Below are 57,671 nucleotides of genomic sequence, written 5' to 3'. Positions count from 1 at the left end.
CACTTTTTCTAAGGACAATCAAAGTGCTTATACAGTCAGTAGTAGTGCTTTAACAGGAACGATAAAGCTCGAAAGTGGTCATCAGGTTTATATTGTGTTGCGCTATGAGCCTTTGACTGTCGAATGGACCTCGTACCGTTATTGGCTACCATTAACGGTGGCTCTGATACTATTTTTTATTGCTTTATTTTACATGCTCCACCGTCGAACCAACTGGGAGCAGCTAATAGCTTACACTGATAATTTAAGTGTTCATGCAAAAGAGTCTTATACGCCGCCGCCCTTTTTACAAGAAAAGTCCACCACTGAGTTTTTGCTGCTAGGTCATGCACTGAGCCGTGTCAGTTATCAGCTACACAACGACTATCGACGTATCAAAACATTAAATCATCGTTTGGAGCGCTTGGTTGATCAGGCACCACTGCCAATGCTGATGAGCTTACGTCATGGTCAGATTAGTTTCTATAACCAACGCTTTGAAACAATATTTACACCCTCTACCAAAAACGGACACAGGCATATAATCACTGATTTCGTCATGGGCAAAGACGAGGCTACTCAGCACATACTTCAAACGCTAGCTGGTTTACAAGTCTCGCGTACATTGACCGTCTACGGAATACAAAACAAACAAAACTACCAGTTGCATGCCACTCCATGGTTCGGTGAGCATGGACAAGTTCATGGTTTTACGGTAATGCTTAATGATATCAATGAGCTGGTTAATCAGAACGAGCAGTTGCAACAGCAAAATAAACAGCTACAGCAAAAGGTTGATGAGTTCAATAAACTTAGGTTTGTCATCGGTCATAAGTTGCGCATACCGCTAGAAGCTATGATCGATATCCTTGAGCCAATCGATCCGAACACGTTGAATGCAAGACAAAACATAACATTAGATACTTTGATTACCACCAGTCAGAACATGCTCACCGCACTCAACGAGACGCTACATATAGGAAATATCGAGGTTAGAAAAACTCGCCTTAATATTGAGCCCGTCGATATTTATAAGCTTGGTCAGGAAGTTAATGAGCTAATCATAAATGATACGAGGCAAAGAGGGCTTGAGCTGATTTACTTTTTTGCCCCAGACTGTCCGCGCTCTATTGGTACTGATGACGTGCGTCTCCGGCAGATTTTGCTGAATCTACTGCATAATGCCGTAAAATTCACCCCCTCCGGACATGTCGCACTTATTATAGAACAAACTGACTACGAGCAAATGTCAGAGGCTAACAAAGAGACCTTACAGTCTATCAATAAAAACCTTACCGCAGATGCAGTGAGTTGCTGGGTGCGCTTTAGTGTGCAGGACACTGGTATCGGTATCACATCTGCCAAACAGCATCAGCTCTTGTCGTACTTAAATAAACCCCATAGCCAAGATATCAACCCAGTAGCGCAAAATGCTATCGATACAGGGTTGGGACTAAAAAACGTCAATAGCTTTGCGCGACTACTAGGCGGCTTTATAGAACTAACCAGTACCGTGAATGAAGGTAGCATGTTCAACCTTTATTTGCCTTGCCGACGCCCAAACTATCAGTCGGTATATCACCCTAGTCAGCACCTAAATCATATTTGCCTAATCGCGGTCGTCCACCAGCCGCTTGTCGCGCAACATTTACAGCGGCTTTGTGAGCACTTAGCGATATCTAGCACTATTTATACTGCTGTAGACCTAGCGACTATAGAGCAATTAACAGAACGCCTAAGTCAAGATCAGCAAAGCTTGGCACCCATACTTCTACTAGATTATGAGTACTATGATACCAGCGCGATCTTAGTTGGTAATAAGCCCGACCCTGACAGCTCAGCGAAATATCAAAACTCATTATCACAAGAGCAGGCTGACCTCACAAAACCCCATTTAACGCACAGCAATCACATAGTCACTAGCATCGATAGACGGCAGGCATTAAATAGCCTACTCGCTAATACATCCTTACCTAAAATACTATTTAGTATGAAACCTGAGCGCCGTATACCCTCTATGTTACTCGATCAATGTGATGGCTTTTTGGCAAAACCTTTAGATAGTGCGCTATTACTGTCTGAAATCCTGCGCTTGACAATGCCAGCTAGAAAAAAGCTAACACAAACACAAGATATTAAAGAGAACATTAGCGAGACAACTGCTCAAGAAGAAAGTTCACAGCCATTATCACTCCTTATCTTAGTGGTGGAAGATAGTCCAACCAATCAAAAAATAGCCTGCAAAATGCTAAGTAAACTTGGCTATCGCAGTATCGTTGCAGAAGATGGTCAGCAAGCGCTTGATATATTAGCCAGCCAGCGTGAAGAGATCTCCCTGATTTTGATGGACTGCCGGATGCCAGTCATGGACGGTCTACAAGCTACTCAGGCAATCCGCGCACAAGACGACGATATACCTATTGTCGCGCTAACGGCGAATAATACAGAAGAGGATCGCAAGGCGTGCATGCAAGTGGGAATGGATGAGTTTTTATCCAAGCCTATCCGTAAAAAGGATCTAGAAACCGTTCTACAAAGCTTTATACCCTAAACGTTAATAAAAAAATCACCCTCTCAACATTATAGTTGATCCAATTTAAGAGCGGTACAAGGCAACCGAGTACAGATGTATCTGTCATACTTCAAGCGAGGTTAACGCTGTAACGCTTTTATAGTGGATTGACTATACTTTGATTTCGTAATATGGACAGGGTGAATATTTAAACAGGTAAGTACAGCCTCAAACGTTATTTCATAAAGCCATTATCGGCTAAAAAAGCTTCTGTAATTTGGCTTTGAGGATTTGCAGTATTCATACCACCAGATTGTGATTTATTTAGCAAACGCTCCAAATAGCGTGCAACGATATCCACCTCGATATTGACTTTGTTACCCACCAACCAATGCTTAGCGATATTAGTCACTTGTGCCGTATGTGGGATAATATTTAAAGAAACGATATTGTCACGTACCAGATTGGTAGTCAAACTAATCCCATCTACCGTGATAGAACCTTTGGTCGCTGTATAGTGCGCCAACTCTTGTGGTATCTCAATCTCAATATAAATAGAACGTGCGTCTTGCTGTAGTTTACTGACGACGCCTACCCCATCCACGTGACCGGCAACAATATGGCCACCAAAACGAGTCGTTGGTAGCATCGCTTTTTCTAAATTGACCGTATGACCTGCTTTTAATGCTTCTAGCGCTGTTCGAGCAATAGTTTCACGTGAAACGTCAACAGAGTAATGGTTATTACCTAGCTCTACAACAGTCAAACAGATACCGTTCGATGCAATAGAATCACCGAGCTTTACGTCGCTAAAATCTAGGTCGTTAGACTCTATTGTTAAGCGTATATCACCGCCCGTTGGTTGCATCGATTTTACGGTTCCAACGCTTTCTATAATTCCAGTAAACATATCATCCTCATCTCATTATTATAATGCTGCTATAAACACATCACTTTATTTATCAAATACTTAACCAAATTTCTGAGTACACTTCGCAGTGAAACACACGGGAAATGCAGGCGGTCATAGGATAGATTGTGGATAAGTAAGTATAAGTCAATAGAATATTCTTAAAGTCTTTATTAATTATAGAGTTATCCACAATGATGCTAAATTTAGTTTAGCGCTCGCAACGTAAGATTTAAAAAACATAAGTTATTGATTAATATATAATTTATCATAAAAAATCAAAAATAATCAGCTTTTTATGTTTCATGTGGAACAAAGTTATACACAGTTTCATGTGGAACATTTAAAATGGTAACGTACTTATCCACATATAGTTCACATTATAAGCATATTGCGGATAACAAAATCACAAATAAGCAACCTACAAAGGCAATAGCGTTAATTTAAGGTCAGAACCAAGTTTCTCATAATTATAAATATCGAAGCGCAACTGCTGAGCCAGTGAGATAGGATTGAAATTGACCATTGGTCGCGCTTGATCACCAAGAAGACAAGGCGCCTGATAAACAATCAATTCATCGACGAGCTGCTGACTCAAAAAACTTCCCGCAACACCAGCACCCGCCTCCACCAAGACATCATAACACTGATGGTCTCTGACTAATGTTGCTAGTAAATCAGTGAGATCATCTGTGCGCCAATAAATCGTATCTGTACGGCGGCACAATTGATAATCAGACTGAGCACTGTGCTCTAAACGCTGACGTCTATCGAGCACTACAATCTGAGGTGATGGTATTTTTTCGGGTAATACGCCTAGTTGATTTGAACGCACGTTGAGCTGCGGATCATCAGCTATCACTGTCTCACTACCGGTTATGATTGCCCCACTTCGTGCGCGTATCTTTTGTACATCTTCGCGGGCTGCGTTTGATGTAATCCATTTTGACTCACCAGATGCCATCGCGGTGCGACCGTCTAGGCTAGTCGCTATTTTTAATCTGACATATGGCATCTGAGTCCGCATGGCTTTTAAAAATCCGCGATTTAATGCTTCTGCCTGCTCCGTCAGTATGCCAACCGTCACTTCAATACCAGCTTGCTTAAGTAGCTTTACCCCGCGACCTGCCACCTGTGGATTGGGGTCTAGGCCGGCAATCACAACACGCTTTACATTAGCTTTAATAAGTGCCAACGCACACGGCGGTGTACGCCCTGTATGGCTGCATGGCTCTAGAGTCACATAAGCCGTTGCGCCCACTGCTCGATCGCCTGCTTCTTTTAATGCAAATACCTCTGCATGTGGCTCACCAGCTTTCGGATGAAACCCTTGACCGACCACTTCTTCAGCTTGGACGATGACACAACCTACTACTGGATTTGGCCTAGTAGTATACAAACCGAGCTTAGCTTGTTCGATAGCAAGCATCATAAAGTAGCGATCTTGCGCATCTTGAGAGTGATTTATAGTTGGCATAACAGTAGGCTTATGAATGATTGGTAATAATTACGGACAATTTTATTTAATAATCTAGGCGCTTTGAACTCAAAATCAGTTTAATAGTTAGAGATATTTATTGATGTACCAGCTTATTTGTCATTTGGACGGATATTGGCAATTTCCTGATGAAAAGCATCAATGTCTTGAAAGTCGCGATAGACGCTAGCAAAGCGCACATAGGCAACATCATCTAAAGTTTTTAGCTCACTCATGATGATTTCGCCCAAGACTTTACTACTGATTTCACGCTCACCCATCTGTCTGACGCGTTTTTCAACTCGGCTGATCATTGCTTCTTGCTCATCGATAGTGATGGGGCGCTTTTGCAAAGGCAATAAGATAGACCGACGCAGCTTTTCATTGTCGTAAGGTTCAATCTTGTTGCTGGATTTGATAATCCTTGGCATCACCACTTCTACCATCTCAAACGTTGTAAAACGCTCTTGGCAACTGTTGCATGAACGGCGGCGACGCACTTGCGCACCTTCTGCAGCAAGACGTGAGTCAATCACTTTTGTCTCTGATGCATTACAATACGGGCAGTGCATAGCAATTCCTTATTTTATGACTAAGAATAAAAGCAAAACTTATGAGATAGACAAATGTATTGAGTAATAGATAGAGTTATTCAACCGTTATTTACCAATACAAAAACTACCAAATATTTTGCCAAGCAAATCATCAGCACTAAACTCACCTGTAATCTCACCCAAACTCTGCTGGGCCTGACGCAAGCTTTCAGCAACCAACTCACCTGCTTGGAATACCGTTAACTGCTCATGCGCCTCTGTTAAACAGTTGGCTGTCCGTCTGAGAGCATCTATATGACGAGTACGAGCGGTTAAGCTATTTTCTGGTGGATGAAAACCTACCTTAGCGCATAGTGCTTCGACTAAATTATCGATACCAGCGCCTGTTTCACATGAAACATTAACTTGTTCGTAGCCTCTATCTTTGATTTCGGCTTGCATCGTAGAGGCAGATTTTTCGCTACTATCATCGCTCAGTAGATCACTTTTATTGGCAATGATGAGTAATCGTTTGGCATCTGGCAGCTCGCCGAATAACTGCTCAGCCAATTGCAACGGCGTGCTTTCTTCTTCAACATCGCGAGTCACATCGTAAACCATCAGCAGCATATCAGCTTGGGTAATGGCGGTACGGGCACGCTCAATGCCGATACGCTCTACGGTATCCTCTGTATCACGTAGGCCTGCCGTATCGGTAAGGTGAAGTGTCAAACCATTGAGCACGACCGTCTCTTGCAGCGTATCACGCGTGGTGCCAGCGACATCGGTCACGATAGCACGTTCTTGCCCTGCTAGACGATTTAGCAGGCTTGATTTACCAGCATTTGGCCTACCTGCTAGGACAACATGGATACCATCACGTAAGAGCTGACCTTGCTTTGCCGTGGCTAAGACTTGCTGTATCTTATCTTGCGTTTGCTCAAGTTTACTCTGTATCACGCCGTCAGATAAAAAATCGACATCTTCTTCATCAGGGAAATCAATGGCAGCTTCAACGTGCAAGCGCAAATGAATCAACTGTTCTAATAGCTGGTTTATTTTTTGGGAGAACTCACCACTTAGTGAACGAATCGCACTACTCGCGGCCGCCGCACTGGTCGCATCAATCGCATCAGCGATCGCCTCTGCCTGCACCAAATCCAACTTATCGTTATCAAAAGCGCGATAAGAAAACTCTCCGGCACTCGCTTGTTTGGCGCCTAATTCAAATACACGTGCAAGCAACTGGTTCTGCAAAATAACGCCGCCATGCCCTTGCAGCTCAATCACATCTTCACCCGTGAATGAGTGCGGACCTTTAAAGAACAGTACGAGCCCTTCATCAATAACGGTGCCATCCGCCTGATAAAAGCGGCAGAAGCTAGCCATACGCGGCGTAAAAGCAGTTTTACCCGTCAGCGCGCAGGCCATGGCATAAGCACGGCTACCTGACAGACGTATAACACCCACACCCCCTCGCCCAAGTGGCGTTGCAATCGCAGCAATCGTGGCGAGTTCCGATGTATTAGGTTTTTCAGAAGAATTAGGTGTGGCTAATGCCATCTCTAAGGAATCCACAATAACTCTCAATAACTAAAAATCCCATTATAGACGTCTGTGCTCATAGTGACAAAGCAAACTTTGAAACGCGGCCTAATCGTTGATATTTTCTCTTCAATGTTGATAAGCTGTGGATAACCTTTTAGCACTCATAAAAAAACCACCGCTTGCGCGATGGTATTTGTTTTTATCCTTCTGATAGAGCGTCAGTTAGTCAACTATTTTTACCGTGCGACGTTTCTGCTCTTCTTCGACTTTCTTATTTACAATATATTGCTGAGTCATACTGAACAAGTTGTTCACTGTCCAATATAGTACCAAACCTGCTGGGAAGAATAGCATGAATGCGGTAAAGATAATTGGCAAGAACTTCATGACTTTTGCTTGCATTGGATCTGCTGGCTGCGGGTTTAACTGTTGCTGGATGAACATGGAAACACCCATCAATAGCGGCAAGATGAACCAAGGATCCATGGCTGAAAGATCGCGAATCCACAGAATCCATGGCGCATGACGCAGCTCGACACTCTCTACGAGCACCCAATACAAAGCTAAGAAAATTGGCATCTGCATCAAGATAGGTAGACAACCCGCCATCGGATTGACATTCTCTTCTTTGTAGATGGCCATCATTTCTTGCGACATTTTCATGCGGTCGTCGCCATGCTCTTCTTTTAGCGTTTTTAGTCTCGGCGCAATAGCGCGCATTTTTGCCATTGAATAGTAGCTCTTATTAGAGAACCACATCAAAGCAATTTTGACTAGAATGGTGAGGATAATGATTGACCAACCCCAGTTACCCACAACTTTATGCACACCTTCCAAGATAGCAAACAAGACCTTTGATATTGGCCACAATAAGCCGTAATCAACCGTCTTATTCAGACCAACTGCCACATCTTTTAGCTCAGACTGTACTTTTGGACCTGCATATAGTGTGGCATCCAACGTCACTTGCTTGTTTGGTGCGACATTGACTGGCTGACTGTTAAAGCCAATAAAGTAGTCGTTACCAGTCTCGCGGGTAAAGAATTTACCCGTGAAGTTTTCAGGCGTCCATGCAGAGACAAAATAATGCTGTACGATGCCAACCCAACCTTTATCACTGGTCGTCGTCAACTCGCCATCGCTGAAGTCTTTAAACTTCAGTTTATTATAAGGATCATCTGGCGTACCCCATGCACCACCTAGATAAGTCGCCATGCTCAGCGCGCCTTTATCAGACATACCAGGATCTTTACTATCATCGCGTTTTAGCTGCGCAAACATCTGGCCTTGCCACGCATTGGTAGAGGCGTTTTGAATTTTGTAGCTAATATCGATCGGATATTTGTTTTCAGTAAAGGTGAATGTCTTGGTGATTGTCACGCCATCTTTTTTGTAAGTAAGCGGTACTGACAATGTCTGTTGCCCTGCTTCCATTACATAGTTATTAGTGGTGTGGCTATAAATCGCACGGCCTTCTGCCGTATCAATACCATTTTGACCAATCAAGCCAGACTGAGCCACGTATACACGGTTGCTGTTGTTTTCTAGCAATACGAAAGGCTTATCGCTATCGAGCGTTGCGTCATACTGCTTGAGCGCAGCATAGACAATATCACCGCCTTCTGGATTGATTTTAATATCATAGCGATCGGTCGTTACCGTGATTAATCCTGTGTCCTTTGCAGGGGCCGCTATCACAGCTGCGTTATCCACAGGTAGGGTCTGAACCGGAATATCACCTGCGGCACCAGTGGTAGAAGGAATGTCAGCACCTACTGAACTTGTAGTTTCTGGCACTGCTTCTACAGCTGGTGCATCGGCATAATCATCTCGCCATGCCAAAATCAGCAGATAAGCGGTAATTAACATCGCAATGATGATCATCACCCGAAATATCTTTTGCATAAACCTTTCCTAGATTAAAAATTAGGGAATGAAAAATTAGGGCATGTGTCATGACTGTATTGCATAGTTATCATCATGATCGATAACCGCGTTGAGAGTCATTTACATAAAATGTGCATTATTTTACTAAAAATCTGCTTCAAATGATACCAAGAGTGTGGATAACTTGTGGGTAAGTCATTGAAGATGATATCTAAAGCCCGAAGTTATGATTTTTATGTTGTCTTCATTAAGTAGTTAAGACGTGGCACATACCCCTGACGATCTCGGTAAACACCCCATCCTCTACTATCGCTACTCGTTGTAGAAGGTATATATTGATACCGATAAGAAGATAAAGGGAGCGGGACAAAATCAATGCCGTGTCCACCAAGCGGATGACATTTACTAAGACGTTTTAACAGCAACCAACTACCTACACGAGTGCCATGCCACGCCAAAGCTTGTTTACCATAGTTTGAACAGGTGGGATAGTAACGGCAGCGAGCAGGTATGATAGGGCTAATTATTTTTTGATAAAATTTTATTATATTTAATATAAAAACAAAAATTATTTTATTTATTAAAACTAATAATTTTTTCATTTTATTTTTTTTCTATTTTTTTAAAAATATTATTTATTTCATTTTTAAATTCTTTATTATCAATATCCTTTATCGATTTTTTTACTATAAAAACAATATCTTTATTTTCTAATTTAAAAGCTTTTGTACGGAACTGCTCACGGATATGTCGTTTAATCAAATTTCGAACGACAGCAGTAGGCACTTTACGCTTAGTAATCGCCATACCGATACGTGGCTTGTCACAGGCACTGGGTCTCACAAACGCCATCAAGTGACTCTGATGTATCTTACGCTCAGGTGCGTCAAACACTTCACGAAACGCTGCTGGTGTCAGTAGGCGCTGCTCTTTAGTAAAATTGGCTGTAGGTGTAGCTAAAAGAGATTGGGGCATGGTATGACCTAATATGATAGGGAATGGCGATATTAAAGATAATAGCAAAATATAGAAACAAAAAAAGCGCCGATGCGGGCGCTTTTAATATATGGCTAAGTGTCAGTTGTGATGATTGACTATTGCAATCTATAAACAATAGGAGCACAACAAGCAATATTAGCCATGCTTATCGCTATCTACTGATTATACAGTTAGACGATGACGTCCTTTAGCACGGCGACGAGCTAAGACCTGACGGCCTTTTTTAGTTGCCATACGAGCACGGAAACCGTGAGTACGTTTACGCTTGATCACGCTTGGTTGGAATGTACGTTTCATAACTCACCTATCAAAATAATGGACTAAATTCGTAATAACGGAGGATTATACCATCCAGTATAGTTTTGGTCAATAAACTAATTTAGCCTGTTTTCAGAGATTTAGTTTCTGCTATCAGACTGCTAGATATTATTTGTTCAATACTTCCGTTTTGTTTAACCAGTGTTTTTAGTTGACAGTAAATAATTTTTGAAGTTATCCACAGTTTTGCATGAAATCTATAACAATAATTAATTAATATATATAGGTATTGTTGTTATTGGGGCCTTACTTATCTGTGGCTAACTCCAATTTATCCTTATTTATCAAAACACTAGACTATGGGTAAGGTTGTGGATAACCTGTGGGCTAAATATGGATAACTTATCTTGTTGAGTTATCCACAAAACTATCCACAGTCTTATCCCCAAAAAACAAGGTTTTATCCACAGGGTATTTATGTTAGATTAGCCCCTACTTCGTGTGTGGCTTCTCATAGCTTTCCAGTGTGACTTTTAACACAGTTAATCACTGTTGATACCAAGTATTTCTGTAGAAGGTCAGGCTATTAAAGTTAATTATTATTGCAAATTATAGGGTTAGTATTTTTCATGATAGACACAGCAAATATTTGGGATAAATGTCTGAACGATTTGCGCTATAACGTTAAAGACAACGTTTTTACCATGTGGCTGAGACCTCTATCAGCTTATCAAGAAGCACAAACTCTGATCATTCTTGCGCCTAATGATTATTTTGTCACGTATATTAAAAAGAACCATCTTCAAGATATTCAGCAATTGGTTGCTAAGCACAGTCAAGGTAGCATTGAAGAGGTTGTTGTCCATGTTGATAATGCTGGACGTGAGGTAGACGATAGTCAGCAGACAAAATCAGGCTCATTATTTTTGGAGGATAAGCCCTCCCCTACTCCATCTGAGCATAAATTTGAATCTATCCATCATAATAATTCAAAAGCAGATATCGACGCTAATATGCGTCAGGGAGAACTAAACGACTCGGCTGATGCTAAATCACTGAGCTATCTCAACCCTGACTTTACTTTTGAGACATTTGTCACTGGTAAGTCGAACAATCTGGCCTACAAAGCTTGTTACGAGCTTGGTAAAAAACAATCAAAAAATCGACACAATCCTTTATTTATATATGGACCTTCTGGATTAGGAAAAACGCATTTAATGCATTCTGTAGCACATCGATATCTAAAAAATAATCAAAGTTTTTATTATTTTACTTCTGAAAAATTTATAAACCAATTAGTTTATTCATTAAGAAATAATAAAATAGAAGATTTTAAAAAGAAAATAAAAAAAGTAGATTTATTGATTGTGGATGATATCCACGTCTTAGCAGGAAAGACCAAAAGTAGTAATGAGTTTTTGACGTTATTTGCAGATTTTACTAGTGGTGACAAACAACTGATTTTGGCTTCTGATCGTCATCCATCACAAATGACGGAATTTGATGAACGCTTTAGATCGCGATTTTCTTGGGGATTGACAGTCGCAGTTGACCCTCCTGAGATTGATACTCGCGTGCAAATTTTGCAGAAAAAAGCCGCTTCTTATGGCATGGTGCTGCCTAAAGAGTGTGCATTGTTTATCGCTCAAAACGTGGTGTCCAACGTCAGACGTTTGGAGGGTGCTCTCAATCAAGTTTTTGCAAATGCTAATTTGACAGGTGCACAGATTACTCTTGAGATGGTGCAATACGCGTTAAAAGACATCGTCGCTATGCGTGTACAAGCCGTAAATATGGATAATATCCGAAAAATAGTCGCTGAATACTATGATGTAACGGTGAAAGACATTATGGGGCGTAAACGTACGCGTAGCATCGCCAGACCTCGCCAAATAGCGATGGCCTTATCGCGTGAGTTAACAGGTGATAGTTTTCCTGAAATTGGTCAATCATTTGGTGGACGTGACCATACTACAGTGATGCATGCTTGCGATAAAGTAAATGAATTACGAGCAGCAGATCCAGCGTTTGACAAGGATTATAAGACGCTAGCGTTGATGTTACAGGCAGGTTAGTAGAGTAAGTCTCCACTGTATTTTAGGGAGAAAATATCGTTTATAATATTGAAAATATAAGCAGATAGATGCTCTGTAGATTATAGTCGGTAGACAAGGTATTATTAGACGATTACGTCAAATTTTTATAAAAAATCATTCAAATAAGAGTAACTAAGCATGCAATTATCGATCAATCGAGAATCGTTACTAAAAGCTATCAACTTGATCGCCAAAGCCGCTGATAAACGCCATAATATGGTGATATTGGGTAATATTAAGCTGCAGTTATCAGAGTCCGAGCTTATCTTGACAGCCTCAGATTTAGAAGTGGAGCTGACATCGACCTTGAAATTGCCTGCTGGTGCTTGTGTTGAAGCAGGAACAACGACGCTACCTGCAACAAAACTAAAAGATATTTGTAAGTCTTTACCTGCACAAGCCCAAGTTAACCTAGCGACTCAAGCGAATGAACGTTGTCTGCTTACCAGTGGCAAGAGCCGTTTCACGCTAGGTACCTTACCAAGTGAAGACTATCCAAGCTTGGGCAATCCTGAAAATATCACGCCGTTGAACATCAGCCGTAGTCGATTGACAGATTTGATTCACAAAACTCAGTTTGCGATGGCAATTCAAGATGTACGTTATTATTTGACGGGTATGCTGTTTGATGTTTCACAGCAGCAGCTGACGACCGTTGCGACTGACGGACATAGATTGGCCTTGGCACGTAGCGTTATAGATGTGAGTGCTGATCTGAGCATGCAGGCTATCTTGCCACGTAAGGCAGTGATCGAGCTTGAGCGTTTGGCGACTGAGCTTGGCAAAATGCTAGGCGATAAGGACAATGCAGTTACGCTGAGTTTTGGGCGTGAGTTTTTGCAAGTGAGCTTACCATTTGGCGATGTAGATAGTGCAGGGCAAGTCAGCCAAAACCTAATGGTGACGTTTACTGCCCGTTTGATTGATGGCAAATTCCCTGATTATCGCCGCGTCATGCCAAGCAATACCGATAAGCTCGCGTTATTTAGTCAAGAAAAAATGACTGACGTATTACGCCGGGTTGCGATTTTAAGTAACGAGAAATCTCGCGGTGTGGTCTTTAATTTTGCCAGTGATGGTATGATAGAAGTACGTGCCAATAATGCTGAGCAAGATGAAGCCGTGGAGATGCTCCAAGCCAAATATCAGGGCGAGCCAATGGAGCTATCATTCAATGCTGCGTATCTACAAGATGTGCTAAGTGTTATTCAAGGTGATTTGCAGATGCATATGAGCCAATCGAATGCTTCAGTGTTGGTCAATCAGCTTAATGATGAGTTCCATCAATACGTCATCATGCCAATGCGTATATAGTCTGATTTTTTGCACATCATACAGCATTGAACCGCGCTAGCATCTTTTGAGTATTTACGCGGACAGCTTAAATTTAAATAAACTTTTGCTTGCTTTGAAAGCTGTAAATAATGGGCGGCTATCGATATCATGATTGAACGTCTACAAATATCAAATCTGCGCAACCTCACACAAGTTAATTTGCAGTCGACCGTTTGCAACGTTGTCATCGGTGCAAATGGTAGCGGCAAAACCTCTTTACTTGAAGCGATATTCTTATTATCGAGAGGCAAGAGCTTTCGGCATCATCAGCCCAAGCGCTATATTCAGCATCATCAAAACTATGCAACGGTCTATGCTAAGCTCAATGATAGTCGTACGTTAGCCATTCAAAAACAAGCAGATGCGACCACCATTCTGCGTCTTAATCAAGCGACTGTCTACAATCAAAGTATATTGACTGAGCAGCTACCCACGCTATTGATAGATCCCTCAACGATGGATATGTTAGAGCAGGGTAGTGCCAGTCGTCGCCAGCTATTAGATTGGTTGGTGTTTCACATGAAACAAGGTTTTCACCCACAATGGGTCGCCTATCAACGCCTGTTAAAACAGCGCAATAGTTTACTAAAAAAGACTCGTCAATTGACTCAAGTCCAGCTAGCTGAGCTAAAGTCTTGGGATAAAGGACTAAGTAATCATGCAGCATTGATACATCATTATCGTGAGCAAGTATTTACTGAGTGGCAGCCTTATTTTGCCAAAAGTGTTCTGCAATTGTTACCGTCTTATGCTGAGCAATTGAGCCTAAGTTATAACGCTGGCTATGACACTAATGTCGCGCTTGATGTGCAGCTTAATGAGCGATTAGAGCAGGATTTACAGTTAGGATATACCCGTATAGGCAATCATCGGGCTGATATCCATGTGCATTGGCGCTCTGATAATGCAGTGCGGTCTGATGATGATGTTGTAGATAGTCAGGCGACAAATACAAATACAGCGTCCTCAAACCATGAGGTAAATGCTAAATTACCAACTCTAAAAGAGCAGGCAGCAAATGTATTGTCCCGCGGTGAAAAAAAACTGCTGATTACGGCACTGCGACTGTCACAGCTGCCTTTATTGCTCAATGATAATGAAGATAGCGCTTCGTTCGATAATAACTCAACATCGAGAGCGACCCCTGTTGTGCTACTAGATGACATCACCGCAGAGCTAGACGATAGGGCGATAGGTATTCTTTTATCAACATTAGCGCAGCTGCCTTGTCAGGTGTTCATGACCAGCTTGACGGATGATATCGTACCTCTGGTTAATGATTTGTGGTCAAAACCTAGATTGTTTCACGTGAAACAAGGCCAGATATTGTCTGTTGATTAATTCCTATTGATTAATTCTTAATCGCTTATCATCACTTTAAGCATTTTCCTGCCTACTTATAACGCCTTTTATGCGTCCTTTACTGAGTATCACAGTCACGACTATTACTTATACTAGCTATTAGGTAGAGACACTGACTCATAAGTCGTAAAACTCCCAGTAAACAGTGACTTACAGACAAAAAAATGCTAAAATAACCCTTTATTTTTGTCCTGTTCTCAGCAATTTATTCGATAGCATCATATAATAGACTTCTATTTTTTATTTCTTTATAAGTAGTTGATAATTAAGTATTTTATTTATTTCAATAGTTTTAACAATGGCTAGAAAAACAAAGACTATTACTAATAAGTAATTTGCCAATTTTATCTCTATGCAGCCTTTTTTAGGCTAACGGTGGTTAGTAGTTTAGCCACTCATATGCACTCTAAGTGATGAATAATAGAAGTTGGTTTTAAGATGCCATCATGAGGTGCATTTTTATAAGTGCGCTGATAAAAACGGCTGATTATGGCTAGATTAAGGAATGTACATGAGTGATTCATTACCTATTGACCACGAGCAATTGATAGACGACAGTGCTACTGAAGCCGCTGTGTCTACTGTAGTTTCAGAAGTATTACCTTCTGATTATAGTTCTAAGGATATCCGTGTACTACGTGGGCTAGAGGCTGTACGCGTGCGCCCTGGTATGTATATTGGTGACACTGACGATGGCACAGGCTTGCATCATATGGTCTTTGAGGTCGTGGATAACTCTATCGATGAGGCGCTGGCCGGTCACTGTGATCAGATTGATATTATCATTCACGAAGACGAGTCTGTCAGTGTGATGGATAATGGCCGCGGTGTACCAGTCGATATTCATCCAGAGGAAGGGGTATCAGCGGCGCAGGTCATCATGACAGTCCTGCATGCAGGCGGTAAGTTCGATGATAATAGCTATAAAGTCTCAGGCGGTCTGCATGGTGTTGGGGTATCGGTCGTCAATGCGTTGTCTAAAAAGCTTGAGATGAATATCTGGCGTGAAGGCTATCATTACCGTCAGACCTATACTGATGGCGTACCTGACGCTGATATTCAGCAGATGGAAGCGACCGATCAAACCGGTACGCAAATCCGCTTTTATCCAAGCAGCGACGTATTCACCGGCACAGTCTTTGAATATGATATTTTGGCAAAACGCCTACGCGAGCTGTCATTTTTGAACTCCGGTGTGCGTATCGTTCTGACCGATGAGCGTATTGATAAGCGTCGTGAGTTTGAGCATAAAGGCGGCTTATTAGAGTTTGTCAGCTATATCAATGCAGGTAAAGACGGTATCAATGAAGTATTCCATTTTACCAGTCAGCAAGACGATGGTATCAGTGTCGAAGTCGCGCTACAGTGGACCGATACGTATAACGAAAAAGTGCTGTGCTTTACCAATAACATTCCGCAAAAAGATGGCGGTACGCATTTATCAGGTTTCCGCTCAGCCCTGACACGTGGCTTAAACAGCTATATGGATCGTGAGAATTTATTCAAAAAAGAAAAAGTCGCGGCGACTGGCGATGATGCTCGTGAAGGTCTAACGGCTATTGTCTCGGTGAAAGTGCCTGATCCAAAGTTCTCAAGCCAGACCAAAGACAAGCTGGTCTCAAGTGAAGTGAAATCTGCTGTCGAATCAGCGATGCATGATAAGTTCAATGATTATCTGCTAGAAAACCCAAGCGCTGGTAAAGCCATTGCTAATAAAATCATGGAAGCTGCTCGTGCGCGTGACGCCGCTCGTAAAGCGCGAGAGATGACCCGCCGCAAGACGACTCTGGATATTGCAGGTCTGCCGGGCAAGTTGGCTGACTGCCAAGAAAAAGATCCAGTACTATCTGAGCTATATATTGTGGAGGGTGACTCTGCAGGTGGCTCAGCGAAGCAAGGTCGTAGCCGTAAGACTCAAGCGATTTTGCCACTAAAAGGTAAAATTTTGAACGTTGAGCGTGCACGTTTTGACAAAATGCTGTCATCTGCTGAAGTGGGTAACCTGATCACGGCACTCGGCTGCGGTATCGGCCCTGATGAGTATAATCCAGATAAAGTACGCTACCATAAAATCATCATCATGACTGATGCCGATGTGGATGGCTCACACATTCGTACCCTGCTGCTGACGTTCTTTTTCCGTCAAACGCCTGAGCTGATCGAGCGTGGCTATGTATATATCGCCCAGCCGCCGCTATATAAAGTGAAAAAGGGTCGTCAAGAGCTGTATCTCAAAGATGATGAGGCGCTAAAAGCGTATCTATTGTCATCAACCATTGATAGTACCAAGCTACATGTTAGCGCGGATGCGCCTGCTATTACAGGGCAAGCGCTTGAATCATTGCTGAATGATTATAACCAAACTCAGCTGATCAAAGCGCGTTTGCAGATTCGCTTCCCAGCGGTCATCTTGGATGCGTTGACGCACACGCCAAAGCTATCCATTGATATGACTTATGATGAGTCTGCGATGCAGGACTGGCAAAAAGCCATGCAGGTTCAGCTTGACGTCTTTGGTAGTGAGTTAAATCCTGAGATTGAGTTGGTCAATATTCATGCACCGCAGTCACAAGATATGGATTCAGCGGCTGCCGATTTATTGGGTATGACACCTGCAATTGGCACTGAGGCCGCAAGCACCGCAGAAGGCGAAGCATCAGACAATGAGGCTTTATCTACTAAGGCGCAGTGGCTACCACGTGTCACAGTCTATGTGCATCAACTGGCACACCATTATCTGTTAGATGCTAGCTTTATCAACTCAAGTGAGTATGGCAAACTGTTACGTCTATCAAGCGAATGGAATACCCTGCTTGAGAGTGATGCCTTTATCCGCCGTGAAGCAAGTGCGGGCACGACTAAAGATATCCCAGTACGTGACTTCGATTATCTCTGGCAGCAAATGATGCTCGACGCGCGTCGTGGTCTGGCTATCCAGCGCTACAAAGGTCTAGGTGAGATGAACGCCGACCAGCTATGGGATACCACGATGGATCCAGAAAACCGTCGTATGCTACGTGTCACTATCGAAGATGCGATTGCCGCTGATCATATGTTTACCTGCTTGATGGGTGATCATGTCGAGCCGCGTCGTGTCTTCATCGAAGAAAATGCGTTAACCGTCTCAAATCTAGATATCTAATTTTGAAACTGATCAGTAACAATGTATAAAAATACCGCTTCGTCTATCGAAGCGGTATTTTTGTTTCACATGAAACCTTTTTTATAAAGCTAATCATACCTGCTATTCGAGTTAAGAGAAAATACCATGATTGAAGTAGTGCTGCTCGCGATTGCACTCGCGATGGATGCGTTTGCTGTATCGATAGGACTGGGCGCAAAGTCACAGAAACAAAGCCAGCAATATGTACGTCATCTCGCTATTTATGCCGCATTATATTTCGGTATCGCGCAGGGTGTGATGCCGTTCATTGGGTATTTATTGGGTGCAGCGCTACTGGGTTGGTTGGCGGCGGCCGCGCCTTGGATCGGCGGTATCATCTTAATTGCGCTGGGTGGCAAGATGCTGTACGAAGTGCTCAGTGGTGAGGATGACGAAGACGATATTGACGTGGGCGGTAGTGTCATTAGCCATCGCACCATGTTTACGCTAGCGATTGCCACTAGTATCGATGCCATGGCAGCTGGATTTACGCTAAATTTATTGGCCTTGAACGCGTGGTTAGCTTGCTTGATTATCGCGGTCGTAACGGCTGTGTTTGGCTGGCTTGGGGTCTATTTGGGACGTCGCTCAGGCACATGGCTAGAGGATAAAGCCGAAGTATTGGGCGGTGTGGTACTGATTGCGATTGGTATCAAAGTCATGTTCTTTGGCTAATCTATTTATAGTCAATCAATATTAAAAGTGGTACAAGGCAGACGAGTGCAAGTACTACAGTAGTAGGCTAAACGAGTCTAACGCTGTAACACTTTAATAGTGGTTCGACTATAGAGTTTCACTTAGCCTTTATGCAAAAAGCACCGCCTTGAATATCAAAGCGGTGCTTTTTTGTTTCACGTGAAACTTAGGCGTATTATGTATTCAACGACTATTCTTCGTCGGTATCAAAGCGCCACGCGAGTACACGAGTGCTCTTTTGACCTTGGCTCATCTCAATGATACGCATCTGCGCGACATTAAGCTGCTTTAATAGTAGTTGTAAAGGTTTCACGTTTTCAGATTTTGATACTAACGTCGTGAACCAGCCGACATGCTCTGCAAAGCTTTGGCTTTCGTTTGCCATCTTGGTCAAAAATGCAATCTCGCCACCTTCACTCCACAATTCTTTATGCTGACCACCGAAGTTTAGGTTTTGCGCCGCGTTACCTGACTTGGTTGAATGACGGCTGATTTGCTCGCTTTCATTTTTGCCGCGATGACGTTGTAGGTTGTGCTGCTTACGACTGTTGGCTTCCATCGCTTCTTCTAATGAGGCGTGAAACGGAGGGTTACACACCACCACATCGAAATAATCTTGACGACCAATGATGTTTTTAAAGATGAACTTAGGCTCAGGCTGTAGCTTTACTTTGACCGCGCTTTTTAGCTTAGGATTGGCGTCACAAATGAGGGCGGCAGTATTGACCGAAACCGGATCAATATCGCTTGCGGTAAAGCGCCAGCCGTAGCTTTGGCTACCGACAATCGGATAGATCGCACTGGCACCCGTACCGATATCAAGGGCGTGAATCTCTTTACCGATCGGCGGTGTGTTGTCGGCATTCACGTGCGTGGTCTGCGCGAGTAAATCCGCAATATAGTGAATATAATCGGCACGCCCAGGGATTGGCGGACACAGATAGCCGTCAGGAATATCCCAAAACTTCACGCAGTAATAGTGCGCCAGTAGTGCTTTGTTGAGAGTACGAACCGCCTGATGATCCGAGAAATTAATCGTCGGCTCGCCTTTGGGGTTGGTGATGGTATGCTCAGCAAGCTCAGGCAACGCGCGAGTCAATACGGCAAAGTCGTAACGACCTTGATGTGGATTGCGCGGATGCAATTGACCGAGTTTTTTGGCGGTCGCAGGCGATCGGTTTCTGTGTTTACTATTGGCAGGATTACGGGTCATGGGCTTACTTATCATAATGTCAGGCTACGATATATGGATATAAGTCAGCAGTGTAGCAGATTTCACCGCTCGCAAATGAGTTATCGATGGCCTATCGATGACGCAAGATCAGGTTGAGCCCCAATACGATCATCGCAGACCCCAACACACGGTCGATCCAATGCTCAAAACGCTGAAGTCGTCGATGAATTGCAGGGACAGAGAGTAGCATCACCACGGTGCTAAACCATGCCATCTGTAGCACCATCATCCAGACGCCATAAATCGCCAATTGCCAAAGTGGGATGGCTGGCGATAGCACAAGGGTAAAAATCGCCACAAAATAGACAGGCGCTTTTGGGTTGAAGACATTGCAGAAAAACCCGCGACGCAATGTGGTAAAAGTATCGTTAGGTGTTGTAAATTTGGTATGAGTAGAGGCGTCTTGCTTTGCTTGTAAATGATCAATAGGTGCGTTCTCTTGCGTTACTAACGCTGTTAGTTCTAATGGCTTTTTAGGTTTGGCCTGAATACCTTGCCACCCCAGATAGATCAGATAGCCACCGCCCAGCCATTTGATCGCGGTCAATAGCGGCTGCGAGTGGGCAATCACCGTTGCCAATCCTAGCACTGAATAGATAATGTGTACCGATAATCCTAAGGTAATACCCAAACTACAAATCAAACCAGTACGCCGACCTTTGGCTAATGTCTGCTGCGAGACCAACACAAAATCAGGCCCTGGTGAGGCGGCCGCCAGCAAGTGAACGCTCGTGATTAGCAAAAACCCATGCCAAAACTCCATAAAACCCTCTGTACCCTATCCAGTCTGAATCATAGTTGCACTTATCACAAATGAGGTCAACTTTTATCTATTATCGCGCCATTCGAGTCATTGCTATCGCTTGTGTTATGGCTATATGCTGTCTATATTAAATGAAGTATTAAAAATAGTCCTATCGACAAATCGCTATAAATAAGCGATCAAGATTCGACGATATAACTAGGGCGTGTTGAACATTCGCAAATAGGCACTGCTGATTGCTAAAATTGTTCCAGACAAGGCACAAAGCGACGATAATGCAGATGCCTTAACGAGATTTGTAACGCAGTATGGGGCAATTTTAGCATCAGCCCCAACGATAAAAGCAGGGGACAGGACTCTTTTTTGCCGCTTCATCGTTAAAAATAAGCGCTTAGAATGACTAAACTTATTATTTTTAACATCGAATCGCCTAAAAAATAGTCGCTGTCAGTGCCATGGTCGAATGTTTAACACGCCCTACTCACTTCATAAAAAATAACTTTGACAAGGACATCACCATGACGACGGACAGTACCACGCAAGACAACCGCATTACTTATGACACAGACGGCACTATTTGCCTGATTGGGCTAAACCGCGCCAATAAACGCAATGCTTTTGACAGTCATATGATTACCCAGCTATCTGATGCATTGACTCGATATGAAGACGATGAGCATCTACGCTGTGCGCTTATCTTTGCGCATGGCGATCACTTCACCGCTGGGCTCGATCTGGTCGAGCTACAAGATAAGCTAAACGATGGTGTGTTTGAGTTTGATGATAATCAAATTGATCCGTGGGGCATTAGTGGACGCTTACGTACCAAACCTGTGGTGGTGGCGGTCAAAGGCACGTGCTTTACCGTGGCTATCGAGTTGATGCTCAATTGTGATGTGGTCATCGCAAGCGACAACTGTAACTTTGCGCAAATGGAAGTCCAGCGCGGCATTATGCCATTTGGCGGAGCGACGGTACGCTTTGTCGCGGCGGCAGGCTGGCAAAAAGCCATGCCATATCTACTCACGGGCAAAGCGTTCGATGCGCAAACGGCTGATCGACTGAACTTGGTCAGTGAAGTGGTGGCAAATGGGTCTGAGTACGAGCGCGCATTAACACTGGCACAAGAGATCAGCAAAGCTGCGCCGCTGGGCGTTAGAGGCGCGCTGTCTTCCGCGCAAGATGCGAGCCGCAATGGTGCCGCGAAGGCACTGGCTAATATCCACAGCTATTTGCCGCCACTCTTTCATTCAGAGGATGCAAAAGAGGGCGTGATGGCGATGGTTGAGAGACGTGAGGCTGAGTTTAAGGGGATGTAAACTGAAAATTTAGACGATTTTTGATTAAATTGTCTAAGTTATAGATAACTGTGATAATTGAGTAAAGTTGCTTATATGAGTAGCATATTAACTAAATAATATTATGTAGCGTTGCTATATTAGAACCATATAATCTAATTCATATTTAGTATTATTATATTTATAGTAGATACGATATAATTGCTAGGTTAGCAGGCTTGATATTTAAGGTAAAAGATGGTAGGCGTGCAAAAAAATATTCAGTTATTCGGGAACTTAAATGTCTACAGATATTAATCAGCTTAGAGATTTATCAACACTTTTCACAAGAAGTGAAATACTTCGATTGTTGAAAAATGACTTTGGCTCAGTTGATAAAAAATTAATAAGATATGATTTGATAGATAAAAGAAGAGGAAGTACATATTTAAAAATATTTAAAGAAGAGTATAGAAAACTCCAAAAAAACTATCAAAATGAATATGTTGTAAAAAATGAGTTTCTAAATCAGAAATTGATAAAGGAAATAGGTAATAGACACTCAGTAATTTTTAATGAAATGAGACTGGGTGGTGCAACTGCTGATTTAGCTATTTTTAATGGGGTATCTAAGGTATTTGAAATAAAAACAATACTTGATAAAGAGTATAGATTATCAAAACAGTTAGAGGTTTATAAAAAAATATTCAATGAAGTTTATGTTATAGTTCCACAGGAAAATGTATTACAATATATGAAATACGACAGTAACGTAGCAATTATCTCTTATGATTCAGAAATGACAGAATTCAGAGTAGAAAGAGAGGCGATAAAAAATATTGATATTGATATTGATGTTCTGATGAATGTTCTGCATTCTAAAGAGTATCTTAATATTACATATGATTACTATGATGAATTACCTGAAATAAATGCTTTTAACCAATTTGAAGTATGTAAAAGTTTAATTTCGAAAATACCATACGAAAAGCTTAACTATTCATTTATAGAAGCTATGAAGAATAGAAAAGTATACAACTCATTTTTTAACAAGGTCAATAATGAATTTAATCAGGTTTGTCTTTCATTGAATTTGAAAGAAGAGCAAAGGAAGGATTTGATTAATAAGTTAAAGACTCATAAGGTGTGTTAAATGTACTATCCATACTTAAGAGGTAGACAGTTCGAATTAATAACAATTAGAGATTTAGCATTAGAGAATGCTTTAGAAAAAGTCACACCTGTCATTGAGCCTGTTAAAGAAAATTTTAATAGCTTAAGTCTTGCTAATAATATATTTCTTGAAAGTGGATTTAAGCCCTTCTTAATAGTAAATCCATCTGTAGGCGAAGTTGTAGGAGATAAAGAGCATTTCCTACAATATATTAGTAAGCTAGAAAGCTCAATGTATAAACCTGCTTTCCACTATTCTGATAATGCAGAATATATCTTGGAATGTATCCATAAGTACAACTTAGAAGACACTATGATTATTGGTCTAGATGACTTCACTAAAGAAGATAGTTTGATTGAACTTTGTAGTAATAATAGTATAAGTCACATCATGCTTTTAGAGCCTCACAGGTATAGGTCTTTAGATAGAAAGATTAAAGATTTAAATAAGATTTATATTAGATTAGATGATCTATTTGAACGTCAACAAAAAAATGCAGATTATCTCGAAATCCCTGCTCACAAATTTTCCGAAGAGCATTTGTACTATAAAGATGACCGATACCAAGGGTTTAGCGATTTTACTGTTTTATCTAAGGAGTATCTCGAAGGTGGAAGTGTCCCAAGAGCTGTTGTTATAAATCTGACTTATATTAATGAAGAGATGAATGATCAAATTTGGATAAGACATTTTACTTCTGATACAAATGATTCTATCTCCAATGTACAAGGAAAATTTGCCGAAGCTACCAAAAAAGCTATCAAGTTCTGTGAAGAGTTACCGCTAGAAAATTCAGGTACAGATGAGCTTAAAAAGTACTATGAAGAATTAAAGTATCCTGGTCTTGGTACTGTGAAAAAGATAACTATCAAAAACCATTTGCTAGTCGTTAAAAAGTATTTAGATAAAATATCATGAATAGTATATGTGAAAGTTGCTTCGAAGATAGAGAGTTGAAAGGTTTTATCCTCTCTCAAGGCGAGCGTGGGTCATGTTGTTTTTGTGGCACTGATGATAAAAATATAATAAAAATTGATGAGTTATTAGATTTTTTTGACGAGCTTTTAGGTAATTTCGAGACACATCCTGATGGTATTGGACTTCTAAGCCTCATTCAAGGTGATTGGAGCTTATTCCGTAACAACGAGACAGGTATTAAGTTTCTTAATATAATTATCGATAAGTTAGAAATAAGTTTTTTTCATGCAGATGTTCTAGTTAACTATAGCCAAGAAATTTTAAACAATGTAAATTACTGGTTTGATTTGAAAGAGCAGCTAAAATGGGAAAAGAGATACTTAATAGATGTTAACTATCTGACAGATGAGCTAGGATGGGACGGTTTTTTCGAAAGTAAGTTTGTAGTGAGTAAAGATGACGTCTTATATAGAGCTAGATTACATCATAGTACAAACGATGAGAAATTTTCTCCTGATAAAATGTTCTGTCCACCTAAAGAAATTAGTACAGCTGGTCGTGCTAATCCCATGGGTATTCCTTACCTATATTTATCAGATCATGAAGAAACTATACTATATGAGATTAGATCCACGTATTTAGATGAAGTTTCTGTAGGTAAGTTCTCAGTCAAAAATGACTTAGACAGAGATGTAGTAATTTCTGACTTTACTGAAGTTTCTACAATATATCATCCAAATGAGGTAAATAAAAAAATAAAGTCTAGACTATTAAAAAGACATATTAGTAGAGATTTATCTCAGCCTCTCAGGAGGTATGACTCAGAATTAGATTATATACCTACACAATTTATCTGTGAGTTTATTAAAATTTATACAGGTGTGGAAGGCTTGAAATTTACTAGTTCACTGCATAACATTGGTAATAACTATGTGATTTTTAATCAAAACTTATTTGACTGTTTTGAGGTTAAAAAGGTAAATATTTCAAAGGTGAAGATAGGGTATAATTGATTTCGACTAAAGAAAATGTTATTTCTATTAGACTTCTTGCATAAGTCATCGTCAGCCCTTGTAACTCCGTCAGTGGAAGTCAATGAACTGGTACTTTTGCAAGAGGTCTATTGAAAGCTATATTCTAATATTTTTCTGAATTTTGCTGCTTAATTCAAAAAATTTAAGAAAGGTGTCCAACTTTAAGTAGCCTTACCCTCAAACCTCACCCAAATCTTCCAAATCCACATACTCCTTTTTGCCATGTATCTTATACATCTTACGGTCGATCTCTGGATACAGGGTAATATCGATCGGTGGTCGGCTGCCGCCCATCAGGTAAGTGGCATCGGCATCGCTCTCATTGCGCATCGAATGCGCCGCGCCATGTGCAGGAAAGCCAACAAAATCTCCAGCACTCAGCTGATAATGCTCATCACCATAGCGCAGCGACAGCTCACCTGACAGCACATAAATGAACTCATCCGACTCTTCATGATAGTGATGGGTCGTCGTCTCATCTCCCGCTTCCACCCGTACGAGGTGCAAGCCAAACTTGGTCAGACCAACGATATCACTGAGCGATACCGTATGGCGGATAGCGTGCTCATTGAACTGGTGGATATGCTTAGTCTCAGGCGTGTTGTCGATATCGGATTTGGTCAAGACGTATGCTTGCGTGTCCTTAGGCGGCTTTTGTTCTGGTGTCGTCATCATCGGTCTCCTTGGTTGATGCTTTGAGTGTATACCACTATTAGCCAATAGTAACAGGTTTTAAAAGGGACGAGATAGGCGTGATGTTGATAATCAGACAGCGGCTTTATATATCCTGCATAAAGCGATTGTTGATGACGCCATTCCTGTTGTACCCTGAACCATTATTTTAAATGAAGGGGAATGCGGGTGTTGTATAACTTTGATGAGGCGATAGACGTGGTACGGGGTCGCTTAAATGGCACTATAGCGATGATACGATTCCGCTGTGGGTGGCGGATATGGATTTTAAGGCCGCACCGCCTATCTTAAACGCGATTGAGCAAGCCGTACAGCATGGCATATTGGGCTATACCAAACCTACTGAGGCGCTATATGACGCCATTATCGAGTGGCATGGCAGTCGCTATGAGTTACCGCTTGCTAAAGAAAATATTTTGTTTTCCCCGGGTGTCGTCCCAAGCTTAGCGCTGATGATGAACGTCTTTACCGAGGTAGGGGATGCGGTGCTGGTCAATGACCCTGTGTACACGCCCTTTATGAGCAAAGTCACGCAAAATAAGCGCACGCTGGTGCGCTCAGCGCTGGTGGAAGCGGACGACAAATACCGTCTGGATTTGGACGATATGGAAACCAAAATCATCAAGCACAATATCAAGCTGTACTTTCTGTGCAATCCCCACAATCCGGGCGGGCGCGTGTGGACGGCGGATGAGCTGAATGCGGTGCTAGACTTGTGCAAAAAGCATGATGTGGCGATTGTCAGTGATGAGATTCATCAGGATTTGACCTTGCGCGGGCATACCTTTACGCCGTTTTTAACGCTGGCACAAGGTTATGAGCACAAGGTGGTGAGTCTGACCTCGATGACCAAAACCTTTAATATCGCGGGGATCAAAGGCTCGCTGATTTTTGCTAAGGATGCCGCACTGATAGAAAAAATTGACGCCCAGCAGCATCTAAACGATGAGTATGAGCTCAACATGTTCGCCTATGCGGCGATGCACAGCGCCTATCGTGACGGCGGTGAATGGTTGGCGCAGCTGCTTGTCTATATTGAGGATAATATTGAGTTTACCTTAGATTTTTTGGCGGACAAGTTGCCCAAAATCAAAGTCATGCGCCCAGAAGCGTCCTATCTGATTTGGCTGGATTGCTCAGCATATAGTCAAGACGACGAGCAGCTTTATGATATTTTACGTGCGGCGAAAGTGGAGCTCAATGCTGGAATCAAATATGGTGAGGAAGGACATCTCAAAATGCGTATCAATGTTGCCTGTCCGCGTATGCTGTTAGAAGCGGGTTTGGCGCGGATGGTGATGGCGTTTGAGGGATTGGGTGGTTAAGGCATTATTGAGAAAATGGGCAATGCCTTATTGCTGACTTAGTGAAACAAGCAAACTATTGATTCTATTAATCGAGATCAAACATGGATGAAAAAGTTAAAGCATCATGGAAGCGTGTACTTCACCCCACGACGCTTAAAAAAATATCATTACAGCCTCTATATTTTCGATGGGCTTCGAAATGCTCAAGAATAGTATTGTTGAAAAGATAAAAGGCTTTTTTACTAATGGGTTCGATGAAAATGGAATGATTGTTAGCGCTGAGTATAAAGAAAAGGTGCTTGTCTTGAATAGAAGCCGACTCTATGCATCTTTAACGTGGCTACGAGATATGGGTGCCATTGATGATGAAGATTTAGAGAAATTTGAGTATATCAAAAGGTGCCGCAACACCTTAGCTCATGAAATGTTAACATTTGCTTCGTCTGGGATTGACTTTGATGTCACAGAAACTTTTGAAGAAATGGTCGGTTTATTGAGAAAGATAGAGATTTGGTGGTTTGTAAACCTAGATATGGTAATAGACCCAGAGGCTTATCCTGAAGATCTAGATTTAGAGCAGGTTACTCCAGGTCCAGTATGGGGTCTTCAAATGCTTATTGACGTTGCGTTAGGTTCAGAGGATGAAGCGCAAAAATACTATAATTACTTTGTCGCAAACTCGGACAAAGTTTAAGATGTGCATTTCCTCGGAATTTTTCAACTCTCCTACAACTAGCTGCGAATGTATGTTGAATTGTACAAAATAGTATGGTCTAAATTTTCAACCACTTCTAAGCTAAAAATACTTATCACACCAAAGCTCAATCGGTCATAACCATTGAGCCTTAATATCTATACAGTTACTCTATCGGAGATAGCTCACCATGCGCGCTTGAGCGCAGGTACTGTTTGGGCGCTTTCACTTTTGCACCAAGCTCGCTCGCCACATATCAGTAAAACCACCTCTAAACAAACGGTGCATCAGGACAATGCGCTTTTTCCAGCTCACTCTCCGTAGGCGCACGCAGCAGCGTAATCGGCGCTGTCTGCGCCGCTTGCCACTCAATCAAGCCAAGCTCGGCAAACTCACCCAGCCAGCCGCCCATAGGCCAATGTTGCCACTGATCATAAAAACGATTGGCATTGATAACGATGCTGTCCAAGTGATTCAGCGGCGGACGGCAAACGCCATGCTGCTGATGATAGACTAGCTCCCCAGTCAGATAAAACGGCATGCCGCACACGCGGGCGCGAAATGCAAAGTCGGTGTCCTCCGCGCCGTAGCCGACATAAGCGGTGTCAAAGCCGCCAAGCGCCTCAAACTGCTGGCGCGTGATGGCAAAGCATAAGCTCCAAAACGCGCCAAAGTCCTCGGTCTGCGTCATCGCGGCAGGCGCGAGTGAGTCTGTGGGCGCAAAGTTGGGACGGTAAGGGTTGTATACCGAGAGCGCATCTAGCGCGGCGTCATTCAGCATCCCTGCTGCCAGTGATGCCGACTCGGCGGCTGACAGCGGGCGCGTTAGATATTTGGGCTGCCCCATCAGCAGCGCGTTAGGATGCACCGTGAGCTTGCTATACAGTCCAGCGATGCTGTCCGCCGCAACCAGACAATCGACATCTAAGAATATCAGCGCATCATGGCTGGCGTGTGTGGCGCCGATATTGCGATTGTGCCCGATATCAAAGCGCGCTTGCTTATCGTTGCCATCATTCGTGGTCGGTATCTGTACGATGTTCAGCGCGTATTCGTTTAGGCGCTTGGGGTCGGCGTCGTTATTGACGATGATGACTTCGGCAGGTGGCGTACTGCTGTTGGCAAGGGCGGCAAGCAGATTGTATAAGTGCGTGTTGCGTCCATAACAGGTAGTGATGACGCTCACAGGCGCGGTCGGTCGCTTCGGGGAGATTGGGTCGTGATGCATCATAGGCTTAGTTTTTCTTATTATTAAATGAATATTAACGCTCAGGACGCAGCGCAAGTTTTGGCAACAGCCACTCATAAAACCATGCCTTGGTATCGTCATAGTCGCCAAAGCTGTGCATCAATGCGGCTGCCGAGGTGTCCAAATCAGGCACTGTTTGCAGGGTAGCGGTCGGCGTAGGCAACTGCCCGTTATCATTTTGCATTGTTTTACAAAAGTCATCCCAGCCCAGCGCCCGACCTTGCGCAATCAAGGCATTAGCGGTGGCGACTTGCTCGTCATGCGGGCGCGCATCAGGCTGTACGATAATGGGCGTCTGCTCGTAGTAGACCTGCGCGATGCTGTTTAGCCCGCACGCCATCAATATTGCATCGCTATGAACGATAAACGGGCGCACGTCTTTGACCTGCGTGGCAATATCGACCAAGTGGCGCATGTTATCACTAATAGGACCGAGCGAGATGATAAAGGCATCGGGCAATAGCTCACGCAGCTTGGGCAGGCGCGCATCAATCGCTTGGTGTCCGCCATAGCCTTTTATCACCGTGATGATGGGCGCGCCCTCACGATACGGCTGAGCATCATCTTTTAACTCATTGAGTAACGTCAAAAACTCGGAACGGGTCAAATCCGTACTGGGCGCTGTACCGATAAAATCCAAATATAGGCTTTTCTTTGGCATCCATTCTGGCGTGTCTATCGCTTCAAGGGCGCGCGGATACGGTGCGAGCATTGCCAGCGCCCCTTTAAAAGCCTCTACGTGCGGCATGTCATCCCGCACGCCAGTCAGGCGAACGTACAGGTAGGGCATACTGATCGTGCGACACAGCATGGCAATTTCCACACTAACATCAATGATCATCAGATCAATCTGCCGCGCGTCTAGCGCCTGTATCAGCTGATAGCTGCGCGCTTGAATGTCGCGATTGCCCACAGGCGAGTAGTGCAGGCTCTCAGGTTGCCAGTAGTGTCCCGCGCGACCTTTGAGTATATCGTCTGCGTGCTCATCTTCAGGCGCGAGGCGGACGACTTGCGCTTCACTGATATTGCTAAAGCTATAGTCCGCCGCAGACACGCTGGTAAAAACCGTGAACTGCGCGCGCACAGGCTCAGGCAGTAGCGCCGCCAGCTTGTCCGCCTGCCGACAATGCCCCGAGCCGTGATGATGGGCGTAATAACCGATGCGCACCCCTTAACCCTCAGCGTGCTGTGGTAAGGTGTCGAGACTTGACGTCGCTTGTGGTGGTGGCATCGAAGGTAAATGTTTGGGCGTGGCAGCACTGGGCTTTTGCGCTGTGGATAGCGATTGTTGTTCTGGTGTCAGCGTCTGATAATACAACTCCAAATAGCCATCGACCATCGTGGTATCAGCACAAAATAACTTGGCACGCGCACGGCACGCCGCCCGTGAGATGTTTTTGATGCTATAAAAGGCTTTGATAAAGGCGGCTTTGTCTTCTTTAGCGACCACAATGCCCGTTTCAGACGTGACAATCTCTGCGCACGCACCCACATCAAAGCCAATCACAGGCGTGCCGCAGGCGAGACTCTCTGCCAATATCAGCCCATACGGCTCATCCCACGTGCTGGTAAACAGCATCGCCGTCGCTTGACCTAAGTAGCGGTTAATCTCTGCTTTGGTTTTGTGACCGACATAGTCGAGCAAATCGCTGCCTTGCTGCTTGTCTTGGAGTAATAACGGCGCGACAGATTGTTCAAAATACTGCGCGTTGCTCTTAGGTCCTGCGATAATCAGGCGCTTGCCCGCCGCCAAGCAATATTGCATTGCCAAATGCGTGCCTTTTTCAGGACAAATACGCCCATACCACAGATACACCTCGTCATCGATGGCCTCAAGTTGCGCGTCAAAAGAGTCCACATCAATACCGTTATACACCACTTTAGATGGCACAAATTCGGCAAACAGTTTTTGCTGATAGGTACTAATCGAGGTGAATTGCGTATCGGTGCCCAGTTGTAGGGTCAATAATGCCAAGCGCAGCTGCGGAAAAATCGGCGTATGAAAGGTGGTAAAAAAGCGCTTGCCAAAGACCTGACCCATCATCATCGGAATGTGGTGCAAGCTGTGATTGTGTACCACATCAATCTCGCCGCGTCCGTCACGCTCGATAATATCGCGTAGCGCATGTTGATAGGCGAGGTACTGATACATCTCCTCGCGCCCCATCGCCACCGACTCATGCTCGTTTGGATAGACCATCGCCTCAAATTCTTGACGCGACAATAGCGGTACAAGGGTCGCCTTCGTCTGACTGTCAGCATGCGCGTAAAGCAGCACCTCGTGCCCCGCCGCGACCAGCTTATCACACAGCAGATGCGTAATCATCTCAAGCCCACCTGCGTAAGGCTCAGCAATCGGGTATAAAGAATGCGCAATGATAGCAATGCGTAAGGGTCGCTTCTGCGGCGTGACAGAAGCAGTGGGTAAAGATAAAGGGGGCATAATATTTCCTATGGCGGCGCTTATTCATCATCGTTATGGCCGCCGCTGTTATGTTGTTGTTATTGAAAATAAAGGTAAAAGTCAGGACAAAAATATGCGCAAAATAAAAAGTAAAATAAAGGTTAAAAGTTGATGGTCTGCTTATCTTGTACGCGATCAGTCGTCTCGATAAAGGGCATTTTTTGAATGTTTAGTGGTTTTACATATTCTGTATTTAATAAGGGAAAAGGTGCTGATGGTTCTGGTAAAGAAAGTAGGTACTCGGCTTCACTGGCCGCGCTGTAATTGGCTAAGGCAAGTCTTGCGGCAATGAGTTTTAAACCAAAGACGGTGAGCGCGCAGGCAAATAATATCGGGGAATAGGCCGCAGACAGCGGTGATACTAGTAGAGCAGTGAGTGCATTTAACATCAATAGTAATTTGGGTAAGGCACGGCGATTGGCGTGCTTTAGCGCTGATTGTGTGGCATCAGGAGCGATTTTTGGGGTACACACAAAGGGCTTTTGCCGTCCCCACAATACAGGCAACCAGCACAGCGCACCCACTTCCCAAAAGTTTAAATGCATCAGCCATGTGCGTAAGCGTTTGGCGATGGTGTGTCGATAGCCGCGCTGCATTTGCTGGGTGAGTGGGGCTTGGTCGCGTAAATATGCCCATAAGCGGCGCAGTAAAAATACGCCGTAACCTGTATAGACGACAGCCAAAATCGGTAACGCCCATGTGCTGTCATGGCCCACCATTAATGCAAACGCCATTACCATCACCGTGATAAGCTGAAGCAGGATTAAAATCCCTGTGCCATTGACCCATGCACTAAGCTGCGACAAGTGCGCGCGCTGATAACGGCGCTGCTCAGCTTTGCTGTGTTTGGTTGTCGCCATACTCGCGGCATACGTCGGATGCAGACGACGTAACAATGGCGCGGCAAGATAGCGACAAAAAATCTGCATATTGCCATATACCCAGCGCTGACGCTGTGCCAATAAATCACACAAGGTTGCGGGCAGCAGTCCTGTTGCAATCACTGTAGGAATAAAGGCGCTACGCATATCATGCTGATGCATGAGCACTCCCATCTGCGCGTCTTCGGTGATTGATGCGCCCGACCAGCCGCCCAGCTGCTGCAAATCACGACGCCGAATGACTGCATACGTGCCTGTCGATAAGGCGCGCATACGATTGCGCGGCTGATATAGGTGGTGGTTAAAGTAGTGATTCAGCTCGCTGTGAATGTCCTCAAGATGGGCGCTGCGATAAAACTGCGGAAACTGTAATAGTGTGTGCTCAGGATAGTCGTTAATGGCTTGTACCATCACCTCACGGGCATGCGGCAATGCTTCATAATCGCTATCCACCACCACGATATGACTACAGCGTCTATCCATCCATGCCAGCGCTAAGTTAAGCGCACCCGCTTTGTAGCCTGCAATCTCATCAATATGATAAAAGCGCACGTTGAGCGCGGCATCTAGCGATTCACAAAAGGCGGCCAGTGGTTGATAAAGAGATTTATCCGTATGGTTATTATCAATAATTAAGATTTCATCCACTGCCTGTTTGACAGCCAATAACGACTTAATGGTTGCAATCACAATCTCAGGTGGCTCCGCTCGTGTCATTAGCTGGAAGCTAAAGGCAATCGCGGCAGCAGTCGACTGAGATGATACGGGCGCAAAAACAGTATCTTGCACACCGTGCATCATACGAGACGCAGACGTTAAAGGAGTCATAATCTTTTATTCTTATCGTTATTAAGCTGTGGACGCTGGAAAAAGGGCCAGCAAATAGCGCTTTGGTTTTAATGAAATATTTAATTGGCGCTTGAGAGAACAATTTCATAGTAATACAAAGTTTGGTAACATATTGATTATTAAGTGTTAGTTTCTGCACTATCTCGTAATGTTACGTAAGTTTTTCAGTCATTAACTTAAGAAATTTAGTGAAGCATCGAAAATATAGAGACGAGGAGTCTGTATAAAAGAATAACTGGCGAAAAATAGTGAAATATAACCGCAAAAAAAATCCCGCCGTAGCGAGATTGTTTTGCTAGGGCGTGTCCCTATTTTAAAAATGGTGATAAAAAGGTTTATAGCGATAGGCGTTAAAAATCTGTCTTAGTCATGTCCTTATGTTGAGTGCGTCAACGCTTGAAAAAAATAGTTAAGAATAAAGCGCATATCAACCGCCATTCATGGCGCTAAACTTGTTAAAATAGGGCACCAATTTTTTATTGATGGATACTCACCTTATGACGACCGCATCATCGACGCCAACTATCAAGCAAGACCGCATTTTAATCCTCGATTTTGGCTCGCAATACAGTCAGTTAATCGCCCGCCGTGTGCGCGATTCTGGGGTATTTTGTGAGATGTTCCCTTATGACATCGACACTCAGCGTATCATCGATTTTGGTGCCAAGGGCATCATTTTATCGGGTGGCCCTGAGAGCGTCCATGCAGATAACAGCCCGCGTATCAATGACGCGGTGTTTGACCTAGGCGTGCCTGTATTGGGTATTTGCTACGGTATGCAAGCGATGGCAGATCGTTTTGGCGGGCAGGTTCATGCCAGTGATATCCATGAGTTTGGTGCGGCGACCATCGAAGTAAATGGTCACTCGCAGCTGACTGACGGTATCGAAGACAGCAAGACTGACGGCGCGGCTGCCAAGCTAAACGTTTGGATGAGCCATGGTGATAAAGTCATCGAAGCGCCTGAAGGCTTTGACATCGTTGCTAGTACGCCAAGCTGCCCGATTGCGATTATGGCTAATGATGACAAGCAATACTACGGTCTACAGTTCCACCCAGAAGTGACGCACACCCTACAAGGTCAAGCGCTGCTAGGTCGTTTTGTCCATCAGATTTGCGATTGTGCTGGTGAGTGGACGCCAGACAATATCGCTGATATGCGTATTGCGCAGCTCAAAGAGCAAATCGGTGACAAGCAAGTATTGCTCGGACTATCGGGCGGCGTGGACAGCTCAGTCGTTGCAGCACTACTGCACAAAGCCATTGGCGATCAGCTGACTTGTGTGTTTGTGGATAATGGTCTCTTGCGTCTGCATGAAGGCGATCAAGTGATGCAAGTGTTTGCCGAAAACATGGGCGTCAAAGTCATCCGTGTTGATGCCGAAGATCGTTTCTTAACCGCGCTGGCTGGCGAGTCGGATCCAGAGAAAAAACGCAAAATCATTGGTAAAACCTTCATCGACGTATTCGCTGATAGTGCGCGTCAAGTGAGCGAGCAGAGCGATGGTAAAGTTGTTGAGTTCTTAGCACAAGGGACGATTTACCCAGACGTGATCGAATCTGCTAAGTCACATCAAGGTAAAGCACACGTCATTAAGAGCCATCATAACGTTGGCGGTTTGCCAGATGACTTGGCGTTTGAATTGGTTGAGCCGTTACGCGATCTATTTAAAGATGAAGTGCGTAAACTTGGTATCACCCTTGGTCTACCAGAGAAGATGATTTACCGTCATCCGTTCCCAGGTCCAGGTCTAGGCGTGCGTATCTTGGGCGAAGTGAAAAAAGAATATGCTGATATCCTGCGCCTTGCCGATGCGATCTTTATGCAGGAGCTGGAGCGTTCGGGCTGGTATGACAAAACCGCGCAGGCCTTTGCGGTATTCCAGCCAATCAAATCAGTTGGCGTGGTCGGTGATGGCCGCCGTTATGCGTGGGTAATCGCGCTACGTGCAGTTGAGACCGTGGACTTTATGACCGCCCGCTTTGCGCATCTGCCGTATGATTTGATTGAAACGGTATCCAACCGCATCATGAACGAAATCAAAGACGTGTCGCGCGTGACTTATGATGTGTCGAGTAAGCCGCCTGCTACTATTGAATGGGAGTAGGGTTTATTTAGTACTTAAAAAGAAAAGAACGTAGCCTTGATGGTTGCGTTCTTTTTTTATAAATGCATCATTGAACTTAGACGATAACTAAGATAAGGATATTCTGTGCAACGCGCCTACTACTCAAACTCAATTCAAGAGTTTTTATTGAATTCCGAAGATAGCATTCTAGGTCAATTAACAGCAAATCATAGCAATAGAACACTTGAAGAATTACAGGTCACTGCGTGGCGAAAACAAATTAAAATTTTAAAAGACCAGCTTGCTTCATTTGAAGGGCAAATCTATTTTGAATTTGCCATACCTAGGATGGGTAAAAGAGTAGATAATATAATTATTATAAATAATGTCATCTTTATCGTCGAGTTTAAGGTTAGCGACGGAGGTTATTCAAAACATGCTATAGAACAAACTATTGACTATACCATTGATCTAAAGAATTTTCATGAAGGCAGTCATCATGCTAAATTAGTACCCATTTTGGTTGTAACAGAGGCTAAAACGTCTATCTTTGTTGAAGACAATATAACTATTATAAATCATCAAGATGTTGCTAAAACAAACCAATATGATTTAACTCAAACGCTTAGCCGTTTTATCAATGAGGATACTTCAGCTGTCGATGTACTACGTTGGGAAAACTCAATTTATAAACCTACTCCGACGATAGTTGAGGCTGCTCAGGCACTATATAAAGGTCATAATGTCAAAGAAATCACGCGATCAGACTCAGGTGCTATCAATCTCAGTAAAACGACAGATCAACTGAATCGAATTATTGAAGAATCAAAGCACAATGAAAAGAAATCTATTTGCTTTGTTACCGGTGTACCTGGTGCTGGGAAAACCTTGGCTGGTTTGAATATTGCCGTTCAAAGAATGAAAGCTGATGAAGATGAGCATGCTGTTTTTCTTTCTGGTAACAGTCCTTTAGTTGAGGTATTGCGAGAAGCTTTGACTAGAGATGCTGTAGATATATCTAAACAGACAGACGACAAGCTGACTAAAAAACAAGCTGCTATAAAAGCGAATGCGTTTATACAAAATATTCATCACTTTCGAGATGATAATCTGAAATCTGTAAAAGCGCCAACTGAGAAAGTAGTTGTTTTCGATGAAGCACAAAGAGCCTGGACTCAAGCACAAGCCAGCTCTTTTATGAAAAGAAAAAAGGGTCTTGAAAACTTTAATATGTCAGAACCTGAGTTCTTAATTGACGTTATGAATAGACATAATGAATGGTGTACCATTGTATGCTTGATCGGAGGTGGCCAAGAAATTAATACTGGTGAAGCCGGATTAGAAGAATGGATAAATTCTCTAGGCAAGAAATTTTCAAATTGGGATATTTACTACTCTGAACAAATTCTTGATAGCGACAACTATGTTAAGTCTCAAAGTGCTAAGAACTGGTTGATAGAGAATGGTCATAGTGAGTCCGAATTACATCTGGCTGTATCAGTTAGATCATTCCGGTCTGAGAAGCTATCTTATTTTATTCACGAGCTTTTAGACTTAAATTATAATGCCGCTAAAAATATTTATGCACAGATTAAAACGGATTATCCTATTTTCATTACAAGAGATATTGACGCTGCTAAAAAATGGTTACGAGATCAAGCAAAAGGAAGCGAGAGAATCGGGTTGATTAGTTCATCTGGTGCCAAAAGATTAAGACCTTTGGGTATAGACGTTAAAAATACTATTTCAGCACCTAGCTGGTTTTTAAATGGTAGTAGGGATATTCGTTCCTCTTACTTTTTAGAAGAGGTAGCGACAGAGTTTGATATACAAGGTCTAGAAATCGATTGGGCATGTGTGGCTTGGGGTGGTAATTTTCATTTAAAGGATGGTAGCTGGCAGTATTTAAACTTTAAAGGCACTAAATGGCAAATCATTGGTCAAGAGATAACCAAGGAATATTTAAAAAACACCTATCGCGTATTACTCACTAGAGCTAGACAAGGTATGATTATTTATATACCAAGAGGTGATACTCTTGATCATACAAGACCTAAAGAGTATTACGATGGCACTTGGAATTATTTAAAGTCAGTTGGAATTCAAGAATTGAAGTAGTTTATACAATAATAAGAACACCCACTGCTTGAGTGGGTGTTTGTGTATAAAAATAGACGAGTTATCAAAACCCTAACCCCGAACATTCACCACATAACGCCCAACCACCTTACTCGAAATAAAGCGATCTAAGTATTCAGGCGTTTGCTCAAGGGTAATTTCTTCAGCATAACCCTCAAGGTCAGGCAATTTCATATCGGTTGAAACGCGCTGCCAAATCGCTTTTTTGTCCTCAAGTGGGATAAGTACCGAGTCGATACCCAATAATGACACTGCTCTGGTGATAAATGGCATGACCGTCATCGAAAACTCCGCACCGCCCGCTAGGCCGCAACTGGTCACTGCGCCGCCCGCTTTGGTTTGCTTGAGCAAATTAGCTAGATAATCGCCACCGAGCGTATCAATGGCATTGGCCCACAGCTCACGGCCGATAGGTTTGCTACCGATTTCATTGATCGTATCGCGATGACGGACTTCGCTTGCGCCAAGATCTTTTAGATAATCGCTTTGTTCAGGCTTACCTGAGAAGGCGATAACCTCGTAGCCCAATTGACTTAATATAGCGATACTGATACTACCGACGCCGCCCGTTGCGCCCGTGACGGCGACTGGTCCGTCTTCAGGTTTTGCGCCCATTTTCTCAAGCTTTTGCACGCTTAAGGCTGCGGTTAGGCCGCCAGTACCATAAATCATTGCTTCTTTTAATGTTAATGATTTTGGACATTCTATCGCCCAATCAGCGGGTATCGAGATTATCTGGCCAAGCCCGCCTGCGGTGTCCATGCCGAGATCATAGCCGAATACCAATACTTCTTGCCCTGCGCTAAACGTGCCTGATTTGTCACTGACGACGACACCAGCCGCGTCAATACCAGGGGTATGCGGATAGTTTCTGGTGATTCTTTTATTGCCCGTGGCTGACATGGCATCTTTGTAGTTCAATGATGAATAATTCACTTCGATGAGCAAGTCATTCTCTGGTAAGTCACTGACTTTGCGCTCTTGAATGCTTTTTTTGAATTCGCCGTCGTTAGTTTCTTCAACGACTAAGGCTTTAAATGTTTTCTCGTTTGACATAGTGATATCCCTATTACGTTTTATTGTTTATGTTCATGAGTCATGGCTTAACTATCGCATGCTTCATTATCTCATGACTACAAAGTCACTAAAGCAAAAAAATCCCACTGTACTTCAGGATAAATACAAACGGGCTTCTTCTTATTTTATGCTACCTCTGATGATAATAGTCATTGAAAGGTTAGTGTGTAAATTATAGTTTTGACAGTACTTTAAAGATATAGTGAATTCAGTATAAAAACGATACAGTGGGACTGGGATAAATTTTTCGCAGCCTCTGTCTGCGTAGGCACAGCACGCAAGGAAAATTTAGACCAGTTCCACCTCGATATATAATGTATCTGTTTTATTTAGGATTGACTATACTAAGGTTTTAATAGTACCTTACCTTTTTTGCCAGATTGCACATCACCTGAGGCGGCTTTGGTAATCTCATCAAGCCCATAAACCGCTTCAATTGGTAATTTTAGATTGCCGTTGGTCGCGCGCTCTAGTAGTTCATCAATCAGACGCTGTTTGTTGTCCAGATCCATTTCTTGGCTGGTTTTGCTGCCCCAGAAGCCTTTGACGATAGCTTGCTTAAAGATCAGGCTGCCAGCGTCTAGTTGCATTGGTTTACCTGACATAATACCAAACGAGACCAACGTGCCGTTGCTACCGAGTAACGATAGCAGCTCATTGCTTGATTCGCCACCGACGGAGTCCACAGCAGCGGTGATCTTGTCCTTACCGATGATAGCGCGGACTTGGTCTTGCCAGTCATCATCAGCGGTGACGACATTGTTTTTGATATCTAGCGCGGTCAGCTCTTCTAACGAGTCTTTGCTACGCACGAGATTAATGGTGTTCACACCGCGTGCCGCTGCCAGCATGGCTAGTGTTTTACCAACAGCACCATTAGCCGCATTATGGATGATCCATTGTCCACTATCTACTTCTAGGAATTCAAGCAGCATCAAGGCGGATAATGGCATAGCAATCAGCTGCGCGGCCAGTTCGTCTTCGATGCTATTAGGGATGACAAATACCATATTGGCAGGGGCGACAAAATACTCTGCCCACGTTTCGTGCACACTGGCACAGGCCACGCGCTGACCGATGCTTAAGTCTGTGACCTCATCACCGACCGCATCAATAATTCCTAACGCTTCACTACCGCCAACCGCTGGCATTTCTGGCTTGTAGCCGTATTGCCCGCTGACCGTTAGCATGTCGTGGTTATGAATGGGGGAAAAGATGGTTTTGATACGGACTTCGTTGGCAGCAGGCTGCGGCATAGGACGCTCGCCCACGCTCAGTACGTCGGAAGGTTTGCCAAAGTGATCATAAGTAGCAACGCGCATAAATCATCCTTAATCAATTATTTGTTGTTATGTGTGTGGGACCCAGACCATCACATTATGGTTATGGTGTAGCTATCGTACTGTGTGATCTGGTTTAAATATAATCAGTATGAGTCATACTATAGATAACAATAGACTGGTCGTCTAGTAAATAGATGATAACATTATGTATGGTTTTGTTTCAGGTGGATTAAATGCTCAGGCATTGTCTTGACAGCATAGATATTGATTGCTGCATTTGATAAAGATGAGCAGTCGCCATACTGATCATGTACAGACATAGTGCTTGAGACGTCAATGACACGGCGCTATATGGAAAGAGATTGACTATATAGAGGCTTAATAAAATAGGGACTTAATAAAACTCAATGCGACTAAGGATGTGCTCCTGCACCATATAAGCACAAAAATACGCGCTGGGCCACGCCACGATAAAGGCCAATCCCCACGAGTGCATCAGCTCGGTAAAAAAACCGTCAATATAGCCCACCTTTATAAGCAATAATACGGTTGAAATGATGAGTGACATCATCATCGCCATAAGACCGGTAAAGATCAGGCGATAGTATTTGCGGCGGGTGCGTATTCTGATGGTGGGAAAGTTGGCCATAGTTTCGATTGTCCTACAAGTGATAGCAGTGCTCATGATACTCCGTGATGACGGACTGGTAAAATCGTTATTATCAATCGTCAGGTTTGCTATAGATTCATAACCATCTTTTTATCTTGAGAAAAACAATATCTCTAGATAATGCGCTCTTCTAGAGAGCAACTTTTGCTACGATAATCTATGATAAGTAAGACTAAACGATAAATAGGAAAATAGCGCTATTGGATACGCAGTTTACGATGACGCAGGGTTTTTATAAGCAGCGTCTGATTGATGCAGGATTAAAAGTATTGATACCTGCCGAGGACGAGCGGGCAGAGGTACATCGTATCATCAAAAAAGAGCTGTGCGTCGGTAAGTTCAAAGACAGCTCACGCGAATATTATATCGATGTCATAACTAAGCTTGCTGAGCAAGGAGCAGAGGGGGTGATACTAGGCTGTACTGAGGTTGGCCTGTTGATCACGCAAGACGACAGTCTGATCCCTGTATTTGATACTACAGTGATTCATGCCGCCGCTGCGGTAAGGTTTTTAGTGGATAAGGATTTTACTTGAATAATGCAAAGAGTAAATAAACTGTGCTGCTAGCGCTTATCCTTATTAACTCAGGACAGATCTAACTACTACCATGAACCTTTTTGTACACTTTGATGATACGGCGCAGCGGTAACCGTCTCCATGGTGTCGTTGGCAAGGCAAATAGGAGCATGGTTTTGGCGATAGCCCCTTTGGTAAGGTCACGCGATTTACTGGAGGGCGTACTCGTGTCGCTCAAGGTGCATCCTTTTATGCCACTTTGATTGGGCTTTGATAAGTGTCAGTTGGGTTTATAGTCGAACCACTATTAAAGTGTTACAGCGTTAGACTCGTTTAGCCTACTACTGTAGTACTTGCACTCGTCTGCCTTGTACCACTTTTAATATTGATTGACTATAATTGAGAATAGATAGTGAGCTTAGGGTTGTAGTTATAACCACTACTGCTATAAAGCGCTCCTATTATAAATAACAATGCTTAAGCTATCTGGGCTAGAAAGGTAAACAAGAGCTAACGATAGTCTTGTATATGAACATAGAAGATAAGGTTTGACTAGAAGGTTATAAATTAAAAAATCTAGGCACAAGTTTAGCGCTAAAATCAAAGTCAGATTTTGTTTCCGCCTTAATTCTAAACAAGGATGTCTTTATGCTATTTAAACGCTTAGGCCTTGCCGCACTATTTAGTCTCTCTATCGTAGGCTGTACCACAGCGCCCAATACGCTTGCCATTAACACTACCCAAAAAATTATCCAATATGAGCGCAATAAGTCTGATCTGGATGTCAAATCATTCACGCTAACTTCTGGCGACAAGTTAGTTTATGCCGAAAATAACAATCTCACCGCCGAGCCACTACTTCTCATTCACGGTTTTGGCGGTAATAAGGACAACTTCACCCGTATCGCTGACGAGTTAGAGAACTATCATCTGATCATTCCTGATCTGCTGGGTTTTGGTGAGTCGAGCAAACCTATGAGCGCAGACTATCGCTCACAGGCACAGGCCATGCGCTTACATGAGCTGTTGCAAGCTAAAGGATTGGCAGGCAATATTCACATCGGCGGTAACTCGATGGGCGGCGCGATCAGTGTCGCGTATGCTGCAAAGTACCCAAAAGACGTCAAGAGTCTGTGGCTTGTCGATAGCGCAGGGTTTTGGTCAGCAGGCGTGCCAAAATCGCTTGAGGGCGCAACCCTTGAGAACAACCCATTGCTGATCAATAGCAAAGAGGACTTCTATAAGATGTACGATTTTGTCATGTATAAGCCGCCTTATTTGCCCAAGTCAGTCAAAGCGGTATTCGCGCAAGAGCGTATCAATAACAAGGAGTTGGACGCCAAAATCCTTGAGCAAATCGTCACTGATAATGTCGAGGAGCGCGCTCAAATCATCGCGAACTATCATATTCCAACGCTCGTGGTTTGGGGTGATAAAGATCAAGTCATCAAACCTGAAACGGTCAATGTGATCAAAGACATCATCCCGCAAGCGCAAGTCATTATGATGGAAGATATCGGTCACGTGCCGATGATAGAGGCGGTAGAGCAAACGGCGGAGGATTATAAAGGGTTTCGTGCAACGCTGAAGGGTCAGTAATTCACAAACCTTTTATTAATCGTGTCAGTAAGGCGTCTGTACTTTCGTTTTTGACTAACGTGACGCCTTGCCCTGCCCATAACGACAGATGCTCGGCGTCCAAACGCTTGGCCGCATCCGCTCGCATAAACTTGGTCATGGCGTTTAATTGTGGATAAGGCGGTAGCGCATCTGCACACTCAAACTGAGCAAAATCACGCAAATAGTTGTTTAATAATCCACGTGCAAGCTTGCCTGAGAACAATCTGGTTAAGCGCGTCTCAGTACTGCGTAACCCTTGACTGGCATCAATAAGCGCTTGTTTATACGTATCATTAATACCGCATTGATCTGTGGTCAAAAACGCCGTTCCCATTTGCACAAGCTCAGCGCCTGCCGCTTGTACTGCCTTGATATCCTGTCCCGTCATAATGCCACCTGCGGCAATCAACGGAATATCTGTGCAAGCGTGCGTTTGGCTAATCAGCGTCAATAATCCTAGAGGATCAGTTTCACTTTGTGGCAACCAGCCACCGCGATGACCGCCAGCTTCTACGCCTTGTACACAAACTGCGTCTGCCCCAATATCACTCCATGCTTTCGCTTCCAGTGGATGGTTTGCCGTACCGATGACGCGCGTACCGACACGTTGCAGACGCTGAACTTGCTCGGCACGGATAATACCAAAAGTAAAACTGGCGACAGGCACAGGGTTGTCATAGAGGACTTGCAACTGCTCAGCAAAGCTCTGTGCTGGACGCGTGGGTAGCGTAAATTCTATATTCTGCTCTTGGTAATAATTACTCAGCCAATTCGGCATGGCGGTGTCAAAGCTGCTCGACTCCTGCTCAGATAGCACCATCAGATTGACCATAAAAGGACGGTCGGTCAGGGTCTTAATCGTATCGATTTGGCTATTCAAAACGTCTGGCGCGGTCATGCCAGCGCCTAATGAACCCAGTCCACCAAAGTTACTGACACTCGCAATCAGCTTAGGGGTGGTGGCACCGCCTGCCATTGGCGCTTGGATAATCGGATAGGTGAGGTTAAGTGTATTGAGTAAGCTCATGAATGGCTCCTTTTTATTAGGATATTTGCATGACTTACTGTAACAGAGGTAGGCGGTGCGCGTGTTGGATAGTGTTTATTTAGTTGCTGAATAGGGTGGTGGGTTTTGGCTATAAATTCGTAGTTAAAATAGTTGACTATAAAACTGTAGTTAAAGCTTATTAATGCATATACTTGATATTACTAAATGTCTAGCCAAAGAAAGTTGAAATAAATAATGAATAAAATATCTCAAATTACTCGACGCAATATATTTGATATCTTAAAAATAGAAGAGATTTGGTGGGCAGGAAAGCTAAATGAAACAGAGTTTTTATCTAGAATTTATGATTTAGAGAGCATGCCTTCTACAGATTCTAGATACGAAAATGCCGCAGGTGATATATGGCAACACAGAATTAATAATTATGACTGGGAGGATGATTGGGTATTCAGTGATGCAAGATTTAACTTGCTAAATTGCGATGACGCCTCTCTTTTGAACTTTCTCTGTCTGATGATACATCCAATGGTAAGAACTGATCAAAAGGAAGTTGAAAGAATAACAAAGGTACTCAACGATAATTTGTATCATGATGAGTTCGAGATTGTTGAAACAACCAAAATATCTGGTAGACCAGTTTTTAGTGGAAAAATGAAGTTTACAGGAAAAACATCGATCGAAAGAAAAAGTAATGAAATCAAAGTTATTTTTAACGCTGAGTACGTTTCTCAGCAGATTAACTTAATGGAATCATCAATTGAAACTTCACCTTATCAAGCGATAGGAGTAGCGAAAGAGTTGATTGAAACTGCTTGTAAATCAATCTTTAAAAGTAGGCAAGAAGAATACAATAAAAACTGGGACTTATCTAAATTAATGAAAGAAACCACTAAGCTGCTCAAAATTACGCCTGACAATATATCTAATGAAGCAAAAGCAGCGAGTTCGATACGACAGATTCTAGGTAGCTTGTCTGCTGTTGTCCAAGGCATTGCAGAGGTTAGAAACGAATATGGTAGTGGTCATGGCAAAGATAGTGATTTCAAAGGTCTACAACCTAGGCACGCTAAGTTAGCAGTTGGAGCATCATCTACCTTAGCTATATATCTACTAGAAACACATGAAATGAGAAAAGATAGCTAAGAAAACTGACCCATTTTTATAACTCAGCAGCCCAACCACATCATCACCGCTAATCAGCAAATTCCAATGATACGCCCTAAACAGACTGAATCTAGTTCTCTATTTCAACAAATTTATCGTTAGTATGATGCCGAACCCGTCTGGATCAGTCAGCTCAATACCGTTTTCATTCCAATAAAGATTTTGTGAGGTAACTGCTAGTATCTCTGCCTGTTTCGTTCTCTCTATAATGGCTTGGATTTCCTCTTCACTATCTAACTAAGTAAAATACGATCAAATTGTCCTTGTCAGGATGATGGTTTGCTTTATCAGCGGAATAGGTAAACTCCATATGCTAATCCTGATCGGGAAATCCTAAAAAAACACCATCGTAACCATTATGATCTTTGAAGCCGCCCAGCTTTTCCAGTCCAATAATATTCTGATAAAAATCAATAAGGGTGCCCAAATTATTGGTGTGCCGTGCATATCGAAATTTCATAAGTATCCTTACTCAATCCTAGTACTGCGGTGGCCATGGACGATCACGATCGCTCTCTATCCATTCGGCGACATAGCCGGTTGGCGGCATATCCCAATCAGATTGTCCCAATACTGCCAGTACTTGTGCCGTGTCAATCACCCGACCGCCTTTGGTCACGCCCGTACGCAGTAGCGCAGATGAGCAAGGTTTGCCCTTGACCCACATGGATTGTTCAATATAGAGCCAACGCGCATCGATACCGACGATTTTGGTTTTTAGCGTGACCTTTTCAAACGCACGAATACGCTTGCGATATTGGATGGTACTGCCAGCGATGACCAGACCCCAACGCTGTTTTAGCAGCTGCGTGCCAAGTCCGCTACGCACCGCAAAGTCCATACGCCCCAAATCATACAGCGTGAATACGCGACCGTTATTCATCTCCAAGAAGTTATCGATATCCGTCAGGCGACAGCGAAACTGGATCTCGCTGGTTTCTTTTAGGGTCAAGGTATCGCCCTTTTTTGCTTTTAAGGCGGCATGAGCGATGGTGCTGGCATAACGGATAAATGGGTACATAAAGTCGTCTCGAAGGTTTAAAGGACAGTATTAAAAATCGTTAAATTAGGAGCTATTGTCAGGGCTACTTAGGCCTATTTTTTACGTGACTCGACCCCAATCCAATTGAAGTACGCACTCACCGTTTCGGGTATCCAGTTAATATCAAATTTTGAAGATTTGCCATTAGTATTATTTTTTGCTCGACCTTTATCTGAGCGATAACGCAAATAGCCGATATGTCCACCGTGCTCAGTATCTAAGATAGTGACGCTATCAGAGACATCGTTTGGTGTCGCGGTAAAGCCAATAAACGGATCGTCCTTTGCACTGATGAGTAATAAAGGCTTGGTCACTTTGATCAAATAGGGAAGGGCGGACGAGGCTTGATAGTAGTGGTTGTTAGAGCGGTAGCCATGACGCGGCGCGGTAAAGATATCATCAAAGTCACTGATGCGATTGACCGCTTTGATCGAGTCGATCTCCTCTTGAGTAATGTCATTGGCTAAGGCTTTTTTGATAATTGGGTTGAGCAAATAAGGCGTATAAATACGATGACTTAAAAAGCTATGCATACTAAGCGCCGCTGATGACATATCAACAGGGGCGGAGATAACTACGGCACCTTTACAAAGAACCTTGTCTTCGTATTCGCCCATATATTTTGCCAGTGCATTGCCACCTAAAGAGACACCGACTGCATAGATATTGGCGTATTTTTCGCTTAGGTTTTGCAGCATGTAGTGCACTTCGCCCGTATCACCTGCATTATAAAACACCCGTCCACTAGCTGGAATACCACCACAACTGCGGAAATGGGCGACCACAAAGTGCCAGCCTTGCGCGTACATCTGATAAGCCAGAGCGCGGGCATAATGGCTATCGCTACTGCCTTCCATACCGTGGAACAAAACGATTAATGGCGTTTGTTCAAGTTCACCATTTTCTGAATGTTCTATAGGATGCGCATCATAAAAATCGTAAGCAATATCGCTTTCGTCCAAAGAGTCTTTTTCGACTTCGCGGCGATAAGTTGGTGCTTTTGGCGCAAAGAACTTGGGCAAGATGCTTTGCAAGTGTGGATTGGTCAGCCAAAAGGGCGGCTTAAAAGGCGCTGGAGAAAAGGGTTTGGTTGAGGTTGACATATTTTGGTCTTATTTAATGATCGTGGAAAAGCAAAAAAGTAGCGTGGTGAGGTTTTTTATCATAACGCCAGCACTGACGAAATCCAATAATTTTCAGTGAACGCATGATTACTGAAATGGCTGACAAGCTAATAAATGGCGACTGAATACAACTATAGTAAAACCGTTATAAAAATGGTATAGCAAGATTAAACGCTATTTTTCGCAGCCTCTAGAGACGCAGTCACAGCAAGCAAGAAAAGTAGCATTTAATCGAGTGCGTTTTCTATGCTGTATCAATTTTATTGAGGTTCTACTATGTTTAAGCGGCTAATGAGAAAGGTTAATCAGGTTTTTTAGACTTCTGGCTGATCCAATACACGACCATCCATCGCCAGCCGCTCTTTTAGACTCTCGATATCTGCCTGTGCCAGTGTTGCGGTCAGCGTGACTTGTTTGCTATAGGCGACATCATCAATATGACCGCCCAAGCTCTCTATCATATAGCGGCATTGTGCCTCGGTCGCAAACTCTGCGAGTATCTGAATCTGTGTCATGGGTACATACGGGTTCAATGTCATCTCATCGACCGCGGCTTGGGCCGCGCCTGCATAAGCGCGCGTCAGACCACCAGCGCCCAGCTTGATACCACCGAAATACCGCACCACGATAATGATCACATTGCCGATGGACTTGTGCTGCAAGACATTTAATATTGGTCTGCCTGCGGTGCCGCTTGGCTCGCCGTCATCATCGAAACCTGCGCTGGTCGTATTGTCAGGGTCACCAATGATGTAGCCCCAACAAAAATGCCGTGCATCTGGATATTGTTCGCGCAGTTGTTCCACGTGAAACATGGCCTCTTCACGCGAGATCACCGGATACGCGTAAGCAATAAACTCAGATTTCTTAATTTCTAGGCGCGCGGTGACGGCGCGTTTTAGGGTTTGATAGCTCATATTTCATCAGGCTTAGGTTGGATATGGTAAACTTAGCTAACTGTCACTGTCGTCCATATTGGCCGCAGTATTCATTTTATTTTTCATTATAGTACCATTTCTAACCATCGAAGATAACGAGACGCTCATGGCTGAGTGTGCTGGTGTCGTTAGTTTCTGATTTAGGGCTGGTATCATAAAACCGATGGTAGTAAATAGTATGCGTTTAGATAAATTTATCAGTAAAGCCACCGAGCTGTCACGCAAAGAGTCCAAAAAAATCCTCCACGCCTCTGAGGTCACCGTCAATGATGAGGTGGTCAAAGACCCAGGCCTCCATGTCGATGTCATCAACGATGAGGTGATGTGGGCAGGCGAGCCGCTGTCAGTTGCGACAGGCAATCGCTATATCTTGCTGTACAAGCCTGAAGGCTTTGAGTGTACGCTAAAAGCCAAAGAACACCCAATTGTCACTGAGCTGATTGCCGTACCAGAGCTGGGCAGCTTGCGTATCGCTGGCCGTCTCGATGTCGACACCACCGGCGCGCTACTCATGAGTGATGATGGCGGCTGGCTACACCGTGTCACCAGTCCTAAGCATGAACATGCAAAAGTCTATGAGCTGACCCTAGCATCGCCGATGGATAGCGATGCCCAAGAAAAAGCGGTGAAAAAAGTCGCTGAAGGCATCTTATTAGAAGGCGACTATGAGCCGACCAAACCTGCTACGCTCGAGTTCATCGATGAGACACACGCCCGTCTGACACTAGAGCAGGGCAAATACCATCAAGTCAAACGCATGATGGGTTACTTTGGCAATAGAGTGACGGAGCTGCACCGCGCCAGTATCGGTCATATCAATCTAGACGGCTTAGAGAAAGGCGACAGTCGTTTCTTAACGCCAGAAGAAGTCGCCAAGTTCTAGTCTCTGACCTCTTTAGTATGCGCATCCATACTACTGTTTAAGTTATTATTTTAAATTCATCAGCAGCCACGACACCGTGTGCTGCTTTTTGTTGTCAGCTATTTATGTTTGTGATTCTCTATCACTATTTCTGCGCTCTGCTTGTGTTGCCTATCTCTTAAAGCTGGGTAGCCATTTTGCAAAACTACGCTTTTATGGCTTTGCAAAAACCTTCTTTGTGCTAAAGTCTGTCTAATATTTTAATATATTCTTTTACATAATATAATTGCGATTAATAAGAGCTGGCTTTGTGAAGCGCTGCATTTATTAAAAACCAACTGGGATTGTTTCTGTGACATTATCTGTATTTAAATCTGCGAGCTTAATCAGCGTCATCTTATTAGCCACTACTGCTTGTGCCCAACCAAGTTCGGCGGATGCGACACGCACCCAATTGACCCAAAACAATCAAAGCATGCAGACGAGCAAAGCGGTAAGTGCAACTGTTGATAAGCGGTTGCGCCAAGTGCTGACCCAAGCCGGTATCAAAACGCAGATTACCTCCATTGCGCCGTCCAAATTACCCAATATGTATCAGGTAAACTTGGCGGGTCAGCCGCCGCTGCACATCACAAAAGACGGTCGTTATGTCATCCAAGGTGAGTTAAAAAAGAATCCAAGCAAGCGGGTAGTGACCAAAACACCAGTACGCAGCACGAGTGCGCAGGTAGGCAAGCCTGTCAGTGCAGCAGTCAAATCGGTGCTGCTCAAAAATACGCGTGCGCTCAAAAACATGAGTGCAAAAACGCCGTTTTTTTATACCGCGGTACCGGGCGTGATTTGGGGCGCAACGCTAGAAGGAGTGCCTTTCTTGTTATCGGACGATGCGCAGTACATCACTGACGGTGAGATATCAGTGATCGAAAACGGTCAGTTTATCGGACTCGATGAGAGTTTTGAGCGTCGCAAAAATCAATCGGTGTTTGCGACATTGAATGACAGCCAGCTGATTACTTATCCAGCGACCAGTCCTGAGAGGGCGGTGATCTATGTGGCTGATGACGTCAACTGCCCGTATTGCCGTCGATTTCATCAGCAAATATCCATGCTCAATGCAAAAGGCGTCACGGTAAAAATCATTGGCTATCCGATATACGAGCAGTCCCCTGAGCAAATGCGTGGTATTTGGTGCCAAGATAGCGAGAGCAGTCGTCGTCATGCATTCGATAAGGCGATGCTACAAGGAGAGATGACACCTACACCAGCAAGCTGCAACGCCGACCACGTGACGCCCAATCGCGAAAAAGCCGCTGGACTGGCAGTGATAGCAACGCCTGCTATCTACCGTGAGGATGGCGTGCTGTATCAAGCAAGTTTTGAGAGTCCTGAGTTTTTAGAATTTTTGGGTATCGAATAATCACATTGGTGTCGTTCACATTTTAGTGAATAAAGATTTTAAATCACGCCACAAAAAACCGCTTTATGAGCTGATTCATAAAGCGGTTTTTATCGTTTGACTTATCAAAATGTTGAATATCAAAAGCGGTCTCAATTCGTCTATGGCAAAACAATATCGACGATCTTCCACTGAATCAAGCCTTGGCGCTGCATCTCTATCGTGAGCGGATAGCCTTTGACTTGACCGCTGATAGCAAAGCAATTGATACCGCAGTAGCTCAATGTTGGCTTGTCACTATCGTTGCCTTGTGCGGCTTGTTGCTCAAGCTCCGCGGCTTGTTTTTTCATGACTTGCTGGATTTGGCTCTTGACCACCGCATCGACGTCGCCGCGCTGGATGATCAAGCTTTGAATGAGGTTTCTGAGATCGACCTGATCGCTTGCGATGGCCCATGCCGCCGCCAGCTCTTTGGTTGCTGTATTGGCTTGACCCTGAGTGTTAATGACTTTTTCGATATTTTGCGGGGTGATGGCACCATCGACGGCCTTTGTGATAAAGCCGTTGGCTGCTTGGGTTAATGCGTCTCCGCCGAGCTCAGCGATTAATGGATACTTTGTCATGGTCGTGGCAAATTGATCAGTCAGCTGATGTTGAATGCTTGGACGCACTTGCTCGTAATCAATGGTCGCTGCGATAGCGGCACCGTCTTTGACCTCATAAGCATTTTTGAGCTGATACGCACTGTAATAAGGGGAGCCTGCATAGACGGCTACGGCAATGACAATCAATAAAACAATCAGCTTTTTCATAAGATGGGGAACCTTGTCGCAAACGTCATGGGTATAAATGACCGTAGATATGGCGATAAATACTAGCACGACTCGTCATTATTCAGGTATGAAAAGCTTTGTAGTAATCTTAATAAATCGTGTATATCGCAACCTAACTGCCTTAACTACGAATTTCATGACTTAAGCGCTTGATAAATCAGCAGACCATCTCCATAAATAGCGCAAACTTTTTATAATTGATTTGGCTAAGTAGCCCCCACCGTATTTTTCGTTACATGCACATATTATCATCCTGTGACATTGTGGTTTGCCATGTTTCACATGAAACGTTGCTGTGTGATTGTGTATGAGATGAAGGCCGTCAATGGTAAAAGCTGATCAAAGCTAATGAACTGACGAGCTGGTGGTGCTACGAAGACGATAGGAGAAACCATGAGTAAACGCGATTTTTATGAAGTATTAGGTGTCAGCAAGACCGCTGACAGCAAGGAGATTAAGCGAGCTTACCGCAAGCTTGCCATGAAATATCATCCAGATCGCAACTCTGATGACCCTGATTCTGAAGACAAATTCAAAGAAGCCTCAATGGCTTATGAAGTACTGAGCGATGAAGAAAAGCGCTCAGCGTATGACCGCATGGGTCATGCTGCCTTTGAAAATGGCATGGGTGGCGGTGCAGGCGGCGGTAACTTCCAAGACATCTTTGGCGATATTTTTGGTAACTTTGGCGATATCTTTGGTCAATCACGTGGCGGTGGTGGTGGACGCACGCGTCGCGGCTCTGACTTGCGCTATGTGATCGAGCTCACCCTCGAAGAAGCAGTACGCGGCTGCAAAAAAGAAATCAGCTTCACCGCGCCAGCGCCATGTGACACTTGTGATGGTAAAGGTGCCAAAGATGCCTCTGATGTCGTGACCTGTCAGATGTGTCATGGTCAGGGTCAAGTGCGCATGCAGCAAGGTTTCTTTGCCGTGCAGCAGACTTGTCCGCAGTGTGGCGGCTCTGGTAAGCAAATCAAAAACCCTTGCCCTGACTGTCATGGCAATGGCGTCAAAGACAAATCACGCACGCTAGAAGTATCTATCCCAGCGGGCGTCGATGATGGTGATCGCGTCCGTCTGGCAGGTGAAGGCGAAGCTGGCGCCGCAGGCGTACAGAACGGCGACTTGTATGTCGAAGTACGTGTCAAACCGCACAACGTCTTTACTCGTCAAGGCGCGGACCTCTATATGGATGTACCAGTCAGTATCACGGATGCCGCACTTGGTAAAGAAGTTGAAATCCCAACCTTGGATGGTAAAGTAAAAATCAAAGTGGCAGAAGGGACGCAGAGTGGCAAACTGCTACGTGTACGCGGCAAAGGCGTGACGCCAGTACGCACCACGATGAAAGGCGACTTGATCTGCCGTGTGGTCATCGAAACCCCTGTCAATCTGACTCGTGAGCAAAAAGATCTATTGCGTCAGTTCCAAGATACGTTAGATGATGACAGTAAGCATCAGCAGTCGCCACATAAAAAATCATTCTTTAAAAAGATTGGCGATTTGTTTGACTGATTATTTAACTCAGACAGACTGTTGCTAGATAGCCATACTGAGAGTAAGCCCAAAGGTTTCACATGAAACCTTTGGGCTTTTTCTTGTGCTGATAAAAAACCACTCAGTTAACGATATTTGTTAAACTGACGATAAATGATATCCAAAAATAACCCACCAAATATAAAGTATGTAAGGTAGCGATATGAGTCAACAAACAACAGAACAAACCATTAAAGTTGGTGTGATCGGTGCAGGTGGTCGTATGGGTCGTATGCTTATCGAAGCGGTACAAAATAATCCTAAGACCATCCTGAATGCAGCGATTGAGCGCCAAGGATCGAGTCTCGTCGGCGCGGATGCAGGCGAGGTGGCAGCTATTGGACGTTTAGAGGTGCAAATCGTTGACGAGCTAGAGGCTGTAATTAATGACATCGATGTGCTGATTGACTTTAGCTTGCCTGATGCGACTGAAAAAAACATGCAAGTTTGTGCCGAGCATAATGTCGCGATGGTTATTGGCACCACAGGATTTAATGAGGCGCAAGAGCAGGTATTGGCAAAAGCCAGTGGAAAAATCGCTATCGTCTACGCAGGTAACTATTCAACCGGCGTTAACCTGTCATTGAAACTACTTGGTATGGCAGCCAAAGCATTTGGCAATGATGCTGACGTAGAGATCATCGAAGCGCATCACAAACACAAAATCGATGCCCCATCTGGTACCGCATATATGATGGCAGAAGCCGTCGCAGAGGCGCGCGGACAGAATCTAAAAGACGTCGCTATCTACGGACGCGAAGGACAAACGGGTGAGCGTGAGTCGGGCACGATTGGTATTCATGCCGTACGCGGTGGAGAGATCGTAGGCGACCATACCGTGATGTTTATCGCTGATGGTGAGGTGGTTGAGATTACTCACCGCGCACGAGAGCGCATGACCTTTGCCGCAGGTGCTGTACGTGCCGCAACTTGGGTGACTGAGCAAGCCATTGGGCAATATGATATGCAAGATGTGCTGGGTCTAAATGATTAGAGCGCATTGACGATGACTTAAAAAAGGTGAGGAGATGCAGGTGAGTCGTATACGTATAAAGCACGAATTGGCTATAGTCAATCCCACTTAAAAATGTTATAAACTAATTATCAAACCCAATTGTTATTATAAAGACCATGACTTACTCACTAGATTTTCGCAAACAAGTGCTAAAAAGCTTAGACGAGGGTATGACCTTTGCCGAGGCAGCTGAATTCTATAACCTCAGCCCAACCACGATACAAAACTGGAAGCGGCGTGTTCATAGCAAAACAACCAGGCAAACCAAACCCTATAAAATACCAGATGACGTGCTACTTAATGATGTTAAAGAACATCCTGATGATTACCAGTATGAGCGAGCCCGTCGTCTAAACTGTAGTAAAACAGGCATTTATCATGCCCTAAAGCGCCTAGGCATCAGTCAAAAAAAAGACATTAGAGCATCCAAAAGCTTGCCCAATAAAAAGAGCGGTGTATCAGGGAAAGCTTAATAGCTTTACGCAGCAAGGCTATCCCATCGTTTATATGGATGAAAGTGGCTTTGAGTCTGAAACCATTCGCTCTCATGGTTATGCACCGATTGGTAAGCCTTGTATCGATAGCTACAACTGGCAAGGTAAAAGGCGAACCAACGTTATTGGTGCTCTGTATGAAAAGATGCTGTTTGCGCTTGATTACTTTGAGACAAACATCAACAGCATTGTCTTCTATCACTGGTGCAAACACAAACTAATCCCAAGTCTTAAAACAAAATGCGTGATTGTGATGGATAACGCCAAATTTCATAAAAGCAAACGCATTCAAAAGCTACTAAACAGGCACGGGCATCGTATTCTTTGGTTGCCGCCGTACAGCCCAGACCTAAACCCTATCGAAAAGAAATGGGCTCAAGTGAAGTTTCTACGCCAAGGCTGGATGGAAAACGACTTATCCAAATTGTTTTATGATGTTTGTCCTAGCCATAACAATTTTATTTTGAACTGACTATAGTACCATTCTTAAGGTGAATATTACCAAAAATATAAGCTTGCCCGCGTTTGCCCTAAGTCTGGCTGTCCTACCAATCACCGTACAAGCCAGTAACGTCCAAACCTATGTGATTGACACTTATGGCGGCGTGTCGCTACTGCCAGTGGTAAGGCAACAACTCAATAGTAGCGCTGATGGCGGCACCGTCAGCATCTACCAAGGTAAGCTAGTACTAATAACAACACCCCACAATTATCAAATGATACAGCAGCTACTCACGCAGATTGACCGTCAGCCACAAGCGCTCACAGTCGCTGTGCGTGTTGGCAATAGCAGCAGTGTTCAGGATAATATTCGTCAGGGTCAGGTTATTATTACCAAGCGCAATATTCAGGGATCGGGTGTTTGGAATCAAAGTAACGGCCAGAAGCAAAGCAGCAGTTTATATCAAGTACAGACGCTTTCTGGTAGTGCCGCTAGTATCAGTACCGGCACGCTCTATTCATTGACGCAGAACTATCGTGCCACTATTCAACCAAATTATCACTATCCCATTGACCGTCAGCCAAGCGCGCAAATTGTCATTCAGCAGCAGGTACTACTGCCAACGACGCAAGGCATTACTGTCACACCGCGTCTACTACCGAATGGTCAAGTCGAAGTGAGGTTGTCACAAGTTGAAGAGCGACTGGCGCGATCCAACTCATCCTACAATAGGTACGGCACGAGCAGTAATAGCATTCAAAGTCAAAGTCTGAACAATACAATCATTGTGCCGCGCGGACAATGGGTGACGATCGGTGAGATTTCACAACGCTCAACCAGCAGCGGCAGTCGAACGACCAATAGCATTAATAGTGTACCGATAGCTTTATTGGTTCAATAGCTCATTATGCAAATGGCTAAATACAAAAAAGCGCGGTGTTATTAATAGCACCGCGCTTCTCTATAGATGATAGGTTCAAACCCTAGTCAATATAAACCACTTCAAGCGGCGGAAATCCATTGAACTCAACTGATGAATACGAGTTGGTATAAGCACCCGTGGTGAGCCAATAGATTTTGTCACCAATCTCAAGCTCCTCTGGTAACTGATAACCTGCTTCTTCGTACATGATATCGGTTGAGTCACAAGTTGGCCCTGCCAATACGACTGTCCCTTCACTGGTAGACGTTTCCATCTTGGGAGTATAAACAGGATATTTGATGGCTTCGCCGAGCGTCTCGATTAAGCCTTGGAATAAACCAACATCCGTATAGACCCAGCGCGCCAAATCTGTGTCTGATTTGCGAGAGATCAGTACCACATCACTCACCAAGACACCTGAACCACCAACGAGTGAACGACCTGGTTCTAAAATAATCTCAGGCATCTCATCTGCATCGTAGTCATCAGTCAAATAGCTGGTAATCTCTTCTGCATAGACCTTAATAGGATTGACTTCGCTGATGTAGTTGGTTGGGAAGCCGCCACCTAGATTGATCATTTGTAGCTTGATGCCTTCTTCGTTCTTCATCCAGTCAAACATATATTTAACTTTGGCTAATGCATCATCCCATGCCGCAACGTCTTTTTGCTGGCTACCCACATGGAACGAGATACCATAAGGTACCAAGCCAAGCTCACGCGCCTGAATAAGCAAATCAATGGCCATATTAGGGTGACAGCCAAACTTACGTGACAATGGCCATTCTGCTGTCTCTGATCCTTGTACCAATATGCGCACAAATACTTTAGAACCAGGGGCATGTTTAGCAATATTTTTAAGGTCTGCTTCTGAATCAGTCGCGTACAGATCGATACCTTTTTCAAAGGCATATTTGACATGGGCGGCTTTTTTGATGGTGTTGCCATAAGAAATGCGTGATGGCTCAACACCGCAATCCAGCACACGATCCAGCTCATAGATGGAGGCACAGTCAAAGTTAGAACCAAGCTTTGCCAGCAGATTGATAACTTCAACCGCAGGACTGGCTTTCATCGCATAATGCAGTTTGGCATTCGGGAACAGGCTGACCATCTCATGATACTTAGTCTCGATACGACTTAGATCCACCACTAAAAACGGGGTCTCACGACCCTCAGCAGCTTTGGTAAATTTCTGCCAGCTGGCAGGGTCAAAATATTGGTCAATTTTGATCATGGTCATAGTAGTAAACCTTTGGTGAGAACAGTATCTGCTAAAAAATTGGCACCATCTAGTGGATATCAGAGAGTAACATCCACTATAGGCATCATTATGTAAAGGAGAAAGAGATTAAGAATTGATCGGTTGTGACTGCTGCTCAGCGGACTGGGCGCCTTGCTTTTCGCGCATCTTGAGGACTTTACGAACTTTATCACGGGCACGTGTCTGTTTCAAACGAGACAGGTAGTCGACGAATATCACGCCGTTGAGATGATCCATTTCGTGTTGGATACAGACGGCAAGCAAGCCTTCTACCACCTCATCAATGACGTCGCCGTTCTCGTCTAATGCTTCGATACGTACTTTATTAGGGCGCTCGACTTTGTCGTAGACATCTGGGACCGAAAGACAGCCTTCTTCGTACGGTTGTTTTTCTTCTACCAATGGCGTGACCTTTGGGTTGATAAATACTCTTGGGGCACTTTTGTCTTCAGACAAATCCATCACGATGAGCTGAATATGACGATCGACTTGGCTTGCAGCAAGGCCAATGCCCTGAGCATCATACATTGTCTCAATCATGTCTGAGATTAAGGTTTTGATTTCAGCAGTCACTTCCTTGACTGGCTTGGCAATCGTGCGCAAGCGGGGATCTGGGTAACTTAAGATAGGGAGTAGTGCCATAACGCTCACCTCAATGATAGGGACAAAATAGGGTTGATATTATAAGATAAATGGGGACAAAAGTAATGCTTATCAATACTTTCCCGTCTATATCAGGTCTCATGCATTCACAAATTAAAGATTTTTATAGGTATCTGGACACAAAAAAGCCTCACTTATGAACTGCCCCCATAAGTTGGACACAACTTATGGGGTATTTTTATGCGCTACGATCTAGACTTTAAGCTTGAAGTCATCGCATACTATATGCAAGGACATACTGGTCGTGCTACAGCTGAGGAATTTAACCTAGATAATAAGATAGTTATCAAATGGGT

Annotated in this window: 51 protein-coding genes (1 of these 51 running past the window's edge); 24 read left to right on the top strand and 27 right to left on the bottom strand. The window is 43.8% G+C overall.

Features of this window, described 5'->3' with window-relative positions:
• A protein-coding gene (locus tag HL061_RS08545; protein WP_252962725.1) for a response regulator crosses the window boundary here: on the top strand, nt 1–2,530 show its 3' portion. 335 nt of this gene lie to the left of the window's left edge; the window shows 2,530 of its 2,865 coding nt (coding positions 336–2,865); the start codon falls outside the window, past its left edge; the stop codon is at nt 2,528–2,530.
• A gap of 196 nt (nt 2,531–2,726) precedes the next feature.
• On the opposite strand, the gene HL061_RS08540 is transcribed toward HL061_RS08545, so the two are convergent.
• From HL061_RS08540 to rpmH, 8 genes are all read right to left on the bottom strand, one after another.
• Complete coding sequence (locus tag HL061_RS08540) at nt 2,727–3,401, bottom strand: riboflavin synthase (protein WP_058025226.1); 675 nt, start codon at nt 3,399–3,401, stop codon at nt 2,727–2,729.
• 421 nt (nt 3,402–3,822) lie between these two features.
• Nucleotides 3,823–4,878: a bifunctional diaminohydroxyphosphoribosylaminopyrimidine deaminase/5-amino-6-(5-phosphoribosylamino)uracil reductase RibD gene (gene ribD / locus HL061_RS08535; protein WP_252962724.1), complete on the bottom strand. Its 1,056-nt coding sequence runs from the start codon at nt 4,876–4,878 to the stop codon at nt 3,823–3,825.
• A gap of 113 nt (nt 4,879–4,991) precedes the next feature.
• On the bottom strand, nt 4,992–5,450 hold the full coding sequence (gene nrdR / locus HL061_RS08530) for a transcriptional regulator NrdR (protein ID WP_071002667.1): 459 nt from the start codon (nt 5,448–5,450) through the stop codon (nt 4,992–4,994).
• Between the two features lie 87 nt (nt 5,451–5,537).
• Nucleotides 5,538–6,974 carry a tRNA uridine-5-carboxymethylaminomethyl(34) synthesis GTPase MnmE gene (gene mnmE, locus HL061_RS08525; protein ID WP_252962734.1) on the bottom strand — a complete coding sequence of 479 codons (1,437 nt, stop codon included), beginning with the start codon at nt 6,972–6,974 and terminating at the stop codon, nt 5,538–5,540.
• Nucleotides 6,975–7,181: 207 nt separating this feature from the next.
• Nucleotides 7,182–8,864: a membrane protein insertase YidC gene (gene yidC / locus HL061_RS08520; protein WP_071002665.1), complete on the bottom strand. Its 1,683-nt coding sequence runs from the start codon at nt 8,862–8,864 to the stop codon at nt 7,182–7,184.
• A gap of 215 nt (nt 8,865–9,079) precedes the next feature.
• Nucleotides 9,080–9,448, bottom strand: a complete 369-nt coding sequence (gene yidD, locus HL061_RS08515) for a membrane protein insertion efficiency factor YidD (protein ID WP_093070248.1) — start codon at nt 9,446–9,448, stop codon at nt 9,080–9,082.
• 1 nt (nt 9,449) lies between these two features.
• Nucleotides 9,450–9,821, bottom strand: a complete 372-nt coding sequence (gene rnpA, locus HL061_RS08510; RefSeq protein WP_252962723.1) for a ribonuclease P protein component — start codon at nt 9,819–9,821, stop codon at nt 9,450–9,452.
• A 186-nt stretch (nt 9,822–10,007) separates the two neighbouring features.
• A complete protein-coding gene (gene rpmH, locus HL061_RS08505) occupies nt 10,008–10,142 on the bottom strand; it encodes a 50S ribosomal protein L34 (protein WP_007394757.1) in 135 nt (44 codons plus the stop codon).
• Between the two features lie 590 nt (nt 10,143–10,732).
• Between rpmH and dnaA the strand changes: the two genes are divergently transcribed.
• From dnaA to HL061_RS08480, 5 genes are all read left to right on the top strand, one after another.
• Nucleotides 10,733–12,178: a chromosomal replication initiator protein DnaA gene (gene dnaA / locus HL061_RS08500; RefSeq protein WP_252962722.1), complete on the top strand. Its 1,446-nt coding sequence runs from the start codon at nt 10,733–10,735 to the stop codon at nt 12,176–12,178.
• 159 nt (nt 12,179–12,337) lie between these two features.
• Nucleotides 12,338–13,513 (top strand): DNA polymerase III subunit beta, encoded by a 1,176-nt coding sequence (dnaN, locus tag HL061_RS08495; RefSeq protein WP_240365692.1) that lies wholly within the window; start codon nt 12,338–12,340, stop codon nt 13,511–13,513.
• A gap of 129 nt (nt 13,514–13,642) precedes the next feature.
• Complete coding sequence (gene recF, locus HL061_RS08490) at nt 13,643–14,875, top strand: DNA replication and repair protein RecF (RefSeq protein WP_240365693.1); 1,233 nt, start codon at nt 13,643–13,645, stop codon at nt 14,873–14,875.
• A 532-nt stretch (nt 14,876–15,407) separates the two neighbouring features.
• Complete coding sequence (gene gyrB, locus HL061_RS08485) at nt 15,408–18,038, top strand: DNA topoisomerase (ATP-hydrolyzing) subunit B (RefSeq protein ID WP_252962721.1); 2,631 nt, start codon at nt 15,408–15,410, stop codon at nt 18,036–18,038.
• Between the two features lie 126 nt (nt 18,039–18,164).
• A complete protein-coding gene (locus tag HL061_RS08480; protein WP_252962720.1) occupies nt 18,165–18,734 on the top strand; it encodes a manganese efflux pump MntP family protein in 570 nt (189 codons plus the stop codon).
• 211 nt (nt 18,735–18,945) lie between these two features.
• On the opposite strand, the gene rlmF is transcribed toward HL061_RS08480, so the two are convergent.
• Both rlmF and HL061_RS08470 read right to left on the bottom strand, forming a co-directional pair.
• Nucleotides 18,946–19,983: a 23S rRNA (adenine(1618)-N(6))-methyltransferase RlmF gene (rlmF, locus tag HL061_RS08475; protein WP_252962719.1), complete on the bottom strand. Its 1,038-nt coding sequence runs from the start codon at nt 19,981–19,983 to the stop codon at nt 18,946–18,948.
• A gap of 76 nt (nt 19,984–20,059) precedes the next feature.
• Entirely contained in the window at nt 20,060–20,752 is a 693-nt protein-coding gene (locus HL061_RS08470) for a LysE family transporter (RefSeq protein WP_071002660.1), read from the bottom strand.
• Nucleotides 20,753–21,270: 518 nt separating this feature from the next.
• Here HL061_RS08470 and HL061_RS08465 point away from each other — a divergent pair.
• From HL061_RS08465 to HL061_RS08450, 4 genes are all read left to right on the top strand, one after another.
• Nucleotides 21,271–22,071 carry a crotonase/enoyl-CoA hydratase family protein gene (locus HL061_RS08465; RefSeq protein ID WP_071002659.1) on the top strand — a complete coding sequence of 267 codons (801 nt, stop codon included), beginning with the start codon at nt 21,271–21,273 and terminating at the stop codon, nt 22,069–22,071.
• A gap of 259 nt (nt 22,072–22,330) precedes the next feature.
• Entirely contained in the window at nt 22,331–23,182 is an 852-nt protein-coding gene (locus HL061_RS08460; protein WP_071002658.1) for a sce7726 family protein, read from the top strand.
• The gene (locus HL061_RS08455; RefSeq protein ID WP_071002657.1) at nt 23,183–24,121 is read left to right on the top strand and encodes a sce7725 family protein; all 939 of its coding nucleotides are present in this window, start codon (nt 23,183–23,185) and stop codon (nt 24,119–24,121) included.
• 35 nt (nt 24,122–24,156) lie between these two features.
• A complete protein-coding gene (locus HL061_RS08450; RefSeq protein WP_197496652.1) occupies nt 24,157–25,134 on the top strand; it encodes an RES family NAD+ phosphorylase in 978 nt (325 codons plus the stop codon).
• A 198-nt stretch (nt 25,135–25,332) separates the two neighbouring features.
• Here the strand turns inward: HL061_RS08450 and HL061_RS08445 are convergent, their stop codons facing one another.
• Nucleotides 25,333–25,827: a cupin domain-containing protein gene (locus HL061_RS08445; protein WP_071002655.1), complete on the bottom strand. Its 495-nt coding sequence runs from the start codon at nt 25,825–25,827 to the stop codon at nt 25,333–25,335.
• 272 nt (nt 25,828–26,099) lie between these two features.
• Here HL061_RS08445 and HL061_RS08440 point away from each other — a divergent pair, with 272 nt between their 5' ends.
• Nucleotides 26,100–27,173, top strand: a complete 1,074-nt coding sequence (locus tag HL061_RS08440) for a MalY/PatB family protein (RefSeq protein ID WP_252962718.1) — start codon at nt 26,100–26,102, stop codon at nt 27,171–27,173.
• A gap of 181 nt (nt 27,174–27,354) precedes the next feature.
• Entirely contained in the window at nt 27,355–27,849 is a 495-nt protein-coding gene (locus HL061_RS08435) for a hypothetical protein (RefSeq protein WP_083328902.1), read from the top strand.
• A 271-nt stretch (nt 27,850–28,120) separates the two neighbouring features.
• On the opposite strand, the gene HL061_RS08430 is transcribed toward HL061_RS08435, so the two are convergent.
• The 4 genes from HL061_RS08430 to HL061_RS08415 form a co-directional block, all read right to left on the bottom strand.
• Complete coding sequence (locus HL061_RS08430) at nt 28,121–29,080, bottom strand: glycosyltransferase (RefSeq protein WP_071002654.1); 960 nt, start codon at nt 29,078–29,080, stop codon at nt 28,121–28,123.
• Nucleotides 29,081–29,111: 31 nt separating this feature from the next.
• Nucleotides 29,112–30,266, bottom strand: coding sequence for a hypothetical protein (locus tag HL061_RS08425; protein WP_071002653.1), 1,155 nt, complete (start codon nt 30,264–30,266; stop codon nt 29,112–29,114).
• A 3-nt stretch (nt 30,267–30,269) separates the two neighbouring features.
• Nucleotides 30,270–31,541 (bottom strand): glycosyltransferase, encoded by a 1,272-nt coding sequence (locus HL061_RS08420; RefSeq protein WP_071002652.1) that lies wholly within the window; start codon nt 31,539–31,541, stop codon nt 30,270–30,272.
• Between the two features lie 122 nt (nt 31,542–31,663).
• The gene (locus HL061_RS08415; RefSeq protein ID WP_071002651.1) at nt 31,664–33,271 is read right to left on the bottom strand and encodes a glycosyltransferase family 2 protein; all 1,608 of its coding nucleotides are present in this window, start codon (nt 33,269–33,271) and stop codon (nt 31,664–31,666) included.
• 518 nt (nt 33,272–33,789) lie between these two features.
• Here HL061_RS08415 and guaA point away from each other — a divergent pair.
• Both guaA and HL061_RS08405 read left to right on the top strand, forming a co-directional pair.
• A complete protein-coding gene (gene guaA / locus HL061_RS08410) occupies nt 33,790–35,400 on the top strand; it encodes a glutamine-hydrolyzing GMP synthase (RefSeq protein WP_071002650.1) in 1,611 nt (536 codons plus the stop codon).
• A gap of 105 nt (nt 35,401–35,505) precedes the next feature.
• Nucleotides 35,506–37,479 carry a DUF2075 domain-containing protein gene (locus HL061_RS08405; RefSeq protein WP_071002649.1) on the top strand — a complete coding sequence of 658 codons (1,974 nt, stop codon included), beginning with the start codon at nt 35,506–35,508 and terminating at the stop codon, nt 37,477–37,479.
• 72 nt (nt 37,480–37,551) lie between these two features.
• Here the strand turns inward: HL061_RS08405 and HL061_RS08400 are convergent, their stop codons facing one another.
• The 3 genes from HL061_RS08400 to HL061_RS08390 form a co-directional block, all read right to left on the bottom strand.
• Nucleotides 37,552–38,556, bottom strand: a complete 1,005-nt coding sequence (locus HL061_RS08400) for a YhdH/YhfP family quinone oxidoreductase (protein WP_071002648.1) — start codon at nt 38,554–38,556, stop codon at nt 37,552–37,554.
• A gap of 365 nt (nt 38,557–38,921) precedes the next feature.
• A complete protein-coding gene (locus HL061_RS08395; RefSeq protein ID WP_071002647.1) occupies nt 38,922–39,899 on the bottom strand; it encodes a zinc-binding dehydrogenase in 978 nt (325 codons plus the stop codon).
• Nucleotides 39,900–40,254: 355 nt separating this feature from the next.
• The gene (locus tag HL061_RS08390) at nt 40,255–40,509 is read right to left on the bottom strand and encodes a DUF2798 domain-containing protein (RefSeq protein ID WP_071002646.1); all 255 of its coding nucleotides are present in this window, start codon (nt 40,507–40,509) and stop codon (nt 40,255–40,257) included.
• Nucleotides 40,510–40,709: 200 nt separating this feature from the next.
• Here HL061_RS08390 and HL061_RS08385 point away from each other — a divergent pair, with 200 nt between their 5' ends.
• Nucleotides 40,710–41,066, top strand: a complete 357-nt coding sequence (locus HL061_RS08385; RefSeq protein WP_227517207.1) for an amino acid racemase — start codon at nt 40,710–40,712, stop codon at nt 41,064–41,066.
• Nucleotides 41,067–41,127: 61 nt separating this feature from the next.
• Here the strand turns inward: HL061_RS08385 and HL061_RS08380 are convergent, their stop codons facing one another.
• Entirely contained in the window at nt 41,128–41,286 is a 159-nt protein-coding gene (locus HL061_RS08380; protein WP_156770986.1) for a hypothetical protein, read from the bottom strand.
• Nucleotides 41,287–41,696: 410 nt separating this feature from the next.
• Between HL061_RS08380 and HL061_RS08375 the strand changes: the two genes are divergently transcribed.
• Nucleotides 41,697–42,647: an alpha/beta hydrolase gene (locus HL061_RS08375; protein WP_071002645.1), complete on the top strand. Its 951-nt coding sequence runs from the start codon at nt 41,697–41,699 to the stop codon at nt 42,645–42,647.
• A 1-nt stretch (nt 42,648) separates the two neighbouring features.
• On the opposite strand, the gene HL061_RS08370 is transcribed toward HL061_RS08375, so the two are convergent.
• On the bottom strand, nt 42,649–43,695 hold the full coding sequence (locus HL061_RS08370; protein ID WP_071002644.1) for a nitronate monooxygenase: 1,047 nt from the start codon (nt 43,693–43,695) through the stop codon (nt 42,649–42,651).
• 216 nt (nt 43,696–43,911) lie between these two features.
• Between HL061_RS08370 and HL061_RS08365 the strand changes: the two genes are divergently transcribed.
• Nucleotides 43,912–44,820, top strand: a complete 909-nt coding sequence (locus HL061_RS08365) for an abortive infection family protein (RefSeq protein ID WP_071002643.1) — start codon at nt 43,912–43,914, stop codon at nt 44,818–44,820.
• A gap of 334 nt (nt 44,821–45,154) precedes the next feature.
• Here HL061_RS08365 and HL061_RS08360 read toward each other — a convergent pair whose 3' ends face one another.
• The 4 genes from HL061_RS08360 to HL061_RS08345 form a co-directional block, all read right to left on the bottom strand.
• The gene (locus tag HL061_RS08360; RefSeq protein WP_156770985.1) at nt 45,155–45,301 is read right to left on the bottom strand and encodes a hypothetical protein; all 147 of its coding nucleotides are present in this window, start codon (nt 45,299–45,301) and stop codon (nt 45,155–45,157) included.
• Nucleotides 45,302–45,319: 18 nt separating this feature from the next.
• Nucleotides 45,320–45,862, bottom strand: a complete 543-nt coding sequence (locus tag HL061_RS08355) for an acyl-CoA thioesterase (RefSeq protein WP_071002642.1) — start codon at nt 45,860–45,862, stop codon at nt 45,320–45,322.
• A gap of 74 nt (nt 45,863–45,936) precedes the next feature.
• Complete coding sequence (locus tag HL061_RS08350; RefSeq protein ID WP_071002641.1) at nt 45,937–46,986, bottom strand: alpha/beta fold hydrolase; 1,050 nt, start codon at nt 46,984–46,986, stop codon at nt 45,937–45,939.
• A 335-nt stretch (nt 46,987–47,321) separates the two neighbouring features.
• The gene (locus HL061_RS08345; protein ID WP_071002640.1) at nt 47,322–47,924 is read right to left on the bottom strand and encodes a YigZ family protein; all 603 of its coding nucleotides are present in this window, start codon (nt 47,922–47,924) and stop codon (nt 47,322–47,324) included.
• Between the two features lie 199 nt (nt 47,925–48,123).
• Here HL061_RS08345 and HL061_RS08340 point away from each other — a divergent pair, with 199 nt between their 5' ends.
• A complete protein-coding gene (locus HL061_RS08340; RefSeq protein WP_252962717.1) occupies nt 48,124–48,828 on the top strand; it encodes a pseudouridine synthase in 705 nt (234 codons plus the stop codon).
• Nucleotides 48,829–49,159: 331 nt separating this feature from the next.
• Nucleotides 49,160–50,224: a disulfide isomerase DsbC N-terminal domain-containing protein gene (locus HL061_RS08335; RefSeq protein WP_252962716.1), complete on the top strand. Its 1,065-nt coding sequence runs from the start codon at nt 49,160–49,162 to the stop codon at nt 50,222–50,224.
• A gap of 140 nt (nt 50,225–50,364) precedes the next feature.
• Here HL061_RS08335 and HL061_RS08330 read toward each other — a convergent pair whose 3' ends face one another.
• Nucleotides 50,365–51,015, bottom strand: a complete 651-nt coding sequence (locus tag HL061_RS08330; RefSeq protein WP_071002637.1) for a DUF2939 domain-containing protein — start codon at nt 51,013–51,015, stop codon at nt 50,365–50,367.
• A 414-nt stretch (nt 51,016–51,429) separates the two neighbouring features.
• On the opposite strand from HL061_RS08330, the gene dnaJ reads away from it, so the two are divergent.
• From dnaJ to HL061_RS08305, 5 genes are all read left to right on the top strand, one after another.
• Nucleotides 51,430–52,554 (top strand): molecular chaperone DnaJ, encoded by a 1,125-nt coding sequence (gene dnaJ, locus HL061_RS08325; RefSeq protein ID WP_071002636.1) that lies wholly within the window; start codon nt 51,430–51,432, stop codon nt 52,552–52,554.
• A gap of 184 nt (nt 52,555–52,738) precedes the next feature.
• On the top strand, nt 52,739–53,569 hold the full coding sequence (dapB, locus tag HL061_RS08320) for a 4-hydroxy-tetrahydrodipicolinate reductase (RefSeq protein ID WP_252962715.1): 831 nt from the start codon (nt 52,739–52,741) through the stop codon (nt 53,567–53,569).
• 137 nt (nt 53,570–53,706) lie between these two features.
• Complete coding sequence (locus HL061_RS08315) at nt 53,707–54,063, top strand: IS630 transposase-related protein (RefSeq protein WP_071002712.1); 357 nt, start codon at nt 53,707–53,709, stop codon at nt 54,061–54,063.
• A complete protein-coding gene (locus HL061_RS08310; RefSeq protein WP_227517133.1) occupies nt 54,044–54,556 on the top strand; it encodes an IS630 family transposase in 513 nt (170 codons plus the stop codon). The genes HL061_RS08315 and HL061_RS08310 overlap by 20 nt, the downstream gene beginning before the upstream one ends.
• Nucleotides 54,557–54,575: 19 nt before the next feature.
• Entirely contained in the window at nt 54,576–55,427 is an 852-nt protein-coding gene (locus HL061_RS08305; protein ID WP_252962714.1) for a type II and III secretion system protein, read from the top strand.
• A gap of 82 nt (nt 55,428–55,509) precedes the next feature.
• On the opposite strand, the gene HL061_RS08300 is transcribed toward HL061_RS08305, so the two are convergent.
• Both HL061_RS08300 and def read right to left on the bottom strand, forming a co-directional pair.
• Nucleotides 55,510–56,685 carry a type III PLP-dependent enzyme gene (locus HL061_RS08300; protein WP_186475458.1) on the bottom strand — a complete coding sequence of 392 codons (1,176 nt, stop codon included), beginning with the start codon at nt 56,683–56,685 and terminating at the stop codon, nt 55,510–55,512.
• Between the two features lie 114 nt (nt 56,686–56,799).
• Entirely contained in the window at nt 56,800–57,354 is a 555-nt protein-coding gene (gene def, locus HL061_RS08295; RefSeq protein WP_252962713.1) for a peptide deformylase, read from the bottom strand.
• Between the last annotated feature and the right edge of the window lie 317 nt (nt 57,355–57,671).

The organism is Psychrobacter sp. PSP (assembly GCF_024085615.1).
GTDB classification, from domain to species: Bacteria; Pseudomonadota; Gammaproteobacteria; order Pseudomonadales; family Moraxellaceae; genus Psychrobacter; species Psychrobacter pacificensis.
Note: the sequence above shows the minus strand (reverse complement) of the source record. Positions and strands in the feature narration are given on the sequence as shown.

What these genes read in the sequence shown, in the direction of transcription:
- HL061_RS08540 (WP_058025226.1), bottom strand. Translation starts at nt 3,401, where the DNA reads ATGTTTACTGGAATTATAGAAAGCGTTGGAACCGTAAAATCGATGCAA.
- ribD (WP_252962724.1), bottom strand. Translation starts at nt 4,878, where the DNA reads ATGCCAACTATAAATCACTCTCAAGATGCGCAAGATCGCTACTTTATG.
- nrdR (WP_071002667.1), bottom strand. Translation starts at nt 5,450, where the DNA reads ATGCACTGCCCGTATTGTAATGCATCAGAGACAAAAGTGATTGACTCA.
- mnmE (WP_252962734.1), bottom strand. Translation starts at nt 6,974, where the DNA reads ATGGCATTAGCCACACCTAATTCTTCTGAAAAACCTAATACATCGGAA.
- yidC (WP_071002665.1), bottom strand. Translation starts at nt 8,864, where the DNA reads ATGCAAAAGATATTTCGGGTGATGATCATCATTGCGATGTTAATTACC.
- yidD (WP_093070248.1), bottom strand. Translation starts at nt 9,448, where the DNA reads ATGAAAAAATTATTAGTTTTAATAAATAAAATAATTTTTGTTTTTATA.
- rnpA (WP_252962723.1), bottom strand. Translation starts at nt 9,821, where the DNA reads ATGCCCCAATCTCTTTTAGCTACACCTACAGCCAATTTTACTAAAGAG.
- rpmH (WP_007394757.1), bottom strand. Translation starts at nt 10,142, where the DNA reads ATGAAACGTACATTCCAACCAAGCGTGATCAAGCGTAAACGTACTCAC.
- dnaA (WP_252962722.1), top strand. Translation starts at nt 10,733, where the DNA reads ATGATAGACACAGCAAATATTTGGGATAAATGTCTGAACGATTTGCGC.
- dnaN (WP_240365692.1), top strand. Translation starts at nt 12,338, where the DNA reads ATGCAATTATCGATCAATCGAGAATCGTTACTAAAAGCTATCAACTTG.
- recF (WP_240365693.1), top strand. Translation starts at nt 13,643, where the DNA reads ATGATTGAACGTCTACAAATATCAAATCTGCGCAACCTCACACAAGTT.
- gyrB (WP_252962721.1), top strand. Translation starts at nt 15,408, where the DNA reads ATGAGTGATTCATTACCTATTGACCACGAGCAATTGATAGACGACAGT.
- HL061_RS08480 (WP_252962720.1), top strand. Translation starts at nt 18,165, where the DNA reads ATGATTGAAGTAGTGCTGCTCGCGATTGCACTCGCGATGGATGCGTTT.
- rlmF (WP_252962719.1), bottom strand. Translation starts at nt 19,983, where the DNA reads ATGATAAGTAAGCCCATGACCCGTAATCCTGCCAATAGTAAACACAGA.
- HL061_RS08470 (WP_071002660.1), bottom strand. Translation starts at nt 20,752, where the DNA reads ATGGAGTTTTGGCATGGGTTTTTGCTAATCACGAGCGTTCACTTGCTG.
- HL061_RS08465 (WP_071002659.1), top strand. Translation starts at nt 21,271, where the DNA reads ATGACGACGGACAGTACCACGCAAGACAACCGCATTACTTATGACACA.
- HL061_RS08460 (WP_071002658.1), top strand. Translation starts at nt 22,331, where the DNA reads ATGTCTACAGATATTAATCAGCTTAGAGATTTATCAACACTTTTCACA.
- HL061_RS08455 (WP_071002657.1), top strand. Translation starts at nt 23,183, where the DNA reads ATGTACTATCCATACTTAAGAGGTAGACAGTTCGAATTAATAACAATT.
- HL061_RS08445 (WP_071002655.1), bottom strand. Translation starts at nt 25,827, where the DNA reads ATGACGACACCAGAACAAAAGCCGCCTAAGGACACGCAAGCATACGTC.
- HL061_RS08435 (WP_083328902.1), top strand. Translation starts at nt 27,355, where the DNA reads ATGCTCAAGAATAGTATTGTTGAAAAGATAAAAGGCTTTTTTACTAAT.
- HL061_RS08430 (WP_071002654.1), bottom strand. Translation starts at nt 29,080, where the DNA reads ATGATGCATCACGACCCAATCTCCCCGAAGCGACCGACCGCGCCTGTG.
- HL061_RS08420 (WP_071002652.1), bottom strand. Translation starts at nt 31,541, where the DNA reads ATGCCCCCTTTATCTTTACCCACTGCTTCTGTCACGCCGCAGAAGCGA.
- HL061_RS08415 (WP_071002651.1), bottom strand. Translation starts at nt 33,271, where the DNA reads ATGACTCCTTTAACGTCTGCGTCTCGTATGATGCACGGTGTGCAAGAT.
- guaA (WP_071002650.1), top strand. Translation starts at nt 33,790, where the DNA reads ATGACGACCGCATCATCGACGCCAACTATCAAGCAAGACCGCATTTTA.
- HL061_RS08400 (WP_071002648.1), bottom strand. Translation starts at nt 38,556, where the DNA reads ATGTCAAACGAGAAAACATTTAAAGCCTTAGTCGTTGAAGAAACTAAC.
- HL061_RS08395 (WP_071002647.1), bottom strand. Translation starts at nt 39,899, where the DNA reads ATGCGCGTTGCTACTTATGATCACTTTGGCAAACCTTCCGACGTACTG.
- HL061_RS08390 (WP_071002646.1), bottom strand. Translation starts at nt 40,509, where the DNA reads ATGGCCAACTTTCCCACCATCAGAATACGCACCCGCCGCAAATACTAT.
- HL061_RS08375 (WP_071002645.1), top strand. Translation starts at nt 41,697, where the DNA reads ATGCTATTTAAACGCTTAGGCCTTGCCGCACTATTTAGTCTCTCTATC.
- HL061_RS08370 (WP_071002644.1), bottom strand. Translation starts at nt 43,695, where the DNA reads ATGAGCTTACTCAATACACTTAACCTCACCTATCCGATTATCCAAGCG.
- HL061_RS08365 (WP_071002643.1), top strand. Translation starts at nt 43,912, where the DNA reads ATGAATAAAATATCTCAAATTACTCGACGCAATATATTTGATATCTTA.
- HL061_RS08360 (WP_156770985.1), bottom strand. Translation starts at nt 45,301, where the DNA reads ATGAAATTTCGATATGCACGGCACACCAATAATTTGGGCACCCTTATT.
- HL061_RS08355 (WP_071002642.1), bottom strand. Translation starts at nt 45,862, where the DNA reads ATGTACCCATTTATCCGTTATGCCAGCACCATCGCTCATGCCGCCTTA.
- HL061_RS08350 (WP_071002641.1), bottom strand. Translation starts at nt 46,986, where the DNA reads ATGTCAACCTCAACCAAACCCTTTTCTCCAGCGCCTTTTAAGCCGCCC.
- HL061_RS08345 (WP_071002640.1), bottom strand. Translation starts at nt 47,924, where the DNA reads ATGAGCTATCAAACCCTAAAACGCGCCGTCACCGCGCGCCTAGAAATT.
- HL061_RS08340 (WP_252962717.1), top strand. Translation starts at nt 48,124, where the DNA reads ATGCGTTTAGATAAATTTATCAGTAAAGCCACCGAGCTGTCACGCAAA.
- HL061_RS08330 (WP_071002637.1), bottom strand. Translation starts at nt 51,015, where the DNA reads ATGAAAAAGCTGATTGTTTTATTGATTGTCATTGCCGTAGCCGTCTAT.
- dnaJ (WP_071002636.1), top strand. Translation starts at nt 51,430, where the DNA reads ATGAGTAAACGCGATTTTTATGAAGTATTAGGTGTCAGCAAGACCGCT.
- dapB (WP_252962715.1), top strand. Translation starts at nt 52,739, where the DNA reads ATGAGTCAACAAACAACAGAACAAACCATTAAAGTTGGTGTGATCGGT.
- HL061_RS08315 (WP_071002712.1), top strand. Translation starts at nt 53,707, where the DNA reads ATGACTTACTCACTAGATTTTCGCAAACAAGTGCTAAAAAGCTTAGAC.
- HL061_RS08300 (WP_186475458.1), bottom strand. Translation starts at nt 56,685, where the DNA reads ATGATCAAAATTGACCAATATTTTGACCCTGCCAGCTGGCAGAAATTT.
- def (WP_252962713.1), bottom strand. Translation starts at nt 57,354, where the DNA reads ATGGCACTACTCCCTATCTTAAGTTACCCAGATCCCCGCTTGCGCACG.